This window comes from Lwoffella lincolnii (assembly GCF_002014765.1).
Lineage (GTDB): Bacteria > Pseudomonadota > Gammaproteobacteria > Pseudomonadales > Moraxellaceae > Psychrobacter > Psychrobacter lincolnii.
Genome location: NZ_MUYT01000001.1, coordinates 1 through 57,671, shown reverse-complemented (window position 1 = coordinate 57,671; position 57,671 = coordinate 1). Strand labels below are relative to the sequence as shown.

The window sequence follows — 57,671 nt, the reverse complement described above, 5'->3', positions numbered from 1 at the left end:
TTTGCCAAAGACCATAAGGGTAAAGAGCTTGACCCAGTGAGAATGCGATTTTATCGCACAGGGCTGATTGTCCATGCTTTAGATGGTTTTGAGATTATTGACAGTCGCAAAAAACCACGCAAACGCCGTAATGACGCTTATACCAATCCCATTGCTGATAATGGTGTTTGGAAGGTGTTTGTTAAAAACCAAATTCTCAATTAATGATGCCAATAAGGACATTGTATGTTTGCTGCTGCCACTGGTGGGTCTGATTTGATGTTACAAGTAACGCTGTTTTTGGGAGCAGCGATTGTCTTTGTTCCGTTGGGTAAACGCCTTGGTGTTGCCAGCGTACTGGGTTATTTGATGACAGGATTATTACTTGGCAAGAGTGGTTTAGATGTCGCAGGCAATGCTGAGAGTTTGTTGCATTTTTCTGAGTTTGGCGTGGTGATGTTGCTGTTTTTAATTGGGCTTGAGTTACAACCATCACGCTTATGGGCGTTGCGTCGTTCCATTTTTTTGCTCGGTGGCTTGCAAGTTACGGTTACGGGTGTGATATTGATGGTATTGGTGAATCACCTGTTTGGGCTTAGGCTGGATTCATCATTCATCATTGGCTTTGGTCTGGCGTTATCGTCAACAGCCTTTGTGTTGCAGTTGTTGACTGAACGACAACAACTGTCTGCCACACATGGGCGTGAAGCATTCACCATTTTATTATTTCAAGACATTGCTGTCATTCCATTATTGGCGATTATTCCATTTTTAACAGGGGTGCGTGAGCAAAGTTATGATTTGATATATTTTGCCAAGGTGGTGGCAGTATTTGGTGGGTTGTTTATTGTCAGTCGCTTTGTGGTGCGTCCTTTTTTTCGTTTTGTTGCTCAAAGTGGGGCAAACGAACTCATCACTGCCGTGGCATTGTTCATTGTCATGGGAGTGTCTATTTTAATGGGACATTTGGGCATTTCAATGGCACTGGGCGCATTTTTAACAGGGGTCTTGTTGGCAGATTCTGAATATCGCCACGAGTTAGAAGCCAGTATTGAGCCATTTAAGGGGCTGTTGCTTGGGTTATTTTTTATGTCGGTAGGCATGTTGACCGACATTAAGCTGATTATTGATAACCCCTTGCTCATCATCGGTGGTGCGGTTATCTTAATGCTGATTAAATTTGTGATTTTGTCAGTGATTGCCAAGCTTTTGGGCAATCGCATACCAACAAGCTTGCGTCTGGGCGTGGTGTTGGCACAAGGTGGTGAATTTGCTTTTGTGCTGTTTAGCACCGCCAACAGCCAAGGTCTAATTCAAAATGACATTGCCAATACGTTAACCCTACTCGTTACCCTCTCAATGGCATTAACACCTTTTGCCATGATGCTACTGGATAAAGTGGGTGAACCTTATTTTGCCAAACAACAGCCCAAGCGTGAATATGACACCATTCCCAACCATGAACACAGGGTCATCATTGCAGGCTTTGGACGTATGGGACAAATCATCGCACGGATACTCAGGCTACACAGCATTGAGTTTACCGCCATCGAAAACTCTGCTCACCAAGTGGATTTTGTGCGTAAATTTGGTAACCAAGTTTATTACGGTAACCCCAAAAATCCTGAAACCCTAAGAGCGGCTGGCATCGATAAAGCCAAATTATTTATCTTGGCTGTTGATGACATAGAACAGTCTGTCCAAACCGCCGATCACATCATTCGTCATTATCCCAACTTAACGTTATTGGCAAGGGCACGCAACCGTCAACACTACTACCGTTTAAAAGACATTGGCGTGGTGCATATCTGGCGAGAGACTTATTTAACTTCATTAGACATGTCTCGAGAATCTTTACAAATTTTGGGCTTAAGTCCAGAAAAAGCCATCGAGACCATCCGCACCTTTCGGGATTATGATGATGCCTTATTGGCCAAACAACAAGCCATCTATGATAATGAAGCTGAACTGATAGCCACAGATAAAGCTGCCCTTGTTGAGTTGGAGAGTTTATTTGACGAAGACATGACGCAAGCTAAGAATATTGACAATCAAGTCATCAACACCTTGACAAATGCCGAAGTCAGCAAGCAAAAATAAGCTTAAGAACTCATAATCAAAACACACAGCCATCATATCAATCCATACATTTGGGTGGTTTTTGCTTATGATTAAGTGAGCTGGTACACTGCCAACGGTTATCTTGGGTATGGTAAAACAGCATCTTTTTACCATTGAGATTGCGATTTGGAAAAGAGATGTCCACAAATGTTGCCATAACCGCACAATCCGTCTGCATGCCTGCCACGTTATCCACCACTTGCATGCTCATCTGATGCCCATCAGCGGTAATGGGCAGATTGACAGGACAAACCCCAGTTTGTTCAAAAATGACCGCCACTCGAGACTTAGCACTACTGGCACGGTCATAAGTGGCATAAATAATTTTTTGTGCTTCACTTTTGGCAAAAATGGGCAAAAACTGCACCTGCACCACCGCCACAACAAACAACAAAAACCCCATTGCCAGCCCAAGCCCAAACACGCTCACGCCACCTTCTTTTTGTAAAAATGCTTTTTGTGCCACGTCATCTTTAGGGAACTGCTCAAGGGCATCAGCAATCTCACGCCGTGCCATGCGATAATAATAAGCATCTGACCATCTTGCCACCATCACCGACCAAAATAACCACACCGCCCCACCTATCAGTATCCGTATCGGCATCTGCCAAACATCTGCCATACTGCCAATAAACAAATACTCACAAAACACCAAGATGATGGTGATATTAAGCTGAATAAATGACCAACCTGCCACTGAATAAACAATGGCATCTAAATAACGTTTGCGATACAACAGCCAACCAAAGGTAACAAAAAACGCTGCCCAATGCCATTTGGCAGACAGATGGTTCTGCTTATCAAACTGCTCAAACCGCTTAAGATAATAGGCTTGCGAGCGATGCCCAATATACCATTGGTCAAGCTGTCTACGCTGTTTATCACTTAGCTGAGCTTGATAAAATGGTGGTGGTGAATCGGTTTCGATAAATAGCATTGCCTTGACTCCCTTCCCCCATCGTTCGAGGATTTATTCACAAGACGGTCTAGCCTAGTATCCAGCCCAATGCTTTACGCTTAGATTGTGGGTTATTGGTTCGCCAGTTTGGTTTTGTTTTTTTAAATTGTTTGCAAGATTTGGCGTGGGTTTCATTAATGGTTTGAATGGTGATGGTTTAAATGGTTTGACCATACAAGCCCAATGGTTCACCGCTACCCTTTGTATATTGGATATATTGGGTATATTGGTTTAAATCGTAAGCAGATAGAAATTTACCTTTGCATTGTAGATGCTGAAAACTTAAGTCATTAACATAATTCCACACAAAATTAACCGAACCGCTTAGGTGGTTTGGTTGCTCTGTGTGTTTGTCTCGTATGCACAGCTTGAGTGCTTTCATGAAGTTATTTTAGCAAAATTTATACAAGCGTTATGGTATATGAGTTACCTTAATTCTGTGCATAAAGTCTACGGCATCGGAGAGTAAAAGTCCCTTATCCCAATAGCCATCATCACAAGTTTTGGCTTATAATTAGCCCCATTATAGCACCCACGCATGACAGCACATACGTAAAACCAACTTTAATTGATAAATACTTTAATTGATAAATACTTTAATTGATAAACATTTTAACTAATAAACACATACCCCATGAACATACCAAATATGAACTCAGCCAACATGAACACAGAAAACACCACCAATGACCAAGCAACCAATGAACAAGTAACCAACGGTTCATCTAAAGACAAACAACCTGCCCATCTCCGTTTTGTCAACACCTTTATGAAACGGCGAACACACATGAACAAAATGGCAGAGCAGGCCTTAACTGACCCAAGTTTTGCTCATTACTTAGTTAATGGACAAGATGGCGACATCACAGGCATCACCAACTTGCGACAACTGTTTACCGACACTCACAATACAGCTGATGCCCCCCTGACGCTGGAAATTGGCTTTGGAATGGGGGACTCATTGGTCAAGATGGCAGAGCAAAACCGCCAGCATAACTTTGTTGGCATAGAAGTGCATGAACCAGGCATTGGCAAATGTGCCTATATGGCAGGTGAACTTGGGCTTGATAATCTCAAAATCATCAATGGCGATGCCATAAAACTCATGCAACAACTGCCAGATGAACACATCGACCACATTCAACTGTATTTTCCTGACCCTTGGCAAAAAAAACGCCATCACAAACGCCGTTTTGTCAGCCCAGAGCGGATACCCATCGTGCATCGAGTGCTAAAGACAGGGGGTTGGTTTCACACAGCAACCGATTGGCAAGACTATGCTGAATGGATACTCAATGTGTTGGATAATTTTGATGGATTCAGCAACACTGCAGGGGTTGGCAATGCCACCCCACGACCAGCATTTCGTCCGATGACCAAATTTGAAAAACGGGGCATTGAGCGTGGGCATGGCATTTGGGATTTTATTTTTAGCAAAACGGCATAAGTTTTACCGCTCACCAAATATTGCTGTCCCTACCCGCACCATGGTACTGCCATGATTAATCGCCATCTCCATATCACCACTCATGCCCATGCTCAGCGTGTCCCACTGCTCAAGCTGTGGATAACCGTTGCTGATGTCATCAAACAACGCTTTTGTGCGAACAAAGGCATCTGTGCTGTCCTTAGCAGGAATGACCATCAGCCCACGCAAATTGAGCTTAGGATATGCCATGATACGCTCAACCAGTGCCATCACGTCGCTGGGGTGGCAGCCAGACTTACGGCTTTCATCATCAATGTTGACTTGAATCAGCACATTAAGGGGTGATAGGTCATCAGCCCGTTGGTCGTTGAGCCGTTTGGCAATGATATCACGCTCGATGGTATGCACCCAATCGAAGTGTTTGGCAATATCACGAGTTTTATTGCGTTGAATATGACCAATATAATGCCACACAATGGGCATGGCATTAGCCTTTGAGGCATCTGTCAACTCGCTGAGCTGGCTGATTTTTTCCACCGCTTCTTGTAGATAATTTTCGCCAAAATGCTGTTGTCCTGCTTGATACAGGGTGTTTATCATTTCAACAGATTTGGTTTTTGAGACTGCCAGTAAGATGATGTCATTGGCGGATTTGGTCAATTTGACAGATTGTGATTGCTGTTTGGCATTGCAAACTTGAGTGATTTGCTCTTTAACCATTTGCCATCGTGCCATCAGAGCTTGACGTTGGTTGTCTGTCAGTGTGTTAGATTGTTCAAAGGCTTGAGAATGATTGGGCATGATGTGTCCTTATCGGTTTTGATGGGGGTTGATTTTTATGTTTTCAAAGATGCTTACTAAGATGGTGGTTTTGGTCATTTTTTACTCTGACAAATCCGTCAAGTCTTGCTATTATAAGCAAATGACTGTGGTGTCTATTTTATGACACATCTTCATCAGTTCATAAAGCCTTTTAATAAAAACAACCGTAAGGAACTCTATCATGAGTCAAGTCAGTATTGAAGATTTGTTACGCTTTGTGGTCAAAAACAAAGCTTCGGATTTGCACATTTCAGCAGGTCTGCCTGCGATGATACGTGTCGATGGTGAAGTTCAACGCATCAACATGGCACCCCTAGAACACAAAGATGTTCATCAGCTTATCTATGACATCATGAACGACAAACAACGTGCAGATTATGAAGAGTTTTTTGAAACTGACTTTTCTTTTGAAATCCCTAAACTTGCTCGCTTTCGTGTCAACGCCTTTAACCAAAACCGTGGAGCAGGTGCGGTGTTTCGTACCATTCCATCAGAAGTATTGACCATGGAACAACTTGGCATGGGTGATGTGTTTAAAAAAGTGTCTAACTTTAAAAAAGGCGTGGTGCTGGTTACAGGACCGACAGGCTCAGGCAAATCCACCACATTGGCAGCGATGATTGACTATATCAATGAGACCCGTCGTGAGCATATCTTGACCATTGAGGACCCCATTGAGTTTGTCCATGAATCCAAAAAAAGCTTGGTCAACCAGCGTGAAGTTCACCGTGATACCCTAAGCTTTGATGCTGCATTACGCTCAGCTCTTCGTGAAGACCCTGACATCATCTTGGTGGGTGAGATGCGTGACCTTGAAACCATTCGCCTTGCTTTGACTGCTGCTGAAACAGGACACTTGGTGTTTGGCACTTTGCACACCAGCTCTGCGGCTAAAACCATTGACCGTGTGATTGACGTGTTCCCTGCTGCCGAAAAAGACATGATACGAGCCATGCTTTCTGAGTCATTACAAGCGGTTATCTCACAAACCCTACTGAAACGTCAGACAGGAGGTCGGGTAGCAGCTCACGAAATCATGCTTGGCACGCCTGCCATTCGTAACCTTATCCGTGAAAACAAAGTTGCTCAGATGTATTCTGCCATTCAAACTGGAGCAGGCGAAGGCATGACGACGCTGGATCAAACCCTAAAAAACTTAGTCAGTAAAGGCACCATCAGCAAAGAATCTGCCCGCGCGTATGCCAAACAGCCTGAAGCTTTTGTTTAATGCTCAATGAGAGACGTTTATTATGGATTTTGATAAATTATTACAATTAATGGTAAAACAAAACGGCTCAGACCTATTCATTACCGCCAATGTGCCACCATCTATAAAAATTAATGGTCAAATCATGCCTGTGAGCAAATCACCATTATCACCCAAGCAAACCATGCAGCTGGTTACCAGCATCATGACCAACAGCCAAAAACAAGAATTTGAAGAGACCAATGAGTGCCAGTTTGCCATTAGCGATAAAGGTGAGACAGCACGCTTTCGTGTCAGTGCTTTTATCCAACGAAACCATGCTGGCATGGTGCTGCGTAAAATTGAAACAGAAATCCCCACGGTTGAAGACTTAAATCTGCCCATCATCTTAAAAGAATTGGCGATGAAAAAACGTGGCATTATCCTATTGGTCGGAGCAACAGGCACAGGTAAATCCACCACCCTTGCCGCCATGATGGGCTATCGCAATGCCAACTCTCGAGGACACATCATCACCATCGAAGACCCCATTGAATACGTCCACGAACACAAAGGCTGTATCGTTACTCAACGTGAAGTGGGTATTGACACCCTATCGTTTGAAGCGGGGCTAAAAAACACCCTGCGTCAAGCCCCAGATGTGATTTTGATTGGGGAGATTCGTAACCGTGAAGTCATGAGTTACGCCATTCAATATGCCGAAACAGGGCATTTGGTATTTGCCACCTTGCACGCTAACAACGCCAACCAAGCCATTGACCGCATCATTCACTTTTTTGAGGCCGACCGTCATAATCAACTATTTATGGACTTGTCGCTCAACTTACGTGCCATCATTGCCCAACAGCTGATACCCACACCAGATGGCAAAGGGCGACGAGCAGCGATTGAGATTTTGTTAAATTCACAACTTATCAGTGACTTTATTCGTAAAGGAGAAGTCCATGAAATTAAGCCTGTGATGAAGCGTTCTCGTGAGCAGGGCATGCAAACCTTTGACCAAGCCTTGTTTGATTTGTATGAAGCAGGTGAAATCACTTACAAAGATGCCCTCAAACACGCCGATTCACCCAATGACCTACGCCTACAAATCAAACTAGAAGGCAAAAATGCAGGTCAAGACATAGATGATGACAACACATTGTCTTTAGACATTAATGAATGATTTGGACATTAATGAATGATGTCACTAGCCCCACCATCAAACCCAGCGGTGTTGGTGGGCTTAACGTCATGAATACTCACACACTTTCTTTTCTTCATCATATCGACCACCACCATCTAAGCAGGCATCTTTTGCATCACAAGCGGTAAGCAACCCTGCCCCTAAGGTCAGTACCAACATACCTTTTATCAACATCTCTTTAAACATGATTTCTTTTAATGGCATGCCACTGCTCCATATGCTCATTTAAATTCTCGTTTGAACGAACGGACAATATTATCATCAGTTTTATGACGATTCTATACTTTACGATTTTATACTTTCACGACAAGATTTGTTGGCACAAATGCCATAAAGCACCAACGAATGTCCAGATAATTTAAAACCATGCTCTTTAGCAACCTGTTTTTGTTGTGCTTCAATGATGTCGTTATGAAACTCAATGATTTTACCGCACACATCGCACACCAAGTGGTCGTGGTGTTCTCCGTGAGATATCTCAAATACCGACAAGTTATTTTCAAAATTATGCCGTTCAACAATGCCCGCCTGCTCAAACTGGGTCAATACTCGATAAACTGTCGCCAAGCCCACATCTTCTCCTTGGTCAATCAAGGCTTTATACACTTCTTCTGCACTCATATGATGCTGTTGAGCATTTTCTAGTAACTCTAAAATTTTTACCCTTGGTAAGGTAACTTTTAGTCCAGCTTTTCTAAGGTCTTGATTGGTATAGGCCATAATATTCTCCATATTTAACGAATAACGTCCATCATAAAAAAATTAAATGATAAAGTCGCTTAAGGTGAACAAAAACCAAACAAAAACCCAAGCCAATCTTGTTTAGCAACTGATACAAAATGACATCACCCAAATTGCATAAATAAGGCATTTGCTTTATCATTGTTTGACCTTTTTATCTTACTGTTTTTTTAGTTAAAATGAAATGACCATCATGAATGTCTTTACTCGATTTATAAAAAACCCATTTACCATCACCACGATGGCGTTGAGCATCAGTGTTTTGGGTGGCTGCTCACTATTGTCTGTCCATACCATCGACATACCCCAAGGCACTCACATCACCCAAATACAAGCCAAACAAATACAAATCGGTATGGACAGTGAGCAAGTACTGTATCTATTGGGCAGTCCTGCCGTCAACGACACACTCAATCCAAGACGTTGGGATTATCTGTATGATTACACCGCAGGGACAGACGGTAAGCGACAAGGCAAGCTCAACACTCACAACGCCAAGCAACGTTTGAGTGTCTATTTTGATGAACAGGCAAAAGTCAGCCGCATTGAAGGCATCGAAACCTTACCTATCAGATAGCTGACACATTAGATGGTCCACCAAACAGCTCATCAAATGGCAAAAGATAAACAATGACTGCCTTGTGCGTTAGGACGATTGATATGGTCAGTCAGTGATGGTGGCTACTTTTGTTTGCGTCTTTGCATCGGTTCAACGCTTAATGCTCGATAGACTTCTACCCTATCATAAGCTTGCAACACATAACTTAAGGGTTGTTTTTGGGAAAATATCCCCACTCGCCAATCTTTGGCAGTGGGTTTTTGTTCATCTTGATGTGCCTGACACCATGCTTTAAGCTCAAAAAATTCATCAAGCCAACCGCACAGCTTTAATGCTTGATAAATGGTCGTACCACTTTTGATTTGTAACGACTGATATAGTTGTCGCTGGCTGATTTTATGTGTTTGACCATCAGTTGGTTCGTCAGGAGCATATGCCAAAGTAATCGGAATGTGGGTCATTGATAGGCTCACTTTATAAATGCTAAAACATAAAACATGTCATCTAAAATCAGACAATGTTCACAAAAACACCTCTGAAAAAAACATCACCCCAACCAAATCTGTACCCAACCCACCATCGCAACCAATAATGCCAATGGCACAAAAATACGAATGGCAACACGCCATAGGTTATAATTGATTTCGCTAGAGAAGTTTAACGATTTTCTTAAATGACTGATTTTCATCTGCCAACCCACAAAAACACTTAATACCAATACGCTGATGATGCTTAGCATCACCGTCAATCCCCACAGCACATAAACTGGTAACACCACCAGCACTAATGCTGGCAATAGCATCAGCATTGACTTTACCAATCCTAATCGCTCTTTGACTTGAATCATGGTCATAGACACCAAAGCGATTGCCAAACTCACCCCTGCCATCACCAACAGCCCAGATGCCAGTGTACTGCCCATCTTAGCACCTTGTACCAACGTTGTGTCAGTAGACATCAGCATCAACGTCATTGATAAGGTGGCTTCTTTACTTGCCACCAATACCATCGCCACCAGTCCCACCACCACTTGCACCGCCAAAATAGGCAACACCTGCCGACTGGCAGACGATTGAGATTGAGCAGATTGATTGACCTGATTTGGTTGGGCTTGGTTTAAGTTGGTTTGGTTTAAGTTGGTTTGGCTTAGCTCCCACCAATACACACCACCACCCACAGCAAAGCAAAGTAATGCCAACGCCACTGCCCTTGCCCATTCAGCCAAAGAAAATGCTGTCATCTGCATATTGGTCAGCTCAAAACCATCTGCCAGATGAATGCCAATGGTGGCAAGCACCGCCAACAATGCCAATAACAGCATGGGTTTTATCAAACCAGACCCCAGCACACTTATCATCAGCACTACTGCCATCAACAACGCCCCAACCACAAACGTTGGCAACACCACCCCCACCATGGCAAATAATGCTTGACCATGCACACCAATGCTGGCAATCACCAAAGCCGCCAAAGATAAGGCTGTCAGCTGTGCCAACCACCCATAGCCACGCCATGCCATGCTGGAATCGGATTCTCTGGTTAATACAGGCATCGCCAACAAGGGAGATTGCCCACTGCGTCTGGCAAGCCCAATCTCAGCAAACAACACGGGCAAGCTTACCAATAGCATGGCAACAAGCCACGCCAACCAAAAATCCATTTGACTGGCATAAGGCTCAGCAAACCAAGTAAACAAAAATAACGGCAACACACAAGCCAACAAATAAGAAGCAGAAAGTTTGGTTGATTGCATGACTGTTCCAATCACGGTTAATATACAATTAAAAAACAGCTAATACACAGTTAAAAAATTAATTGATAATTAATAAAAGTTAATAAAAGGTGAAACAAAACGCCCCATAAAATTCTCATGACTTTATGGGGCAAGATGGAGCAAGGTATGATGGGCAAAGTATGGAAAAAGACAAACACAAAATGACCATAAAATATCTGTCTATCGGCTCAAAATATGTGGATTAGTGCAATCCAGCAATCAAGTCTGACAGCATGGCGATGTCTTTGTCAGATAAGTGTTTTGCCACCATCTGCATCATGCCTTTTTCACCTTCTTTGGCAGCATCGTTGACACGCATCTGGTCTTTACTGACATCATCTTCACGACCAGCAGCACGAAATAACTTTAACTGCGTGGCGACATAAGCCGAATGCTGACCACCCAAGCGTGGAAAACCTGCCCACGCATTGCCTTGACCTTTAGGGTCATGACAGCCAGAACACGGAATGACGCCACGACTCTTATCACCACCTAAATACAATTTAATGGCTTGGTCTGCGGTGGCAGGGTTGCCATAACTGACACCCCAAGGCTGTTGACTGGCATAAAAAGCTGAGACATTCGCAAGGTCTTGCTGAGATAAGTTGGCAACCTGTGCTTGCATGATGCCATTGACTCGATGACCAGACTTAAAGTCCAGTAGCTGTTTGTACAGATATTTGATGTGCTGACCGCCCAAGTTCGGTTGTGACGGCACAACGCTGACCCCATTGACACCATGACAAGCGGCACAATTATTCTCTGCAATGGTTTTGCCAGCTTCGATGTCATGCTTAGGCACGTTGATGGCTGCCAATGCACTCACACTGAACAACGACAAACTGACGGCAGTGAGCAATTTTTTCATCGATAAAATCCTACTTACTTAAATTTGGCTTAATTTGAGCTAAGCGAATAAAATGTGGGTGTTGTGGGTGTATTGCCAAAACGGCTGGATAAGCATCAGTAAAAACAATCTTGGTTCAAACAACACTAATCCCTACAATAAATCCCTACAATAAATCCCTACAATAAATCCAGTTTTCAGCCGTCATTATAGCAAGACTTACGTCATTTTTGATACAAATTGTGACCTAATGGGCAATTTTTTTGTGATTTATTCTGTTGTGATGTGAATGGTGTGATGAGTTTGCCCATTAAGTTTGTTACAATTTGGCTTCTTTGTGCAAAAATATTTTAACAACACATGCCAGCCTAAGTGCTTTTAATTAAACTGCTTTTAATCCAACCGCTTTTAATTAAGCTGACTGTCATTAAGCTTAAACTGACGTTTTAAGGTCAAACCATGACTTATGCCCAAACCCCAAACCAAGACAAAACCAACCCCCACTCAATCAATCGCCATCTGAAACGCATTTGGCAAACTGAATTTTTGATGTCTGCCCCCACCTTTCAACTTTGTCCTGCTGACAGTGGCTTTGAAGTGGCATTTGCAGGACGGTCAAATGCGGGCAAATCTTCTGCCATTAACACTTTGACCAATCAAAGACAACTTGCTCGCTCCTCTAAAACCCCAGGGCGTACGCAAATGATTAACTTCTTTAAGGTGGGTAATGATACTCAGCGTATCGTGGATTTACCAGGATATGGTTATGCTGCTGTGCCTGAAGAGATGAAACGAGAATGGCAAGTGGAACTAGAGTCCTATTTGGTCGATAGAAAAAGTTTGGCAGGTTTGGTATTGATGACTGATATCCGCCATCCACTCAAATATTTTGACGAACAAATGCTATTGTGGGCAAAAGATGGTGAGTTGCCTGTGCATGTGTTGTTGACCAAAGCTGACAAACTTAAATTTGGACAAGCCAAAAACACCTTACTAAAAACTCAACAAACCTTACAAAGGCTGGATTTACCATTTAGCATTCAGTCATTTTCTGCCCTTAAAAAACAAGGCATTGATGAGCTGGCAACTGTGGTGGGGCAATGGCTACAACTTGACAGTTCGTCAAATCAATCGGTCATATCATAAGCAAGCTGACTGACAACTTGCTCATCATTAGACTGGTTCATCATTAAAGCTTATCGTGATTCATTTTAACCGTTATCAGCAGTCATCACGAAAGCATGAATCACGGATTAGGGGATTAGGCGTCATCTTTCCAGCGTTGAATGGCATCACGAATCACTTGCTTGGCTTCAGCGACATCACCCCAAGAGTCAACAGTGGTGCTGTCTGCTTTTTTTAGGTCCTTATAACGGTTAAAATGAAATTCTAACTGTTTAATGAACTGCTTTGGTAAGTCATCTAGGCCATTGATGGCGTTGCCTGTGTTTCGGTCATCGGCAGGCACAACGATGATTTTATCATCAACTTCACCATCATCCACAAATTTCATCACACCAATGACTTTGGCTTCTAAGAACACCCCTGTTGGTAATGGTTCAGTGGTGATGACTAAGGCATCTAATTCATCACCATCTTCATCTAACGTTTGGGGAATAAAGCCATAATTGCAAGGCTTAGCAAAGATGGCTGGCTCAACTCTGTCAAGCTTAAAGCAGCCCAATTGACGCTTCCATTCAACTTTGTGGTTACTGCCTGTGGGGATTTCGATGACCACGTTAATCACACCATTATCAACATCGCCTGCGTCCAATATTTGATTAAAATCTGCCATGTGTGTTCTCCTTATAAAAAATACATAACATGTTTGTAATAATTGCTCAGCAAGTATAGCAAGACAGACATACCGTTGTCATCTAACTGTCATCTAACTGTTGCCTAACTGTCATTGACGCAATGCCACCTGCCCTTGATGACGTTGTGTGATGGCATGTATCAGATTTTGACTGACTTGGTTGTCATTGATGCGGCCATCATCTGCCTGACCATCACCCATGGGTATCAAGTCCGCCAATCTGAGCATTTGCATGCCTGCATAACCACAAGGATTAATTAAATGAAACGCTGACAAATCACAACTGACATTTAAAGCGATGCCATGATAACTAAAGCCATGCTTAATTTTAAAGCCTAATGAAGCGATTTTACCCAACATCTCACCTAATGTGCCATCTTGTTGTTGTTGATAAATATACACCCCTGGGGCATCTTGGCGTGCTTTAGCAACTAAGTTGTTGACATTGGGCTTGTTGACATTCGGCTTGCTGGCATTGGCAGACATGGTCGCTGTGGCTAAATAGCCATTCACCACATCTTCTATGGCCTGTTCAGCATGAGACACCAAATCTCGCACTTTCCAATCCAGAGCATTTAAGTCAAACAGCCAGTACACCACCAACTGCCCATGCCCATGCCATGTTACTTGTCCGCCACGGTCAGTTTGGATAATGGGCGTGTCATTGCGTGCCAAGATGTGTTCAGGTTTACCCGCCTGCCCTAAGGTATAGACATCGTTATGGTCAACCACCCATAACTCATCTGGTGTGTCTATTCCTGCCTTTTTATCGTCAATGCGTGCCAGCGTTCGCTGGAGCATGGCTTCATGGGTTGGTTGATAGTCCGCTTGGGTCAGATAACGCACCTTTGGTATTGGTACTGTGAATGGCATCGGTGTTGTGAGATGATTGACGTTGGGTATGGTCATTTTTTGTCCTTACGCTGGGTTGATTTGGGTAGGTTTTTGGAACGGGTGATGACTCAGACATGCCATGATCAGTATTCAGCAGCAACTGCTGTGTTGGCAAGGCGTGTTCAACATCATACTCTGCCACTTTATTTAGAATATCTAACAGCACCGTGGTCTGTTTTTCATAAAACTCAACAATGCCACTGGCATGAATGTAAGCTTGTAATTCGATGACATAGCAATCTTGACGCAACTCAATCAGATAGACTTGATTCCATTCTTGATTGGTGAGTTCATGATTGCGTAAAAATTGCTCAAGGTCATAAATCAGTTCCTTTAATATCCTAGGCTCTGCTGAGCGTTTGATAAACAGCTTATGATAAAAACGGAACATATCACGAGCAGCGTAGTTCTCAATCATCATTGATGAAAAGTCACCATTAGGCACGGTAACAATGGTGCGAGTTAAAGTACGAATGCGAGTTGAGCGAATGCCAATATCTATCACCGTCCCTTCAAGACTGCCAAAACGACAATAATCACCGACTCGAATGGGGCGGTCGGCCACCACCACCAAACTACCGACCAAATTTTCTACCGTCTTTTGCGCCCCCAATGCCAATGCCAAACCACCCACCCCAAGAGCAGCAATACCACCAGTCAAATCAAAACCCAAATTACCAAAGATAATGATGGCAGCAAAGATAAATAGCAACACTTTTGCCATTTTGCGTAACAGACCGATAATCGCTAATCGCTCAACATAGTTACGCTTATAACTGATGCGTTCGGCACTGCCAAACACCGCATCAATCACCCGAAGCAACAGCCAACTAACCGCCATCAATGCCAAAATTTCGCTAAAACGATTGACTGGCTCTCGCACCGTTACCGACACGCCAGCCAGTAACATAATTTCGGTCAACATCAGCGATGTCAACACCACCGAAAACGGTAAAATCACTTTGCCATTGATGGGTAACGGGCGGTTTCTGACTCTGGGATAAACAAAATTAACCAGTAAATACAACAGCCATACCAGCACATACATGACCATAAAACAGCTGAGTACCAATAGCACTACCGCCATGATGTCTGCAAGGTCAAGATTGAGAATTTTTTTGCCCTTTAACGCATCAATGGTATAGCGCTCTACCCAAGTCATCTTATGGGTATTGACCTGTGTGTTGATGGCATCAATGGTATCTTTAGAAAACTTCCAGTATGGTGATGCCGTCTGTGTCTGTACTCGCTCAACTATCAGTGGCACTTGTCCATCTTCGACACGAATAAAGCCAACGTGATCACGATGAGCAGGCAGGTTATCGTGGACATTGCCCTCAGGTAAATTGCTGATTTGCAAATCTGTGTCCAACCGTCCACCCGTATCTAAAGCTTTTTTGAACTTACGTACCGTTACAGGGGCGTTATCAGCAGGACTTAAGTTCATATAATTACTGGCAAGCAGTGGCTCATCATCAGTCAATGCTCGAAGTAATCCCAGTACAGTGCCACGTGGTGTTTCTCGCCCAAAAGGGTCAGGCGTTGTGTTGATTTGGGCTTCACGCTCTTCGCCACCATCAGCCAATGGGGAGCTGGTCGTGGTTGGTACGGTTGTTGGCATGGTTGGCGTGGCAGCCACAGCCGTTTGAGCAGTTAATAAGCTCACCACAGACAAACCAAGCACAAAGCAACTCACCACCATCAAAAAAACCAACAGCTGACATGCCTTTGTCTGTGGTATTTTGGCTTGATTGGCTGGCACTTGATTAATTAACAATGACAGCAAGACAGATGATGGCGGTGCAGATGATGAACGCATAAACACACTTTGATTTTTTAGCTGGGTACTTTTGGGTTGGGTAAAATTGGTCAATGATGACATTGATGAACCATAACATTCTAATTATAACATTGGTTAGAGTATTTGCTAATGGTTGAATGGTTTTTAAGTTAAACTAAAATTAGGATTTTTAGTCATAATCCATGACCATATGACATCATCATCGACTCACACATCGCCATTCATTCACACATCACCATATGGCATTCACTTCATAAGCGAAATCTGTTAAAGTCAACACAAACACAATCACCAGAATAACCGTCTTAAATAACCGTCTTAAATAATAACCACCCCACCCCAAAGAGAACCAACATGCCCAATTCTAACAATCAGCTTGCACAATTTTCGCACATCACCTTACAAGGCAATGATGTCAGCCAGTTTTTGCAAGGTCAACTGACCATCAACGTCAATAAGCTTGGATTAAGTTATGTGCCAACTGCCATTAGCAACCTAAAAGGACGCATTGCTTTTGGTCTTTGGATAAAAAAATATGCAGATGATGCTGGCAAGTGCTATGATGTGGTCATCAGTGCCGATTGTGCCGAATCTTTTATCTCACACGTTAAAAAGTACGCTGTTTTTTCTCAAGTAACGCTAAGCAATCCTAAGCCCATTTTTCCTTGCGTGATGGGTGAAGAACCGACCTTTAGCAACCATGAAGATAATGCTGATGCCACTGCTTGGATGACTGCCAGTATCGCCACTGGTAATTATTGGATTACCCAAGCAACAAGCAATCAGTTTCAACCACAAGAGCTTAGACTGCATCAGCGTGGTGGGGTAGACTATGACAAGGGCTGTTATCTTGGGCAAGAAGTCATTGCCCGCTTATACTTTAAATCAGCTCCTAAGGCCCATCTGCATCGAGTGGCAGGTGATTATCACACCTTGCAAACAGATGCCACTGCTTTACCCATGGCAGGAGAGGCGTTGGTTGATGGCATCACGGTGGTCAATGTGATGCCTTGTGCTGATGATGACTTAACATTTGAAGCATTGGTGGTGGCTCGTCCGCAAACCATTGAACAGTGGCGATTAAAAGGACTTGACGTGTTAGACTTACCCATGGCATTACAAGCAGATGTGGCTCGCTCCGTTTAGGTTAAACAGATGGTTTTGTTACGTTTTTATAAAACCGTCATAAAACCGTCATATTTCAAATACTGTCATTGACTCACGGTTGCTTTATTCATGCCAAATGAGACGATTTTAGTTGTGGAAGATGAACCTGCCATCCAAGAGATGATTGTTACTACTTTAGAAATGGCAGGCTTCCACTGTTTACAAGCTGAAGATGTGCCACAAGCATATCAACAAGTGGTTGACCATCGACCTGATTTACTGTTATTAGATTGGATGCTGATGGGCAATCAATCAGGGATTGATTTGTGTCGTTTGCTCAAAAAAGATGAGATGCTCTTTGAAACACCAATCATCATGTTAACCGCCAAAGGTGAAGAAGATAATAAGGTGCAAGGGCTAGATGCAGGTGCAGACGACTATATCACCAAGCCATTCTCTACTCGTGAATTGGTTTCTCGCATTAAAGCGGTGCTAAGACGCTCAAACGCCCTATCTGGTGATAAATCCATTGAACATGTGGGCTTACGCCTTGACCCTATCAGCCAACGTGTTACCGCTGATGGCAAACTTTTGGACATCGGCCCTACCGAATATCGGTTATTGGCGTTTTTTATGAGCCACCCTGAGCGGGCTTATACTCGCACACAGCTACTTGACCAAGTGTGGGGTGGTAATGTCTATGTCGAAGACCGAACCATTGATGTGCATATCCGCCGTTTGCGTAAGGTGCTTGACCCTTATGATTATGCTGAGTTTATCCAAACGGTGCGTGGCACAGGTTATCGATTTTCGACTCAAATCAATGAATGACTCCAATGAATAACAATCACCAATGAACAAATGCCAAACAAACGACACAACAGCCTTCTTTTTTGGGCAGATTTTCGCTGGCTAACACTTGTCCTGATGCTGGGGGCTGTTTTGGGTTGGCTGATTACCAGCATGCCTTGGGGCATGACCATGGGATTGTTGGGATATGCTACCTTTCGTATGATAACGATGCGACGGTTTTTGCATTGGATTAACCAAGCCACTTTACAAGAACCACCCAAACTATCTGGCGGTCTTAGCTATGTGGCCCATCAGTTGTACCAAAGTCGCTTACAAGAGCAACTGACACATCAACGCATGATGGGACTGGTCAAAAAAATCCGCCGCTCACTGAGTGCTTTACAAGATTCGGTGATTATCTTGGACAAACATGATAGGTTAGAATGGTGGAACAATTCAGCAAATCAGCTTTTAAACCTACACGCCACCGACCATGGACGGCATGTGTTTGAAGTCATCACATCACCTGAATTTACCCAATATTATCAAGATGCCATTTCACCCAATGATGGCATTCGCTTGCAATCTTGGCGAGATTCACAACGCTACTTACAATGTGAGCTGACTTTTTTTGGTGAAGAAAAACTGCTGATTGTCTATGACGTAACTCGCCTACAGCATCTAGAACAGATGCGTAAGGACTTTGTTGCGAATGTCTCGCATGAGTTACGCACCCCTTTGACGGTGTTAATGGGCTATATCGAGACATTTTCTGATCAGCCAGACATGAACCCAAAGTGGCAACGTGGATTTAGCCTAATGGGTCAGCAAACCAGACGCATGAACAGCATCATCAATGACCTATTAATGCTGTCTCGGCTAGAGAATGAAGAAGCTTTTGAAGTCAAGTGCGTCAATATGCCACAGCTGTTGATGCAACTTTTTGATGACGCTCAAGCATATAATAAAGAATACAGGCATTTTATTGACTTACATTTAGATTCACAACTGAATATCATGGGGTCAGAGATGTATTTGACCAGTGCTTTACTAAACTTAGTAACCAATGCCATTAAATACACGCCAAAAGGTGGTGAGATTGCCATTGCTTGGACACAGGTGAGTGAAGGTTGCTTGTTTGCCATATCTGATAATGGCATTGGCATCGCCCCTGAACACATCGAACGCCTGACCGAACGCTTTTATCGAGTAGACAGTGGTCGCAGTCGTGCCACGGGTGGAACAGGACTTGGACTTGCGATTGTTAAGCACATTTTGTATCAACATGATGCCACTTTGACAATCGAATCGGCCGAAGGACAAGGCTCAACCTTTAAGGTATTATTCCCAACCAAAAGATTATGTGAATTGTCTCTGCTCACGTCAAAAAGCACTTTTTAGCTTTTTAGCACAGGTGTCAGTTTGACTTTACTGTTCCAAAGGTTATCATAGGACAGTTTTTGCTTACTAACTGACAACGCTTATGCAACCGAACCCTCCAAATCGTCCAAACGCAACAGAGCCATCACATCATGACCGCTCTGCCACCACCCCATTGCCCAACTCAGATGACTTGGACGGGCAGACAACACAGATGGAAAATGGGAATAATGGGGAAAATGGGGACACGGCAGATGCCAAGCAAGCTGTTTTTGATGCCATGCACCTTGACAACCTTGGTGATGAGCCTGATGTCAGTTATCGTGCCAACACAATTGACAAGAACGACAACACAGATGATGCTGACAATACCAATCATGTGAACAATACCGACAATGGCATCAACATCTCTACAAACACCTGCATTCCCATCAATGCCCATGACCACCATCATGACCATGATGATAATACAGAGTCCCAAGACTTACCACACGACTATAGCAATGACAGCTTTATCTATGGCGATGCCGACAGTGAAGAAGACACCTTAGAAATCATGACCATATACGACCCCGATGCGGATCGTTTTGAAGATGTCGAAGAGTTCTCTCACCAAGAAGTGATTAACTGCCATGTTTATTCTCGTAAGACAGGTGAACAGCTGCATGAAGTGAGCATCGAAGAAGTCAGCAAAATCCTAACTCACAACAATCAATTTGTTTGGCTGGGATTATACGAACCAAGCTTACAGACCCTAAAACAAATGCAAGAATCCTTTGATTTGCATGAGTTGGCATTAGAAGATGCCGTCGCTGACCATCAGCGAGCCAAAATCGAAAGCTATGGCAATGACACCTTATTTGTGGTGGTGCAAACCGCCAAGCTAGAAGACAACCATATCCGCTATGGCAAAACAGCCATGTTTATGGGTAAAAACTTCATCATCACCATTCGCACAGGCCCATCTAACAGCTATGCCCCTGTGCGTGAACATTATCAACGCCGTCCTGACAAACTGCGTCTTGGCCCTATCTTTGTCATGCACGCCATTTTAGACTTTATCGTGGATAATTATTTGCCCGTTACTGACCGTATGGGGCGGTATTTACGAGAGCAAGAACACGCCATTTTTTCTGCTGAGTTTAGCAAATCCACCTTACGAAGTTTATATGAGCTAAAGTCCCAACTGGTACACATGCGGGCGGTGATTTTACCTGTACAAGACATTTGTAACTTTTTTATCAATCACAAAAGAAATGAGCTGATTTCATTTTTTCCAAGCTCCGCCAAACCCTACTTTCGAGATGTCAATGACCATCTGGTACAAGCCTTAGATGCGGTTAATGGGCTAAACGAAATGCTCAGCGTCGCCATGGATACCTATATGGCGGTGGTTACCATGGGACAAAACGATGTGGTTCGGAAGCTGGCAGCATGGGCGGCGGTACTGGCTGTCCCCACCGCCATTGCAGGCATCTATGGCATGAACTTTGACAACATGCCAGAATTACATTGGCAATACAGCTACTTTGTGATTTTAGCTGTCATTATCAGCATCTGCGTAACCTTATATTATCGATTTAAAAAAATCGGCTGGCTATGACGTTTGTGCTTCTTTTGCCGCTGCCAGCGTCTGACGTATCAAGGTGTTGATGGTCATCGGTCCTACGCCACCAGGCACAGGGGTGTAAGCACTGGCAATCTTCTCAATGCCATCAAGCTCAATATCACCCACACCACCATCATCGGTTGGGTGAAAACCTGCATCCACCACCACAGCACCCTGTTTTATCCACTCTTTTTTAATCAGCTCTGGTACGCCCACAGCACCGACTAAGATGTCTGCTTGCTTGACATGACTCGCCAAATCAGCAGTTTTTGAATGACAAATGGTTACCGTACAATTTTCGTTAAGCAACATCATTGCCATCGGCTTACCCAAAATGGCACTGCGACCGACCACAACCGCATGTTTACCAGCCATATCAATCTTATGGTGCTTAAGCAAATGGATAATGCCTTGTGGCGTACAAGAGCCAAACGCTGGCTCACCCATGCTCATGCGTCCAAAACCCAAACAAGTTACCCCATCGACATCTTTTTTTAAATCAATGGCGTCAAAACATGCCCGCTCATCAATTTGACTTGGCACAGGATGTTGCAACAAAATACCATGCACATCTGGATTGTCATTAAGCGTTTGTATTTTTGCCAAAAGCTGTTCGGTGGTGGTTTGTTCTGGCATTTGCACTCGCAACGACTTCATGCCCACTCGCTGACAAGCATTGCCTTTCATACGCACATAAGTGGCAGATGCAGGATCATCACCGACTAAGATGGTTGCCAAAATCGGCATGCGTCCCGTGCTGTCTATTAACGCTTGCACCTGCTCACTTAGTTCCCTTTCAATCTGTTTGGCAAGTGCTTTACCATCAAGTACGACATCAGCCATCATAGATTCTCCTTGTTATTAAAATGTAAAATGACCATTAAAACGGTGGTTATTTAGATACCGCCATCGCTATTTAGATAAAATTAACCCATAAAACGCTTGCCAACACCAAGGCAAACACATAGCGTCCCACCCAAACATTATGTAAAAACGCTTCAAAACAAGCAGATGGCTCTCGGCTGGCACACGCCACATCTTGCTTAACAAACATCATCGCCGCCACACTCAAGCCAAACACAGGCAACAGACCAAGCGGTGTTGGGGCAAAATAATGCCAAAACACCACAGCCAACGCCAGTAAGAACAGCGTTTGTAACACCGCAATCATAAGCACATCATGCCGTCCAAACAAAATGGCGGTTGATTTAACCCCAATCTTTAGGTCATCGTCCCTATCTGCCATCGCATACTGCGTATCATACGCCACCGTCCAGCACATATAAGCACCAAACAACAACCAGCACCACACATCAGTACGCCCAAGCACCGCCACATATGCCATCGGAATCGCCCAGCCAAATGCTGCTGCCAAAACCACTTGTGGCATGTGCGTAAACCGCTTCATAAACGGATACACAAACGCCAATGCCACAGCCACCAGCGACCAATAAAACACCTGAAGCGGTAAAAATAACAACAGCCCAGCACTCATCAGCGACAACAACAAAAATGCCCCCACCGCTTCTTTGCCTGACAACCGACCATCTGCCAATGGGCGGTTTTTGGTACGCCACACATGCCCATCTACCTTACGGTCAGCAAAATCATTGATGGCACAGCCTGCCGCACGCATCAATGTTGCCCCCAACGCATAAATCAGCACCACCTTAAAGCTTGGCATTCCTGCCATCATGCCACGGTCTTGCCCTGCTGACATACCTGCAAACAACACCGCCCACAGGGTTGGCCATAATAAAAGCTCAATCCCAACAGGTCTATCAAAACGAGTGAGTTGAACATAAGCAAGCAATTTTTGTCGATAATTCATCGGTTCGTTATGCTTTAATTGATTGTGGTTGAATTCGTTGCATTTTAATTGATTATACTTTAATTGATTGTGCATTAAGTGTTCAGACTGCTGTGGACATGGACATGATGACTAAAAAAACAAGATGACTGAACAAGCAACAATTATAACGGATATTGGCATTCATCACAGGGCAAAGCCATCTTTTTTTTTCAATGATGGGTAAATAGTGCTTGCAACCATATCAAATAAGTTTATAATGTCCTTGCTAGAAAGAAGTCATCAATATCGCAATATCGTTTTAAATCGCTACTTATCGTATTTTGTCAGGTTTGACAGTGCCAACTTAACTCTTTGCCACTTATCATATCTATCATTATCCTTTAGTTTCAGATTTTGACGTATGGCCCATTAGTTGGGGGTTCATTCGAGCGTTTGCTCTGCTTAGGTTTGTTTATCTTTAAACATGGCCAGCAGCTATCATAAATCTGTTATTTTAGGAAAATGTGTATGTCAAATACGGTTGAAGGTACTGTTAAATGGTTTAATGAAGCCAAAGGTTTTGGTTTTATTGCTCAAGAAAATGGTGGCAGTGATGTGTTCGCCCACTATAGCGAAATCCAAGGCTCTGGTTTTAAAACCTTAGCAGAAGGTCAGCGTGTGTCTTTTGAAGTAACCGATGGTAAAAAAGGCCCACAAGCCAGTAACATTCAAGCCATTTAATTGTTTTTAGATTCTTTTTGAATGTAAACAACAAAATATAAATAACAAATGAATAAAAGCAAAAACATCATGGTTTTTGCTTTTTTTATGGCGATTTTTTGACAATCACTGACTGTTCATGGCAAATAGCCAGTTCATGGCAAATAGCCATCAAACCTTAACGCATCATTATGCCAACTTTTAAATGGGGTTTTACCTGCCAAATAAGGGGCATTTTTGGGGCGTTTAACCACCACCCGCCCCGTATGATGAATGGCGTTAATGGCAGTAGTGAGCATCAGACTTTCTTGCGATGCTGTGGGTGGATGGGCGATTTTATGCAATATCTGCATGTGCTTGCCCACTTTGGCATCATGGCTGTCATTGGGAAACATGGGGTCTAAATAGATGGCTGATATGTCGCACGCCTGCTCATTCAAAGCAGTCAAATAATCCACTGCATCGGCACAGACAATGTTTAATCTGCCCATCAACGCTTGCCAGTTTTTTTGTTGGCTCATGCGTTGTTTCTCAAGCAATAAGAGCATTGCCATCACAGGGTGCGATTCAACCAAGGTTACCCTTGCCCCTGTGCTTGCTAATATCAGACCATCATGCCCAAATCCTGCGGTTGCATCTATCAGTTGCTTATCAACGTTGGCTTTTATCGCTTGCAATAAAAGCTCTGATTGACGCCCAGCACTGACTATCCTTTTTTGTAACTTGTGCCAATCCAATGCCACTTGCATGTCATCTTGCCACAAACTGACGCTAACGCCCATGTTGGTCATTTTTACCACTGCTAAAGGTGATGCTGGCTGTTTTTTTATGCCATTGGCAATTTGGCGAATGGTTTTGTTATTGAGTTTTGTCATTTCGTGGTATTGCACGTTAAGCGACAGGTGTTGGTGATTGTGCTTATTGATTTGAGTGTGTTCATCTAACCAAGCACTCACATACTCAAGTCCCAAAGACTCGCCAACCACCACCAAATTAGGCGTGGTTTTTTGTTTGTTTGTTAATTTATTTTGCCATATGGTCATATATTAGCCATGTATTTGCCATGTATTAACCTTGAATGTCATAGCCAAACACCAAAGTTGATAACAGCACAACAACGCCTGTCATGATTCTTAACCAAGCAAAAATGGTAAAATCTCGTCTAGACACCCAAGCCACCATCCAACGAATACATAGCAATGCCACCACAAACGACACCAAAACGCCTACCCCCAGCACCCACCAGTCTTGAGTATGAGTCAATGTGTCTTGATGCTCAAGCAAATCCAACAGCCCTGCCCCCACAATCACAGGAATGCCCAAAAAAAAGGAAAATTCTGCCGCTGCCTTACGAGACACCCCCAACCACAATGCCCCAATGATGGTTGCCCCTGAACGTGATGTGCCGGGAACCAGTGCCAAACACTGAAACAGCCCAATCATCATGGCGGTTTTAAGGCTCACCTGTTCTGCTTCTTTGGCAATGATGGGCTGGGGGCGTTTTTCCACATAAAATATCAACAAACCACCCATTATCAGCATCACCGCCACCACCATGGGGCTAAACAAATATGCCTTAATCACATCAGCAAACACGATTCCCATCACCATCACAGGTATGGTTGCCACAATTAACGACAATCCTAATTGCTTAGGATTTGTCATGTCCACCACTGCCTTGCCAGTTACCAAACCCATCAGTGAATGCCATAATCTACCCCAATACTCATAAATGACCGCCAATATTGCCCCAAGTTGTATCACCACCACAAATAAATCTGCCTTGTCTTTTGTCCAAAAATTCAGCAAATCAGCGGTTAAAATCAGATAACCTGTGCTGGATATGGGCAAAAACTCAGTAATGCCTTCAACCACGCCCATGATGATGGCTTTTATTAACAACACAATGTCCACTTTTTTTACCTTTTAACTTTTTTAGTTTTATGCTTTTTTAGTTTTACGTTTTGCCTTGCTCTTTTAGTGTTTTCCAAGCATTGTGCCTAAGATACACAGGCAAGGCTTGCTCTGCTGGCACACCACCATGTTGGGCATAATGATTTGATGCCAATTTTGCCAAAATACCTGCATCAAGCGATAAGTGTGTCTGTTGTGTTTGCTCAGCAGCAGCCATCAATAACACAGCACCATTACCAACCATCGGATAATTGGCGTGCGTTTGTGCATCATAATCAAGCAAATATTCATTGGGTCGTGCTTGATTAGATTGTTTTTGATTAGATTGTGTTTGCTCTGCTGATTGCTGATTACCATGTGAAGTGCCATGTTTAACACCATGGTTCACAGGTTGCATCAGACCGTCTTGCACAGCAAATTCACCCACATAGACTTGTTGCATTCTGGCATCAAGACAGGCAAAAACATGGTCATGACCATATTGTTCATAAGCGGATTGAGCCATGATTTGCAAACTTGACACCCCAACACAAGGCACATCATAAGCAAATGACAAGGCTTGAGCCACTGCCGTATTGATTCGAATGCCACTAAATGCCCCCGGCCCTTGGTTAAAGGCAATCGCATCAAACTCACAAGCCTGCAAACCTGTCTGATTGATGGCAGTGTCAATCATTGGCAACACAACTTGCGTTTGTTCACGTTTGCCAGCCACGGTGTGTGAATAGATGACTTGCTGATTGTGCCAAATCGCCACTGAGCATTGCTCAAAAACGGTGTCAATAACAAGGATAGAATTTGACTGGTTTATTAAAGATTGCATGGGCATGAATTATTTTTTAAATTATTTTGTTGATAAAAAAGGTCAGATGATAAAAAAGTCAAACGTGAGACATTCACCATCAAAGACATCACATCGCTGTTCACAACAGCGCCGACCATGTTAAAGCGAAACACCACTTTAAGCAAACACTACTTTAAGCAAACAACGAATACTAATCAAACAACGAATACTGGCGATGACCTTGATACCAATGCGAACGCAAATACGCATGATACAGATGACGAAACAGCACATTGATGATGGCAGACACAGGCAGGGCAATCAACATGCCCACAAACCCCATCAATGCTGCCCCTGCCAGCACTGAAAAAATCACCCATAATGGGGACAAACCAATCTTATCACCAAGTAATAACGGCTGTAGCACATAACCTTCCACCGCCTGCCCCACCAAAAACGCCCCCACAATCAACCCCAAATGCAGCCAATCCAACCCAAATTGAAACCAGCCTGCAATGATGGCTGCCACAAAACCAATCCCAAACCCCAAATAAGGCACAAAACTTGCCAATCCAGCAACCATACCAATGGTTAAACCAAGACCCAAGCCAATCAGCTGCAACTGTATGGCATAAATAACCCCTAACAATATCATGACCACAAGCTGACCTTGCACAAAGGACATTAACGCCTTATCCATGTCAATGAATATTTCAATGATTTTTGCCCGATAAACCTTTGGTAATGCTTGTTGCCACTGAAGCAAACGCTCATTCCAGTTTAATAAAAAATAAAACATCAAAATGGGCATCAACACAATCAATCCTGCATTGTTGATAAAGTTCATGCCTGACACCAGCACTTGTTGAAATAAAGCTTGAGCATCTTGTACGTTATAATTATTACGCATATAATCGACCAACGTCTCAGACAGACGTTTGGATTCCATCGCAGGCAAGCGAATGCGTGTGTAGTGTTGTATCACATCACGCACTTGCCCATTGTACCACTCTTGAGCAACAGGCAAATAATTCCATGCCATCTGCATCTGATTCCAAAGCATGGGGGCGAGCCACCACACCAATAACACCACCCCCACAGTGATGCCCACATACACCACCATGATGGCAAGCCATCTGGGCATAATCAAAGCAATCCGCTTGACCAAAGGGTTAAACAAATACGCCAAAATAAATGCACACAAAAACGGCATGATGACAGGCATCATCAGATACAACAAATACAACCCAATGACCATAATCGCCACCAAAAATAAACGGCGAAAAAATGGATCGATGGTGTAACGAGTTTGCATGTTAGATGTCCTTATGATAATAATGACCATAAAAATAAACCGACCGATAATGATGACGGATTTATCATGCTGTTTCCAGTTTGTTTATGTTAATCCTAAAATTGATGATGAGTAGACGAATCAGCACCAATATCTATATAATGACGACATCATCTCACCCCATCTTATAAACATGCCCACAATACCTATTTAAAGGCGACACATCATGACCCAAGCCCCCCCAAAAAACCCATCAAGCTCTCAACCTTTCAGCACTCAACCTTTAAGCTACAAAGATGCAGGTGTGGACATTGACGCTGGCGAAACCTTGGTACAACGCATCAAATCGGTTGCCAAAGCCACAACTCGCCCTGAAGTCATCGGTGGATTAGGCGGATTTGGGGCATTATGCCGTATCCCACAAGGCTACCAATCCCCACTGTTGGTGTCAGGCACGGACGGCGTGGGAACAAAACTCAAACTGGCATTAGACTTCAACAAACATGACACCATTGGGCAAGATTTGGTTGCCATGTGTGTCAATGACCTGCTTGTGTGTGGGGCAGAACCATTGTTTTTTTTAGATTACTATGCCACAGGCAAGCTGGATGTGGACACCGCCGAAGCGGTGATTAAAGGCATTGGTGATGGGTGTCAATTGGCAAATTGTGCCTTAATCGGTGGCGAAACTGCCGAAATGCCCGGAATGTATCAAAACGAAGACTATGACTTGGCAGGATTTTGTGTCGGTGTGGTGGAAGAAAGCGAAGTCATCACAGGAAAAAACGTACAAACAGGCGACATACTCATTGCGATTGCTTCAAGTGGGGTGCATTCCAATGGCTATTCATTGGTACGCAAAATCATTGACGTGGCAAACATAGACATCAACACCCAAACCATTGATAACAAACCACTCAAAGACGTGCTACTTACCCCAACTAAAATCTATGTCAACGCCATTCAAACCCTACAAAAATCCCTTGGTAACACCAACCTACACGCCATGGCACACATCACAGGTGGCGGCTTAACCGACAACTTGCCCCGAGTGTTGCCCGACAGCTTAACCGCTCAAATTGATGTCCATTCTTGGGACTTACCAGCTGTGTTTGCGTGGCTACAACAAACAGGCAACATTGAACAAACAGAGATGTATCGCACCTTTAACTGTGGCGTGGGATTTGTTGTGATTGTGCCACATCATAAGGCAGATGAAGCCATTAAACTGCTCAATGACAATGGCGAAAACGCATGGAAATTGGGTAAAATTGTTCAACGCTCTGATGATGCCAGCGGTGATGCGGTCACATATCTTTGATAAGATTTGACATGCTCTTTATTAAAAATCTTATCTTGATGTTTTTTAAGTAGGAAATAATCTCAATATCTCATCAAATTCATTCAATCATGTTCATTAAATCATGCAAACCAATTCTTTAAAAATCGCCATTCTTGTTTCTGGTGGCGGAAGCAATCTACAAGCCTTAATCGATGCCAAGCAGGCAGGTGAGTTGCCCATTGACATCGTTGGGGTCATCAGCAATAAAAATGACGCTTATGCCATTACTCGTGCCAAACAAGCGGGCATCAAGGTGGCGGTACTGTCGCACACCGACACTGGCAAAAAAATGGGCATCAAGACCTTTGAGCAACATGCCCAACGCCAGCTCAACGACTGGCAAGCGGATTTGGTGGTGTTGGCTGGGTTCATGCGTGTGCTAAGCGGTGAGTTTATCAATCAATGTCCCGCTCCGATAATCAACCTACACCCATCACTATTGCCCAAATATAAGGGACTAAATACCCATCAAAGGGCATTATCAGCCAAAGAGACCACCCACGGTTGTAGCGTGCATGTGGTTACCGCTCAGCTTGATGCAGGGCAGGTATTGACCCAAGCGGTCATGAACGTGCCAGTTGACATCACCGCCGATAAGCTACAGCAATGCGTGCATCGTCTTGAGCATCAACTTCTGCCATGGACAATCAAGCTGATTGCTCAAGGTGTGTTGCCTTTAACTGTGCTTAAACAGGCTCAATATCACCAACCTACTGACAGCTCAACCAATGCCAGCTCGCCCAGCCCCTTATCTTTTACTCAGTTGCCTGATTTACCTTGGCGGTTATTTTTTAAATGACATTGAAGCATGTTGCCATGGGCATAAGACTTAAGACATATATTACCCACGACCATGTTTTGCTGACGACAGCAAAAAATCTAAAATCTAAGATGCTGACCACACGGCACAAACACGGTAGCCATAGTGCTTATTATTGAGGTAGCCGTAGCCGTCGCTGAAGCACACGCCCTCCTTGGTCATATTAGACACATTAGGCATCAGGTGGCGTGAATTGGGGGTAAAGCATTAATTTATTACTCTTATGTAAATTACTGGTAATTTTTTATCAGCATTTGACTGGCGATGGGGCATTTACTTTATAATGTGGCTTTTTTTTAGACGCTGGTTGATTTTTGAGTATTATTTCACTTGAGATTTAATTGAAGAGTTCATTTGGGGATTTCATGCAACGCATTCGTGATTTTTTTCAGTCAGACATTGCTGGTGGCGTGGTGCTGGCATTCGCCGCTGTGTTGGCGATGATTATCGCCAACACACCGTTATACGGACATTACCACCATTTATTAGAGATGTCCATTGGCGTGCATGTGGGTGATTTTGTCTTAGATAAACATGCCATACATTGGATTAATGATGGTCTAATGGCAATATTTTTCTTTTTGGTGGGGCTTGAGCTAAAGCGAGAAATGCTGGTCGGTGAGCTGTCAGAAGTCAAAAAAATCGTCTTGCCTGCACTGGCTGCCGTTGGTGGTATGATTATGCCTGGTTTGATATATGCCGCCATTAACTGGAACAATCCTGAGTTTTTAAAAGGTTGGGCGATTCCTGCTGCCACCGACATCGCTTTTGCCTTAGGGGTCATCAGTCTGCTTGGCAATCGTGTGCCTGTTGCCCTAAAGGTATTTTTGGCATCGGTGGCTATTTTTGATGACATTGGGGCAATTTTAATCATTGCTTTTTTTTATTCTCACGGTTTGTCTTTGACAGCATTGGCTTGGGCGGGCGGTATTTTGGCAGTGGTGTTTGCCTTAAACCGCTTAAATGTTACTCGCATTGCCCCTTATCTGATTTTGGGCTTGTTTATGTGGCTTGCGGTACTCAAATCTGGCATTCACGCCACCATCGCAGGGGTATTATTGGCGTTTTGTATCCCCATGTATGATAAAGACGATGAAGAGCATTCACCGCTAGAAGATTTAGAGCATGATTTACAAGACGGTGTGGCATTTATTGTGTTGCCAATATTTGCTTTTGCCAATGCAGGCATTCATTTGGGTGGGGCAGGTTTGGGTGAGATTGCCCACCCTGTGCCACTGGCGATTGCCGCTGGGCTGTTTTTAGGTAAACCAATTGGGGTGATGTTGTTTAGCTGGTTGGGGGTAAAATTTGGACTTGCCAGCATTCCCAATGAAATTAACTGGAAGCACATCTTTGGAGTCTCGTTATTGTGCGGTATTGGCTTTACCATGAGCTTGTTTATTGGTGGTTTGGCATTTAGTGCCGTTGATAAGGTGTTTGATGAACGTTTGGGCATTATTTTGGGGTCATTGTTATCAGGCATTGCAGGCTATGTGTATTTAAACATCATCAGTAAACGCACCAACATGGATTTGGCAGATTTAGCTCAACCAAGCGACGACAACACTTATATCCCAGATGCCCATTGATACATTTCGCCACCACATACCCACCACTTACTTCTCTTGCCATATCAGCCAACACCTGTTGGCTGTATGCTTGATGGGTAAAAAAGCAATCACGACTGACCCTTGTTAAAAAGGGCAAGTGTCAAAATAAAAATGCCCTGATTAAGTTGCCCATGCTGACATCACCACCAAAATCAAAAATGATGGGTAAAGAATGACGCATGGTATGTTAAAGTTGGTTTAACGTTGATTGTTAGGCAATAAGCCTTGACTTTGTTCTTCTGCCACCACTTGCCGTGCCACGTGCATGATAAGTTGACGCAACCAACGATGGGCAGGGTGGTGTTGCAACAAAGGCGACCACGCCATGGTCAATTCAAATTCAGGGATAAAAAATGGCGGTTCTTTTATGATGATGTTGTCATTATCTGCTTGCATTTTTGCCACTCGAGTCGGTAAGGTTGCAATCAAATCTTTATTGGCAGTCAACATGGCAGGCATTTGATAATGACGAGTAAAGATACTGATTTGACGTTTTTTGCCCAGCCGTTGTAAAGCTTGGTCAATCGAACCAAGACCGCCTGACTTTTCTGGATTTACCCCAAATCCCACACCCATGCCCGTCTTAGATACCCACACATGTTGAGCCTTTAGGTAGTTTTTTAAGTTAAAGCGGTTGACATAGGGGCTATCGGCAGACAACAGACAACTAAAGGTATCTCGCCACACCAACACCTGATGAAAACTTTGCGGTATTTCATTAAAGCGGTTAATCGCCAAATCCACTCGCCCTTGCTCCATATCACGGTACGACACATCAGATGGGGTCAAAAAATCCAATATCACGTTGGGTGCTTCACTACGCAAGGCTTTCACCAACCTAGGCACAAGGGTCGCCTCGGCATAGTCAGATGTCATGATGCGAAACACTCGAGACGTGCTATAAGGACGAAACTCAGTACGTGGCTCTAGCACCTGTGATAAATCCGCCAAAATCTCACGAATGCGTGGCTGTAGCTCTAAAGCTCGTTCGGTTGGAGACATGCCCTCGGACGAACGTATCAACAAAGGGTCATGAAACAATTGACGCAATCGACGTAAAATATTGCTCATGGCTGGCTGAGTGATGCCCAACTGTTCTGCCGCTCGAGTAACATTTTTTTCTCTTAACAAGACATCTAAATGCACCAACAGATTTAAATCCACTTTTTGTAAATTCATACGCTTATTCCTACTGATGCCATCATGGCATAAAAAACCACCCATGACATCAAAACACATCAACAGCAGTTTTTGGGTTGGTTATTTGCCACCGTTATCTGTCCACAGTCATTTACCACAGGGCATCTGTGGGCTTTACCGTCAATACCTGTTGCTGTAACGTGCTTAGCCCCTCTTGCAGACGTTGCTGTAATAGGTCCGTTAATTCATGCTGGCTTTTGCCATCAGGATAAAGTGGTTCAAGGGGCAACACATACGCCGTGATTTCATTATCATCTAAAACGTTCATGAAACTGTCTTTAATCGTCATATCACCATAATAAGGAATTTGGGTGCTGATATGCCCATGTCTATCCACATAACAAATCACCATCGGTTGAATGGGCAAATTGGTCTGTATGGCCGCTTGTAACAACTTACCGTGAATGCGTTTAATTTTGTGTCCGTTGGTGGTGGTCGCCTCAGGAAAAAACAACACCGATGCCCCTTGTGTCATAAACTTGGCAATTTGCTCCGCCACCGTACCAGCATCTCCCGACCCCCGCTGAATAAACAAAGTGCCTCCCGCCTTTGCCAATGCTCCAACCAATGGCCATTTTGCAATCTCAGCTTTGGATAAAAAAAATGCCCCACTGACACTACCAGCGACAGGAATGTCCAGCCAAGAGATGTGATTAGATGCCCATAAACCATGGGTGGCGGGCATGGGTTTAACCGTAACCACTTGTACGCCAAACGCCAAGCACATCTTACGACAAAACACTTGAATGTATTTGGGCAAAATGTCTCTGGGTGGCTCTTTAAACGCCCCAATTTGATGTGCTTTTTTAAATCCACCAATAAAAGCATGGGTAACAGAAGCCATTTTTTTACTGCGTTGCCATTGGGTACGAATTCGATGTTGTAAGCTCATGTATGCAATAGCCCTAATTTTATGTGGTCAATTTCAGGTGGTTAACTTAGTTCGATTAATTTAATCAATAAACATGCCATCTTAGCACCAAACCCCCATGGGGTAAATAACCATCACCAGCAACCTTAATAAGACACACCTTTACAACATCTGTTAAACACCCCATAAAAAGCCGTTATCCCCCATCATTTGATTAAACCATGCCATTAAAATGTTACAAAATGCGTCTTTATTCTGCCAACCCTCCCATGTCAATATGGCTAAGCCACCATGGCGAATGACACACAACATGCAACTAACAACTAACAACACACAACTGATAAATAAAGGATAATGTCTTGCAATATTTTGACAGACACAAAGGCGGTGAACGGGCAATCTTAGTACATTTAGACATTCACCAAATCCAAGACCCTGATGATTTAGATGAATTTGAATTATTGGCAGACTCAGCAGGGGCAGAGCGATTGGCACTGGTAACAGGCTCACGGCTCAAACCTGATGCCAAATACTTTGTTGGTACAGGTAAAGCCCAAGAAATTGCCGAATTGGTACAACATCATGATGCCCAGATTGTGATATTTAACCATAGCCTATCGCCATCACAAGAGCGTAACCTAGAAGCTTTGATAAAATGTCGAGTTTTGGACAGAACTGGACTGATTTTAGACATTTTTGCCCAACGAGCACGCACCTATGAAGGCAAACTGCAAGTAGAACTGGCTCAGCTGACCCATCTCTCTACTCGCCTGGTCAGAGGCTGGACGCACTTAGAACGACAAAAGGGCGGTATCGGTCTAAGAGGCCCTGGTGAGACGCAATTAGAAACCGACAGACGACTGCTACAAACTCGAGTCAATCAGCTAAAAACCAAGCTTGATAAAGTCAAACAAACCCGAACGCAAGGACGAGCCAAACGACAAAAATCCGAAACCCCCACCATATCACTGGTTGGCTACACCAATGCGGGCAAATCCACTTTATTTAACCGATTGGTTGATGAAAACATCTATGCCGCCAACCAACTGTTTGCCACTCTAGACCCTACCCTACGCCACTTAAATTGGACAGGTGTGGGACGTGTGGTGTTGGTTGACACAGTGGGGTTTATTCGTCATCTTCCCCATGAGCTGGTTGAATCTTTCCACGCCACTTTAGAAGAAACATTGGAAGCAGACCTATTGTTGCACATCATCGATTCTGCCAGTGAAGACATGCACGAACAAATCGACGCCGTCAAACAAGTATTGACTCAAATCAATAATGACGTTCCTGTATTGGAAGTATATAACAAAATTGACCTATCAGGCGAACCTGCACACATCGGCTATGCCAGTCAAAATGTCCCCAATCGTGTCTATGTCTCTGCCCAAGCCAACATGGGCATGGATAAGCTAACTCAAGCGGTGCAACAACTGCTCACAGGCGAACTTGGCCACTTCACCTTAACCCTGCCCCATGACGCAGGTCAGCTCAAAAACACCTTATATGAACTGAATGTCATCAAAAGCAAACATCACAACCCTAACACAGGGCAAGAAGTGTTTGACATCACCCTACCCATCTCCAAACTACAACAGCTGTTAGGACAAGCAGGCATCACGCCCAATGACGTACTGCCACCAGAGCAAGCACAACAACTGTTGGTTGAACCTGAATTTTTTGAAATAGACAAACAACAGGCATTTAACAAAAAAAACAAAACATAACCATTGATAATTTATGGGTTTTGTATGGTAATCAAATTTGTTAAGATACAATTTGTTAAGATACAAATAGACAAGTTTTTTACCCATCAATCCATTACCTAATACGCAAAACTCTTCCACGTTGCCTATTAAGATTTAAGATACTTAAGGCAGGAAGTCATCGTCAAATTTCCTTTGATGGATTTAAGAAATAGTTTTGGAACAGCATTCTCATCGTCATGATGTTATTAATAGGTCAATTTTATGATAAATCGCTATTTTCTAACCCTACTGGTTATTGCCCTTGGGACAACAACAGCCTGCTCACAGCAGATATCAAATACCACACCATCTGATGCTGTCAATGTTTACCCAGCCACTACGGTGGGAGTATCCATGAGTGCCACCACCACAAACGATTTTTTCCAAGACATGTACAACGCCTTTAAAACGACAGCAGAACAGCAATCATCACTGACTTTACTGCTTGATGAAGCCGATAACGACCAAGAACGCCAATATAAACAACTTGATGACATGATTGCTAAAGGTGCAAAAGCTCTGGTAGTCAATATGGTTGACGTATCTCAAGGCACAGAATTTGTCCAAAAATACTGCAATAAAAATATTCCCGTTGTTTATATCAACCGAAACCCCGGTGAAAAAAATATCGCCGACTGTCAAAATGCCTACTTTGTTGATGGCGATGCTAACCAAGCAGGAGTCATACAAGGACTAAAAATTTTAGAAAGTTGGCAAAAAAATCCTGATTGGGATAAAAATAAAGATGGCATCATTCAATATGCCATATTAGAGGGCATTCCAAACCACTCAGGAACAATGGCCCGCACCAAATGGTCAATCGGAACTATGCAAAACTACCCAACTTTACAAGTTCCTGTACATAAAATATTTCAAGATTACGCCCTATTTAACAAACAAAGAGCCAGTGACATGGTAGAGTCATGGATTAACGACCCCAATTTTACCAATGTCGAAGTACTTTTAGCAAACAATGACAACATGGCAATCGGTGCGATTGAGACTCTTAAACAGCATAATATCAAACTGCCTGTCTTTGGCATTGATGCAGGAGAAAAAGCTCAAGAACTTGTCAAATCTGGCGACATGCAAGCAACGGTATTTAACGACTATGACAATCAAGCCAAAGTGGCCTTACGCATGGCAGCCAATTTAGCAACAGAAAAACCTGTGATGGAAGGCATTGATTATCGTTTGGAATACGATACAGTGCTTATTCCTTACCAAGATATTGATGTCAAAAATAACTAATTTTTACACTATCAAAATAAAATCGTATAGGAAATATAATCATGGCAGACAGCAAGCCCACTGCTAATACCCATACCACAGGTTCAAAGTACAAAAAATACTCAACCTTAATCATATTGGTTGTGTCATTTTTGCTTTTGATTCTTGGCATGTTGGCACTTAACTTTATCTCAACCAACCGCTTTGCCACACTTACCCAAGAGCTTGATGTATCCAGTCACCAAGGGGCGATAACTCAACAATTATCCAAAAACCTACTGGACATCAACCTTTATGTGGACACAGCATTAAACCAACAGGACAATACTCAATCTACACAAAGCCCAAGCCCTGTCCAAAACCCCAAACAAACCATTGATTCACAATCTACAGATTTAGCTGAACAAAGCATAAACAACCTTGACACAGGTGATATCGTACCACTCTCAGACTTACCACAAATCGCCTTGTATAAGATTGAGTCCATTCAAGAACAACGTGATGACTTTGAACATGCACTCAAAGCTTTTAAACAAGGTGGTGAAGTTACCCTGACATCAGGAGAAACCGTTACCTTAACCGCCGAAACTAATCCTGATGCTGTTAAAGCATTAGAAGAAATGCAAGAAATTTGGACTCCTTATTTGGGTCTATTAGATAACTTCATCGCCGAAACCAAGCAAGGCTATATTGACAAACAAACCAGTGATTATTTGGTTGACTATACTCGTCTTTATAACTTGGCATTACTGACCGAAGCAAACAACTTATCATCAGCACTAAACCAACAAGCATCTAAGCAAACCCAAATACAGATATACATTCTCATCGTAGGGGTAATCACCGCTTTTATCCTATTTTTCATGATTGTATTTGGTTCTTTACGTCAATTACTACAAGGTGATGAAAAACTTGCCATTGCACGTCAACAAGCAACTGACATTCTAAGAACCGTTAATGATGGCTTATTTTTGATTAACAAAGATTTAGTGATTGATTCAGAATACTCCAACCAGCTAGAACCTATCTTAGGCACTAAAAATATTGCTGGCAGAAAACTGACAGATATCTTAAATAACAAAATTAATGATAAAGAGCTTGAAACCACCAACACCTTCGTTGACCAACTATATAGTAATTGGGTGGTTGAAGACTTAATCAAAGAACTCAACCCATTACAAACCATCTCATACAACTATGTAGAAAATGACACACCAGTACAAAAATACCTAGACTTTGACTTTTCACGAGTTAACAAAGGTGATGAGATTGATAGAGTGCTGGTCAGTGTGCGTGATGTTACTGCTGCCAAAATCTTACAAGATAAACTGGAAAAAGAACAAGCACAAAATAACCGCCAATTTGAAATGATTAGCAACATTCTATCAATGGATCATGTTCTATTAGGTGAATTTATTGATAATACTGCTCATCGAATAGAGCAAATCAACGAAACTCTCAAAAACACAGCAGGCAATACCTCTGCCCTACACCAAAAAGCCAACAGTATTTATCGCCATATCCATGGGCTAAAAGGTGAAGCATCTGCACTCAGATTTACAGCTTACATCGATTTATCAGAAGCAATCGAACAACAAACACAAGCTTTATTAACCAATCATAATTTAGCTGGTGATGATTTCTTACCGTTGGCAGTACATCTAGATGAATTAATGAGCTTGCATCAATTTGTCATTGAATTAAATGAACGCCTACACCTAGTACCAACATCATCAACACACAACACCAAATCAACCAAACCTATCACCATATCACAAAGAAACAGCACTGCCTATGATGATGAGTTAAAAAAGCCACCTCAAGAACACAAGCCCACCATAAACACACAAGAACAATCACAATCTAACGGCTCTAATGCTTATTTTGAACAATTTGCTCAAGATATCGCCACTCGTCAACACAAACAAGTAACCTTAGATTATCAATGGCAAGATGAGGGCTTAAACAAACAAGACGCCAATCGGCTTAAAGAAATCAGCATTCAACTATTACGTAACGCCATCGTACACGGCATTGAATTGCCAGATGAACGTGAACAAATTGGTAAATCTCCTGTCGGTCAACTGACACTAAATCTACAACGTGAAGCCAATGGCAAATATCAGCTGATTTGTCGGGACGATGGGCGTGGCATACCTTATGATAAGCTCAAACAATCTGCAATCAACGCAGGTCATATTACCGCTGAACAAGCCCAGTCTATGACAAAAAATGATATCTTGCAGTTGCTGTTTCTGCCCATGGTAAGTACTGCAGAGCAAGTCAGTGAAGATGCAGGTAAAGGTGTTGGCATGGATATTGTCAAACATGAGATACAAGCACTTGGTGGCAAGCTAACTATCAGCTCACAAATAAACGACCATACCCAATTTAGTATCAAAATAGACCGCTAAATTATTTAACAATCAACCCATACGAGGTTTTCTTATGTATACTTTAATGATCGTTGATGACTCAAATATCATTCGTAATCGTATCGGACGTAGCGTACTGGCTTCTGACATAAATATTGTGGCTCAGGCCAGTAATGGCGAAGAAGCTCTTAAACTGTTTGAAGAATTTCAACCAGATTTAATCACCATGGATTTGACCATGCCAAAAATGGACGGACTAGAATGTATTGAGAAAATTGTTGCCAAAAATCGTAAAGTCAGTATCTTAGTCGTCTCAGCCCTATCTGATAAAGCCACTGCCTTACAGGCACTTAAATTAGGTGCCCGTGGCTTTGTCGGCAAACCCTTTAGTGAAGAAGACTTGACCAATGCGTTGCACAAACTGATGGCAGTAAATCGTAAATAACCGTTTGTTCAAACCTTTGACCTTTACAGCACACAAAAAAAACCAAGCTTTCGCTTGGTTTTTTATTTATTTTTCTATTTAGACTAGAAAGTTATTTCTTAGCAGCAGCTTGGGCAGCGGCAACTTCATCAGCAAAGTTCTCTTCTTTTTTCTCAATGCCTTCGCCCACTTCCAAACGTTTAAAGCCCAACACTTTGACACCTTCAGCTTTTAAAACATCACCGACTTGCTTATCATTATCCATCACATAAGGTTGACGCAATAACGTTACCTCATCTAGATATTTACGCAAACCACCTTCAATCATTTTCTCGACGATGTTATCAGGCTTGCCTGACTCTTTGGCCTTAGCTTCGATGATGTCTTTTTCACGAGCCAAAGTATCCGCTGGCACATCTGTGTCATCTACCGCTATTGGGTTAAAGGCGGCGATGTGCATGGCTAGGTTTTTATTGGTCTCTTCATTACCACCTTCGGTAGCAACCACAACACCAATACGGATACCATGACGATATGCACCCAGATTATTGCCCTCGATGACTTCAGCACGGCGAATTTGGATATTTTCACCAATCTTTTGTACCAATGCCACACGAGCTTCTTCAACAGTCTGTCCGTCATAGTCAAGCTCAGAAATTTTAGCCACATCAGTGGTGTTATTGGTCAAAGCGATTTGTGCCACTTTATTAGCAAAGTTTGTGAAGTTATCATCTTTTGCCACAAAGTCAGTTTGACAATTCACTTCTAACAATAACGCCTTGTTGCCCTCTTGAGCAATAATAATCGCACCATCAGCAGCAATGTTGCCTGCTTTTTTAGCAGCTTTGGCTTGACCAGATTTACGCAAATTATCGATGGCAAGCTCAATATCACCACCTGCTTCTTCTAACGCTTTTTTGCATTCCATCATACCCAAACCAGTACGATCACGCAATTCTTTTACCATTTTGGCAGATACTTGTGCCATGTTGATACCTCTTATTTTTTATGTTTTAACCCATATCACCGCTAACTTACATCACCGCTCACTTATATCAATGCTAATTCATATCAACGGTTAAGTTATCAGCGACATTTAAACTTCTTAATCTTAACTTACTGACCCACTTCTTGAGTTGCGGCGACCGCTTCAACAGCAGGTGCGTTGGCAGTGTCTTCTGACACCACATCAGACACAGAAACGTTTTGACTGCTGTGGGCTTGTTCTTGAACTTGCTCTTGGGCTTGGTCAGCTTTGCCACCTGCTTGGGCTTGTGCGTACTCTTTACCTGCGATGATGGCATCTGCCATGGCAGTCACATAATAAGTTACCGCACGAATGGCATCATCATTGGCAGGAATGACATAATCAACATTATCAGGATTTGAGTTGGTGTCCACGATGCCGATGACAGGAATGCCCAGATTTTTGGCTTCTTTGATGGCGATGGCTTCATGATCAACGTCCACCACAAAGATGGCATCTGGCAAGCCGCCCATGTCTTTGATGCCACCAAGTGAACGCTCAAGTTTTTCCATACTGCGTGTCAGCTCTAGAGCTTCACGTTTGGTCAGCTTAGCAAATGTACCATCTTGTGATTGAGTTTCAAGCTCTTTTAGGCGGTTGATGGATTGACGCAAGGTTTTCCAGTTAGTCAGCATGCCACCCAACCAACGATGGTCAACATAAGGCATGCCTGCACGGCGAGCTTGCTCACGGATAACACCACTGGCAGCACGTTTGGTACCGACAAATAAGATTTTGTTACGTTTTGATGCCAAGTTATTGACGTAATTTAGGGCTTCGTTAAAAGCTTTAACGGTATGCTCTAAGTTGATGATGTGGATTTTATTGCGAGCACCAAAGATAAAAGGTGCCATTTTTGGATTCCAAAAACGGGTTTGATGTCCAAAGTGAGCGCCTGCTTGCAACAGCTCACGCATAGAGACTTGAGTTGGGTTATTGCTTGACATAAAAGTTCCTTAAAGTTTGGGTTATGCCTCCACATTGCCAGTAAAACTGATTCATAAGCACGCATTCGCATCATAATAACTAATCATTAACATTTAATCATCAGAATTTAATCCAATCATCAGAGTTCATCAATTAATCATGAGAATTAATCAAGCTCACAAACACCCAGTTTACCGTTGGGCAATGTGTGTGTCATTGGTTATGTGTGTCATTGATTAGTAAATACAGGGATTAGTAAATACAGGTTGGTAAATACACGGATTAGCAAACACACGACGACTTAATTTTTATCCAAAATTAGATAAAAACAGTCGACCATTATAAAATAGCGGCATTGATTTTTCAATCAAAAGTCATACTAAAATTAACATTAAAGTTAAACCTTGTATTAAATAGGTTTACGTTACACTGATGCCAATAACGCCAGGCATTCCCCGCCATCGAAAAGGAATGATGTAACTGCGACGGTCTTTTGGTAGATAACTGGCAGGAGGCAAGCCATCAACCACCTTGGGTGTAGAGATGATGAATTCTGAGCCAAATTCAGTACGAGCATTACCCGCAATGGTATTGGCAATCTCCCCCACCAAATCTTTCATCAATGTGATGGTGGTGTCTGGCTCGTGCATGACCTTAAGCACTTCACGCAATAGATTACTAGGAGCACTGACAAACACACTACCTTTTAATGGTCCTGTAATACTAATGATGCCAGTATAATCATAAACACTGATGTCGGTATTTGAGCTGATGTATGGCGTGCCTATTTCTTCAAGAGGATAACCCACTTGCATAAAAAACGCCATCACTGAAGTGATAAACACCCCCAGCTTTTCTGCTTTAACCATAGTTTATTGTTCCGTAATTAATCTATTTATCAATAGAGTGACTGCTTGATGTTATTTTATATTAGCTGTTATTTTATATTAGCTGTCTTTTTGCATTAACTGTCTTTTAGACAAATAACAATCTCACCAGCATGACCTTGCCATGTGACAGGAATAATAAAAGAACGTTCTTCTCTGGGCAAGATGACACTTTGTGGCGCACCTTTGAACACAAAAGGCACTGAAATGTGGAATTCATGTCCAAATTCTGTGCGAGCATTGCCTGATATGGTGTTAGCGATTTCACCAACCAAATCTATCATCAGCTCATCACTGACTTCTTCGCCCATTCTTAGCAAAATGCTCTCTAGTAATTCTTGAGAAGCTGTTACATAAACCACACCTTTATGAACACCTGAAATGCCAATCAATCCTGTGTATTCTTTCACATTGGGATTTTGGGTATTTTCTAACAGATATGGCGTATCAACCACCAGCTCTTCTTCGCCAAACTGGTCAAAGTAATGACGGACAATATCAACAAATATTTGCAGTTTTTTTTCTTTCATAAAACTAATCCTGAGTTAACTCATCTAAGGCAGCAACCAATTCTTCTTCTGAAAACGGTTTGCATAAAAAACCACTGGCACCTAATGACAATGCTTCAATGCCTGTTGCCTTATCAGATAAGGCAGAGACGACCAAAATTCGAACATTCTCATCAATCGAAACCAGTTTTTCAATACATTCAAGACCGTCCATGTGTGGCATGGTAATGTCCATAGTAACCACATTTGGACGATGAACTTCAAATTTTTCTACCGCTTCTACTCCGCTGGTGGCAGTCGCCACCAACATAAAATGATTAGAATCATAAGCTCTTTGAATGCGGTTACGGATGATATTAGAATCATCAACAATCATAAGTTTGTACATAGTTTATCTACTCATTGGCTAAAAGTCTATGCTGGATTACTTGGGTAATTTTACATTAAAGCGAGTTAAACGACCATATTCGCTGTGTACATTTAACTTACCACCCAACTCTTTGGTACGTGACTTAATGATATCCAGCCCAACACCACGCCCACCATCTTCATCGGCTGACTCTTTGGTGGTAAATCCTGATGAAAAAAGAGTACTTAATAATTGCTGTTTGCTCAATTCTTTAACTTCATCTTCAGAATGTCTTCCCAAGCTTAACAATTTTTGGCGAATTTTATCATAATCAATGCCATGACCATCATCTTCAACAGTAAGAACAATCATATCATCTTGTTCTGCCAAAGCCATATTAATCACACCTGTGGTGGTTTTAAATGACAATTTGCGCTGCTCTGGCGTCTCAACACCATGAACAATGGCATTTCGTATCAATTGCAAGGCAATTTCTTTGATTGCAGATTGTGTGTCATTTGACATGTCCATGTCATCAATGGCATCAAAACCTTCAATGTGCATCTCAATTTGTTTGCCCTGACGTTTGGCAATATCGTCAGCAAAGTTTTTATAGTAGCTTTCAATCGACGATGATGATTTTTGTGTGGCATGATGTTCATCAAAGTCAATATCCACATTAGCAGATTGCATGCCATCTGTTTGTTGTTGTGTTAAGTGATTGGCTGTTGTTTGGGTTGATGTATGATTGGTGGCATTATTGGTGATGTCTTCGACAGTAACAGTATCTTGTGATGACTTGGTGACGATTGTGTTTGTACCAGAAGATGCCGTGATGCGTTCACCCAAAGCTTCAATGGTCTGAGACAGACTTAATAAATCATCTAAATGCACCGCCAATGGCAGAAAGTCATTACCCGATAGCTGATTTTGGTTTTGCAAGGCTTGAAGTTTGTCTTCTGCATCGGTGGCAATCTTGGTAAAGCTATGTAACTTCAAGGCGGAAGCTTCGCCTTTTAAGCTGTGCATTTCTCTATATAGCGACTTAAGTTTTCCTTCTAACTCAAACTGAGAACTGCCAGGATTTTTAAGAATGTTGTTCATCTTATCGATGTGGGCTTTGGTGTTATTAATAAAGTCATTAATTAATGCTGGGCTTACGTTTAAGATGGTGGTGAGCATCTCAACCTGCATGTCATTTTGAGCACGTTCTTTTTCAAGGCGTTGCTCTAGTAACACCGCATCAGACACATCTTGTACGTTAACCAAAATACGAGCAATGTCTTTGCCTTCATAAACACGAGAGAATCTAAAGTCCAAGTAACGACTAGACACCCCATCTTCAGACTCACTGTGCAGATTGACTTTATTCAATGGGTTTAAGTCATTGACCAGCTTTGTTTTTACCCTTGGGTTATATAACTGACCGATGAATTGGCGAGTGGTCTCTAGGTCTTTATCAGAAATGCGACCACGCAATATGCTGTCAAATTTTTCACCCGCTATGCGATCTGTGCCGATAATGTCCTTAAGTGCTTTAGAGTGTTGGTTACCGATATTTAAATCTTTATCAAGTAGGAACAGACCTGTGTTTACCGTTTCCATGATTTCTTCGGTTTCACGGCGAGCTTCGATGGTTTCAGCATCAGCAATACGCAAACGACGCAAGGCGATGAAAATAAAGAACACCAAATAAGTAACCATCACTGCGATGGCAAGAAACTGAGCAATCTCAATTCGTTTGGTAAGACCAAACACGATGCCACGGATATGTTGGTTTAAATCCTGAAAACTCTCGGTCATCACCACCGATGACGTCTTGGCCTGTTCAACAGCGACCGCCAGTTCAGTTCTAGAGTCTTTGGTGATATCACCAGAAACAGCCAAGAAATCATCAATCTTAGGTTTTAATTTTTCCCATTCTGCTTTTGACTCACCTGCCAAAGCCAAAGTTTGTGAGTCATTGATATGCAGCATCTGCTCATTAGCACCAGTAAAGTCGATGGCAACCCCTGCATTCAAAATGGCATCAAGGTTTTGGGAAATATCTGCTGACGCTTCTTTTAAACCTTGGCTCACCGTACGATAATGCGGAGAGTTGATGTCCTCACCTTGTGAGTTTTGTAAATCAAATAGATGTTTGATGGCCACCTGCTCATCAATCGAGACTTTATCAGCAACGTTAAGTAGGGCTTCATAACGAGCCAGTTGTTCTGTTGAGTAAATGGTAAATGCCAAAAAACTGGCAACCAACAGCAAAAATATGATGATCGAGATAATCAAACCTCGATAACGACCTGTATTAAGTGCGTTATTTTTAGCCATAGATACATACCCTATAAATCATTAAAAATCTTATTACTAAAATTTTATAGTAAACATCATCTAACATGATGCTAACATTTGAAACTAGAATACCACAAATGATGACTTAATTATTAATTATTTCATAATTATTTCAGACAAATCAATAATTTTAAATTAAAAACCGATTGATAATAAGTTTGTTCAATCATACAGTATGAGCTGTTTGATGATAAGTTGCTTTTATTGCCCAAACCATTTTTGCTCAATTTGTTGATATTTGCCATTTTGACGAATGTTGGCCAGTCCTTGATTGACTTGATTAAGTAACTCTGTGTTGTCTTTTTTTACCACAATGCCATAAGGGTCATCACCAAACTCTTTGTCCATCACTAAACCAAAATTCATATCTGCCTGTTGCTGTTGATAATATTGTAAGATTCCACTGTCAAGCACCACCGCATCGGTTTGTTCATTGACCAAACTTTTGATTAGCGGAAACACCATGTCTTTGTTTGTGGTGCTAATGCCCATTTGTTGTATTATCTCTTCTTGTATTGACCCTGATAAAACTTCCACCCTATGACCATCTAAGCCTTTAAAAGACGTGATATTGGCAAGCTCAGGTTTGGTTAGGGCTGCTTGGTGTGAGACGTAATAAGAATTAGAGAAGTTGTGAGTTTTTTGACGCTCTGGGGTGATGCTGATGTGGGCAATGGCGATATCCGCTTTGCCTTCAGCCATGCCTGGCAATATCAATGACCACGGCAGCACTTCATAGGTAACGGCAAAGTGTTGATCTTGGGCGATGGCGTTCATCACATCAATATCAAACCCTGTTGGTTGTCCGCTTTCATCACGATAGGTAAAAGGCATGCCATCAGCATCGGTATAGACTTTATAGCTGACTGTGCTGGCAGTGTCAGCGGTATTGTTTGGGTTGTCAGCCATATCATCAGATGAAGCATGGGCTTGCGTCTCACCAGAGCCACTTGTCGAACCGCCATCAGGTGAACCACCACACCCTGATAACAGACTGGCAGTTGCGAATAACAACATCAAAGATAATGGTTTGACTGAGCATTTGGCAAATGATGATTTGATTAAGACACTTTTTCTGATAACATTTTTGGTTAACACGTTTTTAGTTAACACATTGATGAATGAAGAATGATTCATATTGCACCTTGGTATTTATTGTTAAGCTAAGTTTGGTTAGGGTTTAAATTTGAGTTGGGTTGGTGCTTTTTTCTTAATTTTAATCTTTTTGCTTAATTTTAATAAAGTGAACATACAACAATACTTTGATATTTATTCATAATGACAAATTTTAAGCAAAAACACAAACATTTAATCAAATTTAATAAAACTGTCAGCAACTGGTTGAGTGATGTGGCTTAGCAATAAAATTTTGTTCACCAATTTTTTATTTTTATTGAATTTATCAACATAAATTTACTAAAAATGATGCCCAAGTGAATGATGATAAGATTAAATTCTCCACAAACCACAAAAAATAAAAAAGCCTGATAAAATAAATGTAAAAGAGATAAAAAATGTCATATAAGGGATAATGTCGTTCAATGATTTTAAAAACAGCACACTTTTGTTTATTATGCCAATCGCATCAAATCATCACGCAAATAACGCAAATTGGCACTTCAACAGATTCAATAAAAAAAGACCAGTTACTGCTGGTCTTTTTTTGCTTGACATCATTAGCTGTAATGGGGTGGCTCTTCGTCATAAACGTTGGCATGCCATTGCTTAAGCTGTTGATACATGATGCTTTGAATGGCAGCGTGTATCATGTGCTGGCCAACCATACGCACTTCTTGCCCAAGCATGCTTTTGACTTTTTCTGAAAAATCAATGGTTACCATTGGCTCTTCTTTACCATGCACGTCTCTTAAAACCAAACTGCCATCTTCAAGCTCAATCAGCTCCAGCATGGTCTCTTGGGTAAAGCCTTCTTCCATATGGGTATCCACATCTGCATTATGTTGCATGATAGTTCCTTTTACTAACCAGTTTGTTGCTCTTTTTAACAACCAAATTTATTAAAAACCAACCATGTTAAAAACCAACTATGTCGCAACTGTTATAATGGTTGTTTTAATCATGAATTTCAAGGGGCTAATCAAAAGGCTCATTCAAGGGCTAAGGCATGTCTCTGAACGTCTTAACGCCAATAACGTAATTTGGCCAAGGTAAACAAGAATGCCACAAACATGCCAAGATAGTACGCCTTTTTTACATCAAAACTGGGTTCTCGGTATTTGTGTGGTAGGGTAATCACAGCGGTGGCGGTGGGAATGATGATGAGCATAAATAACCATTGCTCCAAAACAGCAAGCCACGCATCTTGTCGATGACGCAATGCCGCCAACCCAAGCAACAAGCACGCCATAATCAGAGCAACAAACAGTCCCCTTGGTAAGTCATTGGGGAATAACTTATCAAAGATTGGGGGTTTGTTGATTGGGGGTTTGTTGGCTGTTACTGACTGTAAATCTTGTGAGTCATTTGGATTTAGGTTCATCAGCTATATGTCCCCATTAACCACAGCATGGTTACACAAGAGAGCAACAACCCAAGCGTGATGGCGTTGCGATGATGCACATCATTACCTGTGATGCGAGTAAATACTTTTGCTCCCAGCCACATCAGCAATGGAAAACCCAGCACAAATGTGGGAATGATAATCACAGCATGAGTTACAACCTGTTGCCAAGGCTCACCAAATGCCAAGCGAAACCCATATCCCACCGTACTAAGCAGTACTGCCAAGATGGCAAGTCCAATGGTGTAGCCTTTGGGAATGACAGAAACCTTGGTTTGGGTTGATGAGCGGATATTATGTGGTTCAGTGTTCATCATTGATGGTCAAATTTTTATCACCCATGAACTGTTTATCGCTCATGATGGCAGTTAGGCGTTACTTGTGCCAGCTGTTCACGCATGTCAGCGATGGCTTTGGCATAGTCAGGTTGGTTAAAAATGGCAGAGCCAGCCACAAACATATCTGCCCCAGCTTCGGCAATGGCCCGAATGTTATCTGCTTTTACCCCACCATCAACCTCTAAACGGATACGTCTGCCACTGGCATCAATGCGTTCACGCACTTGGCGGATTTTATCAAGCGTACTGCCAATAAAGGTTTGCCCACCAAAACCTGGATTGACACTCATCAAAAGAATCTGATCAAGCTTATCCATCACATAATCAAGATGGTAAAGGGGTGTGGCGGGATTAAATACCAAGCCGCATTCTGCACCGCCATCTTTGATGAGTTGTAATGATCGGTCAATGTGTTCGCTGGCTTCAGGGTGAAAGGTGATGATGTCTGCCCCTGCCTCTAAAAATTGCTCAATCATGCCATCAACAGGTTTGACCATCAAATGTACGTCAATGGGAGCGGTTATTCCATAATCCTTAAGTGCTTGGCATATCATGCTGCCAAATGTTAAGTTAGGAACATAATGGTTGTCCATCACATCAAAATGCACCACGTCTGCCCCTGCGGTGATGACGTTGGCAACGTCTTCACCCAAACGAGCAAAATCCGCTGATAAAATAGATGGGGCTATCAGATAGTGAGAATCAGTCACAGTTTACCTCGATATTGATGGATACTTGATATTGATGGGTACTAGACATGAATGGATAATAGTGCTTCAATCATTTGTAAATCACTTGGATAAGTCAGTTTAATATTGCTACGACTGCCTTCCACAACATAAATGGGCAAACCCAACTGCTCAAAACCACTGGCCTCATCGGTGATGTGACTGCTTTGAGTGGTTATATGTTGCTTGGCAACATAACTGAGAACGTGTTTTAACTCTTTGAGCCGAAACACTTGTGGCGTTTGTGCTTGCCACAAACTTTGCCGTTGTATCGTCTGTTGTATTTGTCCATGTGCATCTGCTTTTTTAAGGGTGTCTGCCACAGGCGTGGCCAGTATTGCCCCATAGGGTTGCTGATGGGCAACTGCCAGCACGCTATGAATGTCATCGACCGCCACACAAGGTCTGGCTGCATCATGAATAAGCACCAAATCGTTAGGGTCAGCCCCTGCATTGGCAATGGCAATCACTCCTTGCCAAACTGATTGCCAACGCTCTTTGCCACCTTCTACCAAAGTCATGGGAACACAAAAGCTGACATCGTCAGTTAGGTGCTGTGCGATTTGTGTGGCAACGCCATCATCTTTTGCCACCACCAAATACAGATGCTTAAGCTGATTGCTCTGTGCCAACCGCAATAACCCATGTTCCAAAATGGTCTTGCCAGCCACTTGAGTATATTGCTTGGGTTGATGTCCACCAAAGCGACTGCCCACACCCGCTGCCACCACCAAGCCATATACTTGTCCGTTTGCTTTAACCAGCGTCACTATGTCCTCGACGGAATTAACTTATCCATTATCAATGTGTCCATTGTCAATGTATCTATCATCTCCATCATCAATTTATCCCTTCAGGAATTGGCTCAATCGCATCTTCAATGGGGGGCTGAGTTTTTAATACGTCATGGTTGGGGTTGGTTACTGGCACATCGGCGGTGGAAAACTGCACAAAGGTCTCGTATGGTTTGATTAATCCTAAGTCCAAACGTGCATGTTCTTCTACTGCTTCTAATCTTGTTTTTAGGTCTTTGACATCAGCAACTAAGATGCGATTCTTAGCGTGTTGCTCTTCGATTAGGGTTTCTTTTTCCTTGATTTGTTGTTGTAAGGCATTGCGTGCATCATACCCTCTACCACCAAACCAATATTGGTATTGCAATGACGCAAGCACCACCACCGCCACCAGCAATAACAACAACTGAACTAAATACTTCATCAATCACAACCAAAACCGTATTTTCTTCACTTTTTTCTTAGCTTAACTTTTTTTAACTCAGAGCAACATTAACCACGCAATCCAATAAACTCTTGAGACCCACGATAGCTTGCTCGCACTTGCTGTTCAATTCGCAACAGCTGATTATACTTAGCAACCCTATCTGAACGACACAATGACCCTGTTTTGATTTGTCCAGCAGCAGTACCCACTGCCAAATCAGCGATGGTGCTGTCAGCAGTCTCACCTGAGCGGTGTGAAATGACGGTCGCATAGCCATGCTCTTTTGCCAAATAAATGGCATCTAACGTTTCAGATAAAGTTCCGATTTGATTAAATTTAATCAAAATGGCATTACCAATTTGCTTATCAATGCCCTGCTGTAAAATGGCAGGATTGGTTACAAACAAATCATCACCAACCAATTGTATTTTATCTCCCAGCTTCTGGGTTAGATAACGCCAACCGTCCCAATCTGATTCATCTAAGCCATCTTCGATAGAAATGATGGGATATTGTCTGACAAGACTGGTTAAATAATCAACAAATCCTTGACTGTCAAAACTTTTGTTATTTTCACCTGCCAATACATACTGCCCATGTTGATAAAATTCGCTGGCAGCACAATCTAACGCCAGATGAATGTCTTTGCCTGTTCTATAGCCTGCCTGCTCTATCGCCTGCATAATGACGGTAATGGCTTCTTCATTGCTACGCAAATTAGGAGCAAACCCCCCTTCGTCGCCAACAGCGGTGTTTAGCCCTTGCCCTTTTAGCACCGACTTTAAGCTATGAAAAATTTCTGTCCCTGCTCGCAATGCTTCAGAAAAGCTGGTAAAGCCAACAGGCTCAATCATAAATTCTTGAATGTCAACCGTGTTGTCAGCATGAGCCCCCCCATTTAAAATATTCATCATCGGCACTGGCATGGTTAAGGCAGTTTGACCACGTAAATTGGCAATATATTGGTGCAATGGCAGTTTGTGTGATTTGGCGGCAGCTTTGGCAACCGCCAGTGAAACTGCCAACATGGCATTTGCCCCAAGGTTGGCTTTGTTGTCTGTACCGTCCAGCTCAATCATAATATCATCAATGCGTTGTTGTTCATGGACATTGACATCTAATAAAGCTGCACGAATTTGACTATTGACGTTACTAACGGCTTTTTTTACCCCTTTGCCCATATAACGTTTGCTGTCGCCATCTCTTAATTCCAGTGCTTCTCTTGAGCCTGTTGATGCCCCACTGGGGGCTGATGCCCGTCCGCACGTCCCATCTGCCAAAATGACATCGGCTTCGATGGTGGGGTTACCCCGTGAGTCTAAAATTTCACGAGCTCGAATGTCTTGAATTTCATAAGTATGTTTGGCTTCTTCAGCATACATGGCAAAATCTCACAAGATGATGGCAAAATTAAAATAAATAAAGTCAATGACCAATGATAACTTGATAAATGAATAAGCTCGATTGACATATCCAAGCTTGACTGCCAACATCATACCATATTCATGCCAAACAGATGATTAAAATTTAGCCCTTTATCTCTCTTAACTCTTAACATCAGTCCTTAACATCTGTTGGTTGGTAGTACGTGAGCCGTAACGCATTCAGCAACACCGAGATGGAACTTAATGCCATGGCAGCAGCGGCAATCATGGGATTTAAAAAACCAAATGCAGCCAATGGTATGCCAATCACATTATAAATAAACGCAAAAAACAGATTTTGTTTGATGTTGGTCAGCGTTTGCTTGGCTATTTGTTGAGCATGAAACACATGCTGGAGCGACTCACCCACCAGTTTTGCAGACGCACTGTGTTGTGCAATGTCGGTGGCTTTTGCCATGGCAAAACTGGCATCTGCTTGAGTCATGGCGGCAGCATCATTGACCCCATCACCCACCATGGTAATCTTTTGCCCTTGAGTTTGCATGTTGGCGATTTTTTCTGCTTTTTGGCGTGGGTTCATCTGTGCATAGGCTTGCAAAATACCCAATTCATCTGCCATATGACTGACCACCGATTTGCCATCACCACTCATCATCACCACTTCAATGTTGGCGTGTTGTAGTGCTTTAACCGTGGCAGCAGCGTCTGATTTTAGCTTATCTGCCAAAGCAAATGCTGCTAATGGATAAGCGTCAGCACTGACCGTAACCACACTGGCTAACTGCCAAACTTTTGGCATCTGTTTGGGAAATTCAAATCCTGTCAATTCAGGACTGCCCACCTTAATCAGCCCTATCCCATCAATCACCCCCATGATGCCTTGCCCTGCCACCACTTGCACCTGATGCACAGGTAATAAAGGCAACTTGTATTGCTTCGCCAACGCCAACAGTGGCACAGCAAGTGGGTGGCTGGTATGTGCTTCAAGGCTGGCAACCAGTTGTAACACGTCTTTAAACTCAATCTGATGACTGACCAACATCTTATCCACTACTTTGGGCTTACCAACAGTGAGTGTGCCCGTTTTGTCCATCACCACCACATTGATATTGCCTGCCTGCTCTAAACTCTTGGCATCTTTAAACCACACGCCATATTTGGCCGCCAGTCCCATGCCTGCCATGATGGCGGCAGGCGTGGCAAGTCCCAACGCACAAGGGCAAGCAATGACCAACACCGACACACTGTGTAACAAACTGGTCTCAATCGACTGGGTAAAATGATAAGTTACCACGGCAGTTACAAGGGCAATCAATATCACCATAGGCACAAACACCGCTGCCACTTTGTCCGCCATACGTGCCATGGGAGCTTTTGAGCCTTGGGCTTCACTTAAGGCTTGTATCATATCGCCAAGTTGCGTCTGTGAGCCTAATGACATCACTTTATACAAAAAACTGCCATTAACCACCAACGCCCCTGCCAACACATCATCACCACATTGCTTGTTCAGTTGCCTAGATTCACCCGTTAGGTGACTTTCATCACAATAACCATTGCCTTCAATGACCTTACCATCTGCTGCAATGCGACTGCTTTGCTTGGCACGCAAAACATCACCAACCTGCACATCACTCAATGCCACTTCATGAAAATCACCCATATCAGAGCGACGCTCAACCACAGTTGGCGTTAAAGACAATAACAAATTGATGCTGTTTAAGGTATGTGATTTAGTACGATTCTCAAGATATTTGCCCAATCGCACAAATGCAATCACCATCACCCCAGCTTCAAAATACACATGCCCACCCATCACAGAGCCGACATTCATCACCCCAAGCTGTGCCAGCCACACCACCGTAGAATAGCCCCAAATTGCCAACGTACCAACCACCACCAGCACGTCCATATTTGCCATGTTCTCTTTAATAGAACTCCACGCACTTTTATAAAACGGAACAGCCAACACAAACTGCACAAAACTTGCCAAGACAAACTGTATCCAAAGTGGCGGCATCCAGCTCATGCCTTGAGCCAATAACATTCCCAACATGCCCCACAAAAACGGCAACAAACACATCAGCAACAAGATTAACCGCCACGGCAACTCATTTTTTATGCCATCTGCCTCATCAACATCTGACGCCCTGTCCAATCGATGGTCCAATTGATGGTCCAATCGATAAGCTCTGGCTTCATAGCCAATGGCATGTATCCAATCAATGATGTGTTCATCTGTCAGCTGTGGGTCAGTATGTTCAACCGTTACCATTTCACTGGCAAAATTAACCGATGCTTGTTTAACCATTGGTTTTTTATTCAATGATTTTTCAATACGAATGGCACAGTTTTGACATCTCATGCCCTGCACGACAAATTGTGAACGCAACTGTTCATTAGGACGCTCATTAGGGTTGCTAGAATCAGCACTGTCATCAGTGACGTGGTGATAATCAGAACTTGAAGAAGAACTTGAGTAAATAGGCATGGTCAATCAAACAATAAAATGATAAAGAATATAAAGAAAAGGACACAATCAAAAAATAAAAGATTTGAATTATACCCAAATAAAAAACCACCGCAATAAATATTTACAAAAATAAACCAATTTATGGGTTGCTAGCATCGGTATTTTATGACAAATTAAAGACGTGATGACCACCGTGATAAGCGTGATAATCACTGGGTATCACATCTGTCTCTTGCCTGCCTAAATGTCATTGCATGACACACATCGTGATTACATGACACACAGATTGGTAGGCATTGTTTGTTAAGAAGGAATTTACCATGAATATCATCATTAACAGCCATCATCTCACCATCACCGATGCCATGAAAGAAGCGGTCATCAACAAACTGTCAAAAGTTGAACGTCATTTTGACCAAATTCAAAGCATCAACGTGATTTTATCGCTTGATAACCATCACAGTGACAGCACCCATCAAGGACACAACTGTTATAAAGCAGAAGCCATCTTGCGAGTATCAGGCAAAGAGATGTTTGTCAGTAGCCATGATGATGACATGTATCAAGCCATCAACCAAATGGCAGATAAGTTAGATAGGCAAATTCGCAAATACAAAACTCGCATCAACCATAAACACCGCAACCAAAAACACCATTTGTGGCAATCGACTGATGAAACAGTGATTGATAAAGCAGTGGTTGCTGTTTAAATCTTACTAAGACAAACAAAAAATAAAACAAAAAAAAGTGCCTTAAATTAGGCACTTTTTTATAAGCACATGTTTGCTTACCATCAAGTACTGTTACAATGTTCTCTAATTAAAACGCTTTCAATATTTGATAAATCACCACTTTTAGGGTAGTCAGGCATATAAAAAATTAGCACACCATCATCAATACATAGACCATCATCATCAATTTTGTATTTTTTGTTGATGCCATGTAAAATATCTTTCAATTTTTTCAAGTTAACAGAAAAAATATCAACACCTTGCATATAAAAAGCTGAATTTGGCGAGTAAATTTCAATTTCTTTTACTTGATTATTAGGGTAATAAAAAATACCCACACCATCACCCCATGAAAAATCCATGGTGTTTTCTGAAAATATATTTTTTTTAATCTCTCTATATTCAGTCAAGAATTGACGAATTTCTTCTCTGCTTTTTGCTTTCAGAAAAGATGTTTGATACAAAAGTGGATAATGAAATTTCATTTTTCAATCCTTTTTTCTTTAAAATTATTAGGATTTAAAGTTTTAGAATAGTCAATCATTTCTTTAATTGCCTTATCGTACTTATCTAAGCTCAATCAGTTTAAAGCCATTGAGATAAAAGCCACTTAAATGACTTAAATAACTTAAATCTCAAATCTTAAATCTCAAATAAAGTTACTCGGCTTAATAAACGCCAAGCCAAATATCCCCACAAGAGCAATCAATGCCACAAACAATCCCATCAACACCTTGATACGTAAGTCATTCCCTGTTAAATTTGATGACCCAGCCAGTCGATATGCCTTACTGCTGGCACTGATAAAGGCAATGAACACCACCACCTTAGCAATGAGCCACTGCATGGGAACATTTAACTGTAAAAGAGGCATCAGCATAATTATCCCCGTTATCAGCATCACCCCATAAGCAATGTGAGTAATGATTTTAATCGGTTTGTGAGCCATGCGTCCTTGCCATGCCATCACGCCTTGATAAACAAACAGCAAGACAATCACCACAGCAATCAACATGTGTAGATGTTTCATGATTTTTCTCTGATTGATTTCAAAAACTACTTATTTTGACCTGCACAATTTGGACTTTTGGGCGAATCGCTGAGAATCTGCCATTCAGTTGGCGTATAAGTATGCAATGCCAGTGCGTGTACTGTACCACCACCAGATGTCAACAACTCTGCCAGCTCTTGATATAGCAACTGGTGACGAGTGGCTAAGCGTTTATCAATAAACACCTCACTGACCAAAGTTACCTTAAAATGACTTTCTTTGCCATCAAAGTAGCCAGCATGGTTCATGCTTTCGTTAACAATTTGCAAATAAACAGGCTCAAATGTTTGCAAACGGTGGAATATGTCATCTTGAATGGGAGTCATGGTTTTATACAGCTCATCTAATCAAAAAAGTCAAATCAATAACACAATCATCAACCATATCACCAGATAAGCTCAACAATATTATGGTCTAACAATATCATGTGGTTATGTGTCTAACAACTTCACACCAAACCATTATACATCAAATAAAGCTCAAATTTTGCTTAACTCGTTTTTGACATCAACCGTTGTGTGTTTTCGTTAAGTTACGTATCATTGACAATGATACTTCATCAGAGTTGAAAATGAGATAATAATTGTGAACCATCAACACATTAACCACTCTTGCCAATACGACTTTCCCAACCCGTTACATTGTGATGACAATCATGGCTTGGTTGCCATAGGGGCAGATTTATCCCCACAAACGTTACGATATGCTTATGCTCACGGACTGTTCCCTTGGTTTAATGACGGCGACCCCATCATGTGGTGGTCCCCCAACCCCCGCTGTGTCATCTACCCACACACTTACCAGCCAAGCAAAAGCCTGTCTCGCAAACTGAAAAAAAGCGATTGGCAAATCACCATCAACAGTGACTTTCTTTCGGTGATACAAGGCTGTGGTGATGCCCGTGTCTGTACCGATGGCACATGGATAACCGAAGAGATGATAACCGCCTATCACCAATTACACCACCTTGGTGATGCGGTGAGTGTGGAAGTCTGGGACGACGACAACCTTATCGGTGGATTATACGGCATCAAATTAGGGCAAGCATTTTTTGGCGAAAGCATGTTTCATCGGGTAACCGATGCGTCCAAAGTGGCATTTTTTGCTTTGATGACATTGTGCAGATTGTCTAACTTTGCTTGGGTAGATTGTCAACTGCCCAATGAACATTTGCTAATCCTTGGGGCAAGTGTGATAAGCCGTGATGCGTTTTTAACCAGCCTACCCAAACAAGTGTACCAACCAAGCTGTGACTGGTCGACACTCTATCAACACAAAATAGCGGTAAAAGCGTTATTTTTGGCTGAGCCAATTGTCAATCAACATCATCATTTGCGGTTAATCTAACCCTTTTTGTAGAATCAATGCATCAGTAAACGTTCCGTCTTTATTGTCATAATAATTTTTACGAACATGAATTTGTTTAAAATCAAACCCTTGATACAGTCCAATCGCTGACAGATTATCATTCCTCACTTCCAATAATAGTTTATCAACTTTTATATTTCTTAAAAATGTCATCACATCCATTAAAATCTGCTTTGCCACCCCCTGCCCTTGATGAGCCCTACCCACCCCAATTCGCAAAATTTCTGCCGTATCGAACATGACTTGTGTCATACAATAGCCCATTATTTTATTATCCAATCGCATGACAAAAAAATGGGTGTGTCTTTGGCTAAAAAATTCTTGTAAAACGTCATCAGTCCAACTGCCGACAGAAAAAAGTTGCTTCTCAAGCTGAGCAATTTGAGATAAATCAGATTCTGATTGCTCCGTCAGCATATGTGATATTTGCTGTTTCATGTTTACATCACCTTTTATCTTTGCATCTATCTTTGCATCACTTTTCATCGACACTCAACACCATCTAAAAAAACAATCTCTAAAAAACAACAAACCACAAAAAAGAGCCACCGAAGTGACTCTTTTTTTTGTGGAATTTTTGTTTTGTGAATTGTCTGTTCTTAAAATAAGTCTATCAGAATCAGTCTTTAACAGACGATACCACACCAGCACCTACTGTACG

General features: G+C 42.4%; 58 protein-coding genes and 1 pseudogene (1 of these 59 running past the window's edge). 21 read left to right on the top strand and 38 right to left on the bottom strand.

The genetic code is table 11. From position 1 onward, the window contains the following. Positions 1-204, top strand: partial view of a hypothetical protein gene (locus tag B0682_RS00295; RefSeq protein ID WP_078306116.1) — the final stretch only. It extends 528 nt beyond the left edge of the window; the window shows 204 of its 732 coding nt (coding positions 529-732); the start codon falls outside the window, past its left edge; it ends in the stop codon at positions 202-204. Positions 205-225: 21 nt separating this feature from the next. After that, a complete protein-coding gene (locus B0682_RS00290; RefSeq protein ID WP_078306115.1) occupies positions 226-2,079 on the top strand; it encodes a monovalent cation:proton antiporter-2 (CPA2) family protein in 1,854 nt (617 codons plus the stop codon). 37 nt (positions 2,080-2,116) lie between these two features. Here B0682_RS00290 and B0682_RS00285 read toward each other — a convergent pair whose 3' ends face one another. Next, positions 2,117-3,037, bottom strand: coding sequence for a pilin (locus B0682_RS00285; RefSeq protein ID WP_078306114.1), 921 nt, complete (start codon positions 3,035-3,037; stop codon positions 2,117-2,119). Between the two features lie 58 nt (positions 3,038-3,095). After that, positions 3,096-3,440, bottom strand: a pseudogene (locus B0682_RS09560) (hypothetical protein); the annotation flags it as partial. 252 nt (positions 3,441-3,692) lie between these two features. On the opposite strand from B0682_RS09560, the gene trmB reads away from it, so the two are divergent. Beyond that, positions 3,693-4,505, top strand: a complete 813-nt coding sequence (gene trmB / locus B0682_RS00275; RefSeq protein ID WP_143823209.1) for a tRNA (guanosine(46)-N7)-methyltransferase TrmB — start codon at positions 3,693-3,695, stop codon at positions 4,503-4,505. A 3-nt stretch (positions 4,506-4,508) separates the two neighbouring features. Here trmB and B0682_RS00270 read toward each other — a convergent pair whose 3' ends face one another. Next, complete coding sequence (locus B0682_RS00270) at positions 4,509-5,288, bottom strand: YggS family pyridoxal phosphate-dependent enzyme (protein ID WP_078306113.1); 780 nt, start codon at positions 5,286-5,288, stop codon at positions 4,509-4,511. 202 nt (positions 5,289-5,490) lie between these two features. On the opposite strand from B0682_RS00270, the gene B0682_RS00265 reads away from it, so the two are divergent. Together B0682_RS00265 and B0682_RS00260 are read left to right on the top strand one after the other, a co-directional pair. Beyond that, positions 5,491-6,537, top strand: coding sequence for a type IV pilus twitching motility protein PilT (locus B0682_RS00265; protein ID WP_078306112.1), 1,047 nt, complete (start codon positions 5,491-5,493; stop codon positions 6,535-6,537). A 22-nt stretch (positions 6,538-6,559) separates the two neighbouring features. After that, positions 6,560-7,681, top strand: a complete 1,122-nt coding sequence (locus B0682_RS00260) for a PilT/PilU family type 4a pilus ATPase (RefSeq protein ID WP_078306111.1) — start codon at positions 6,560-6,562, stop codon at positions 7,679-7,681. Between the two features lie 66 nt (positions 7,682-7,747). Here B0682_RS00260 and B0682_RS00255 read toward each other — a convergent pair whose 3' ends face one another. Next, complete coding sequence (locus tag B0682_RS00255; RefSeq protein WP_078306110.1) at positions 7,748-7,927, bottom strand: hypothetical protein; 180 nt, start codon at positions 7,925-7,927, stop codon at positions 7,748-7,750. Positions 7,928-7,987: 60 nt separating this feature from the next. Then, complete coding sequence (gene fur / locus B0682_RS00250) at positions 7,988-8,422, bottom strand: ferric iron uptake transcriptional regulator (protein WP_078306109.1); 435 nt, start codon at positions 8,420-8,422, stop codon at positions 7,988-7,990. A gap of 214 nt (positions 8,423-8,636) precedes the next feature. Here fur and B0682_RS00245 point away from each other — a divergent pair, with 214 nt between their 5' ends. After that, a complete protein-coding gene (locus B0682_RS00245) occupies positions 8,637-9,020 on the top strand; it encodes an outer membrane protein assembly factor BamE (protein ID WP_078306108.1) in 384 nt (127 codons plus the stop codon). A gap of 104 nt (positions 9,021-9,124) precedes the next feature. On the opposite strand, the gene B0682_RS00240 is transcribed toward B0682_RS00245, so the two are convergent. The 3 genes from B0682_RS00240 to B0682_RS00230 all read right to left on the bottom strand — a co-directional run bounded on the left by B0682_RS00240 (position 9,125) and on the right by B0682_RS00230 (position 11,644). Continuing rightward, positions 9,125-9,463, bottom strand: a complete 339-nt coding sequence (locus tag B0682_RS00240; protein WP_078306107.1) for an RnfH family protein — start codon at positions 9,461-9,463, stop codon at positions 9,125-9,127. A gap of 86 nt (positions 9,464-9,549) precedes the next feature. Next, positions 9,550-10,755 (bottom strand): hypothetical protein, encoded by a 1,206-nt coding sequence (locus B0682_RS00235; protein WP_078306106.1) that lies wholly within the window; start codon positions 10,753-10,755, stop codon positions 9,550-9,552. 223 nt (positions 10,756-10,978) lie between these two features. Beyond that, a complete protein-coding gene (locus B0682_RS00230) occupies positions 10,979-11,644 on the bottom strand; it encodes a c-type cytochrome (RefSeq protein ID WP_078306105.1) in 666 nt (221 codons plus the stop codon). A 438-nt stretch (positions 11,645-12,082) separates the two neighbouring features. Between B0682_RS00230 and yihA the strand changes: the two genes are divergently transcribed. Further along, positions 12,083-12,769: a ribosome biogenesis GTP-binding protein YihA/YsxC gene (gene yihA / locus B0682_RS00225; protein ID WP_078306104.1), complete on the top strand. Its 687-nt coding sequence runs from the start codon at positions 12,083-12,085 to the stop codon at positions 12,767-12,769. A 115-nt stretch (positions 12,770-12,884) separates the two neighbouring features. Here the strand turns inward: yihA and B0682_RS00220 are convergent, their stop codons facing one another. The 3 genes from B0682_RS00220 to B0682_RS00210 all read right to left on the bottom strand — a co-directional run bounded on the left by B0682_RS00220 (position 12,885) and on the right by B0682_RS00210 (position 16,215). Continuing rightward, entirely contained in the window at positions 12,885-13,418 is a 534-nt protein-coding gene (locus B0682_RS00220; protein WP_078306103.1) for an inorganic diphosphatase, read from the bottom strand. 111 nt (positions 13,419-13,529) lie between these two features. Continuing rightward, complete coding sequence (gene lipB / locus B0682_RS00215) at positions 13,530-14,312, bottom strand: lipoyl(octanoyl) transferase LipB (RefSeq protein ID WP_143823221.1); 783 nt, start codon at positions 14,310-14,312, stop codon at positions 13,530-13,532. Then, a complete protein-coding gene (locus tag B0682_RS00210; RefSeq protein WP_078306101.1) occupies positions 14,245-16,215 on the bottom strand; it encodes a mechanosensitive ion channel family protein in 1,971 nt (656 codons plus the stop codon). The genes lipB and B0682_RS00210 overlap by 68 nt, the downstream gene beginning before the upstream one ends. A gap of 273 nt (positions 16,216-16,488) precedes the next feature. On the opposite strand from B0682_RS00210, the gene ygfZ reads away from it, so the two are divergent. From ygfZ to corA, 4 genes are all read left to right on the top strand, one after another. After that, complete coding sequence (gene ygfZ / locus B0682_RS00205; protein ID WP_078306100.1) at positions 16,489-17,280, top strand: CAF17-like 4Fe-4S cluster assembly/insertion protein YgfZ; 792 nt, start codon at positions 16,489-16,491, stop codon at positions 17,278-17,280. 90 nt (positions 17,281-17,370) lie between these two features. Next, complete coding sequence (gene phoB / locus B0682_RS00200; protein ID WP_078306099.1) at positions 17,371-18,072, top strand: phosphate regulon transcriptional regulator PhoB; 702 nt, start codon at positions 17,371-17,373, stop codon at positions 18,070-18,072. Between the two features lie 30 nt (positions 18,073-18,102). Beyond that, positions 18,103-19,434 carry a phosphate regulon sensor histidine kinase PhoR gene (gene phoR, locus B0682_RS00195; RefSeq protein WP_078306098.1) on the top strand — a complete coding sequence of 444 codons (1,332 nt, stop codon included), beginning with the start codon at positions 18,103-18,105 and terminating at the stop codon, positions 19,432-19,434. Between the two features lie 535 nt (positions 19,435-19,969). Continuing rightward, positions 19,970-21,016, top strand: coding sequence for a magnesium/cobalt transporter CorA (corA, locus tag B0682_RS00190; RefSeq protein WP_143823219.1), 1,047 nt, complete (start codon positions 19,970-19,972; stop codon positions 21,014-21,016). Here the strand turns inward: corA and folD are convergent. Together folD and ubiA are read right to left on the bottom strand one after the other, a co-directional pair. After that, positions 21,011-21,865, bottom strand: a complete 855-nt coding sequence (gene folD / locus B0682_RS00185) for a bifunctional methylenetetrahydrofolate dehydrogenase/methenyltetrahydrofolate cyclohydrolase FolD (RefSeq protein ID WP_078306293.1) — start codon at positions 21,863-21,865, stop codon at positions 21,011-21,013. The genes corA and folD overlap by 6 nt on opposite strands. 73 nt (positions 21,866-21,938) lie before the next feature. Further along, entirely contained in the window at positions 21,939-22,853 is a 915-nt protein-coding gene (gene ubiA / locus B0682_RS00180; RefSeq protein ID WP_078306097.1) for a 4-hydroxybenzoate octaprenyltransferase, read from the bottom strand. 489 nt (positions 22,854-23,342) lie between these two features. On the opposite strand from ubiA, the gene cspE reads away from it, so the two are divergent. After that, on the top strand, positions 23,343-23,555 hold the full coding sequence (cspE, locus tag B0682_RS00175) for a transcription antiterminator/RNA stability regulator CspE (RefSeq protein ID WP_078306096.1): 213 nt from the start codon (positions 23,343-23,345) through the stop codon (positions 23,553-23,555). Between the two features lie 134 nt (positions 23,556-23,689). On the opposite strand, the gene B0682_RS00170 is transcribed toward cspE, so the two are convergent. The 4 genes from B0682_RS00170 to B0682_RS00155 form a co-directional block, all read right to left on the bottom strand. After that, on the bottom strand, positions 23,690-24,577 hold the full coding sequence (locus B0682_RS00170; protein ID WP_078306095.1) for a class I SAM-dependent methyltransferase: 888 nt from the start codon (positions 24,575-24,577) through the stop codon (positions 23,690-23,692). Positions 24,578-24,602: 25 nt separating this feature from the next. Beyond that, complete coding sequence (locus B0682_RS00165) at positions 24,603-25,448, bottom strand: undecaprenyl-diphosphate phosphatase (RefSeq protein WP_078306094.1); 846 nt, start codon at positions 25,446-25,448, stop codon at positions 24,603-24,605. Positions 25,449-25,491: 43 nt separating this feature from the next. Beyond that, positions 25,492-26,271: a tRNA (adenosine(37)-N6)-threonylcarbamoyltransferase complex dimerization subunit type 1 TsaB gene (gene tsaB, locus B0682_RS00160; protein ID WP_078306093.1), complete on the bottom strand. Its 780-nt coding sequence runs from the start codon at positions 26,269-26,271 to the stop codon at positions 25,492-25,494. 172 nt (positions 26,272-26,443) lie between these two features. Further along, positions 26,444-27,547: an AI-2E family transporter gene (locus B0682_RS00155; protein WP_078306092.1), complete on the bottom strand. Its 1,104-nt coding sequence runs from the start codon at positions 27,545-27,547 to the stop codon at positions 26,444-26,446. Between the two features lie 205 nt (positions 27,548-27,752). Here B0682_RS00155 and purM point away from each other — a divergent pair, with 205 nt between their 5' ends. The 3 genes from purM to nhaA all read left to right on the top strand — a co-directional run bounded on the left by purM (position 27,753) and on the right by nhaA (position 31,277). Continuing rightward, positions 27,753-28,847, top strand: coding sequence for a phosphoribosylformylglycinamidine cyclo-ligase (gene purM / locus B0682_RS00150; RefSeq protein WP_078306091.1), 1,095 nt, complete (start codon positions 27,753-27,755; stop codon positions 28,845-28,847). Between the two features lie 103 nt (positions 28,848-28,950). Continuing rightward, on the top strand, positions 28,951-29,667 hold the full coding sequence (purN, locus tag B0682_RS00145; RefSeq protein ID WP_078306090.1) for a phosphoribosylglycinamide formyltransferase: 717 nt from the start codon (positions 28,951-28,953) through the stop codon (positions 29,665-29,667). 386 nt (positions 29,668-30,053) lie between these two features. Next, positions 30,054-31,277, top strand: coding sequence for a Na+/H+ antiporter NhaA (nhaA, locus tag B0682_RS00140; protein WP_078306089.1), 1,224 nt, complete (start codon positions 30,054-30,056; stop codon positions 31,275-31,277). A gap of 219 nt (positions 31,278-31,496) precedes the next feature. On the opposite strand, the gene B0682_RS00135 is transcribed toward nhaA, so the two are convergent. Together B0682_RS00135 and B0682_RS00130 are read right to left on the bottom strand one after the other, a co-directional pair. Next, positions 31,497-32,477: a LysR family transcriptional regulator gene (locus tag B0682_RS00135; RefSeq protein WP_078306088.1), complete on the bottom strand. Its 981-nt coding sequence runs from the start codon at positions 32,475-32,477 to the stop codon at positions 31,497-31,499. Between the two features lie 112 nt (positions 32,478-32,589). Continuing rightward, on the bottom strand, positions 32,590-33,390 hold the full coding sequence (locus B0682_RS00130) for a lysophospholipid acyltransferase family protein (RefSeq protein ID WP_078306087.1): 801 nt from the start codon (positions 33,388-33,390) through the stop codon (positions 32,590-32,592). Between the two features lie 338 nt (positions 33,391-33,728). On the opposite strand from B0682_RS00130, the gene hflX reads away from it, so the two are divergent. The 4 genes from hflX to B0682_RS00110 all read left to right on the top strand — a co-directional run bounded on the left by hflX (position 33,729) and on the right by B0682_RS00110 (position 39,170). Beyond that, complete coding sequence (gene hflX / locus B0682_RS00125; RefSeq protein WP_078306086.1) at positions 33,729-35,099, top strand: ribosome rescue GTPase HflX; 1,371 nt, start codon at positions 33,729-33,731, stop codon at positions 35,097-35,099. A gap of 243 nt (positions 35,100-35,342) precedes the next feature. Then, a complete protein-coding gene (locus tag B0682_RS00120) occupies positions 35,343-36,371 on the top strand; it encodes a galactose ABC transporter substrate-binding protein (RefSeq protein ID WP_078306085.1) in 1,029 nt (342 codons plus the stop codon). Positions 36,372-36,412: 41 nt separating this feature from the next. Continuing rightward, positions 36,413-38,764, top strand: coding sequence for an ATP-binding protein (locus tag B0682_RS00115; protein ID WP_078306084.1), 2,352 nt, complete (start codon positions 36,413-36,415; stop codon positions 38,762-38,764). 34 nt (positions 38,765-38,798) lie between these two features. Continuing rightward, positions 38,799-39,170, top strand: coding sequence for a response regulator (locus tag B0682_RS00110; protein WP_078306083.1), 372 nt, complete (start codon positions 38,799-38,801; stop codon positions 39,168-39,170). 91 nt (positions 39,171-39,261) lie between these two features. Here the strand turns inward: B0682_RS00110 and tsf are convergent, their stop codons facing one another. From tsf to B0682_RS00035, 15 genes are all read right to left on the bottom strand, one after another. Then, positions 39,262-40,137: a translation elongation factor Ts gene (gene tsf / locus B0682_RS00105; protein WP_078306082.1), complete on the bottom strand. Its 876-nt coding sequence runs from the start codon at positions 40,135-40,137 to the stop codon at positions 39,262-39,264. Positions 40,138-40,265: 128 nt separating this feature from the next. Continuing rightward, a complete protein-coding gene (gene rpsB, locus B0682_RS00100; protein WP_078306081.1) occupies positions 40,266-41,123 on the bottom strand; it encodes a 30S ribosomal protein S2 in 858 nt (285 codons plus the stop codon). A 399-nt stretch (positions 41,124-41,522) separates the two neighbouring features. Beyond that, positions 41,523-41,972: a chemotaxis protein CheX gene (locus tag B0682_RS00095; protein ID WP_078306080.1), complete on the bottom strand. Its 450-nt coding sequence runs from the start codon at positions 41,970-41,972 to the stop codon at positions 41,523-41,525. Between the two features lie 95 nt (positions 41,973-42,067). Beyond that, positions 42,068-42,520, bottom strand: coding sequence for a chemotaxis protein CheX (locus B0682_RS00090; protein ID WP_078306079.1), 453 nt, complete (start codon positions 42,518-42,520; stop codon positions 42,068-42,070). 4 nt (positions 42,521-42,524) lie between these two features. Then, positions 42,525-42,887 (bottom strand): response regulator, encoded by a 363-nt coding sequence (locus tag B0682_RS00085; RefSeq protein WP_078306078.1) that lies wholly within the window; start codon positions 42,885-42,887, stop codon positions 42,525-42,527. Positions 42,888-42,923: 36 nt separating this feature from the next. Continuing rightward, a complete protein-coding gene (locus tag B0682_RS00080; RefSeq protein WP_078306077.1) occupies positions 42,924-45,173 on the bottom strand; it encodes an ATP-binding protein in 2,250 nt (749 codons plus the stop codon). Positions 45,174-45,395: 222 nt separating this feature from the next. Continuing rightward, positions 45,396-46,331: a transporter substrate-binding domain-containing protein gene (locus B0682_RS00075; protein ID WP_078306076.1), complete on the bottom strand. Its 936-nt coding sequence runs from the start codon at positions 46,329-46,331 to the stop codon at positions 45,396-45,398. 539 nt (positions 46,332-46,870) lie between these two features. Then, on the bottom strand, positions 46,871-47,161 hold the full coding sequence (locus tag B0682_RS00070) for a hypothetical protein (protein ID WP_078306075.1): 291 nt from the start codon (positions 47,159-47,161) through the stop codon (positions 46,871-46,873). A 173-nt stretch (positions 47,162-47,334) separates the two neighbouring features. Further along, positions 47,335-47,694, bottom strand: a complete 360-nt coding sequence (locus B0682_RS00065; RefSeq protein ID WP_240494794.1) for a hypothetical protein — start codon at positions 47,692-47,694, stop codon at positions 47,335-47,337. Further along, positions 47,694-48,032 carry a hypothetical protein gene (locus tag B0682_RS00060; protein WP_143823208.1) on the bottom strand — a complete coding sequence of 113 codons (339 nt, stop codon included), beginning with the start codon at positions 48,030-48,032 and terminating at the stop codon, positions 47,694-47,696. Before B0682_RS00060 ends, B0682_RS00065 begins: the two co-directional genes overlap by 1 nt. A 32-nt stretch (positions 48,033-48,064) precedes the next feature. Next, entirely contained in the window at positions 48,065-48,763 is a 699-nt protein-coding gene (gene rpe, locus B0682_RS00055; protein WP_078306073.1) for a ribulose-phosphate 3-epimerase, read from the bottom strand. Positions 48,764-48,804: 41 nt separating this feature from the next. Next, a complete protein-coding gene (gene ispD, locus B0682_RS00050) occupies positions 48,805-49,551 on the bottom strand; it encodes a 2-C-methyl-D-erythritol 4-phosphate cytidylyltransferase (RefSeq protein WP_240494793.1) in 747 nt (248 codons plus the stop codon). Between the two features lie 70 nt (positions 49,552-49,621). Continuing rightward, complete coding sequence (locus B0682_RS00045; protein ID WP_078306072.1) at positions 49,622-49,999, bottom strand: FtsB family cell division protein; 378 nt, start codon at positions 49,997-49,999, stop codon at positions 49,622-49,624. 68 nt (positions 50,000-50,067) lie between these two features. After that, complete coding sequence (gene eno / locus B0682_RS00040) at positions 50,068-51,384, bottom strand: phosphopyruvate hydratase (protein ID WP_078306071.1); 1,317 nt, start codon at positions 51,382-51,384, stop codon at positions 50,068-50,070. Between the two features lie 175 nt (positions 51,385-51,559). After that, a complete protein-coding gene (locus B0682_RS00035; protein WP_078306070.1) occupies positions 51,560-53,878 on the bottom strand; it encodes a heavy metal translocating P-type ATPase in 2,319 nt (772 codons plus the stop codon). 302 nt (positions 53,879-54,180) lie between these two features. Between B0682_RS00035 and hpf the strand changes: the two genes are divergently transcribed. Continuing rightward, a complete protein-coding gene (hpf, locus tag B0682_RS00030) occupies positions 54,181-54,570 on the top strand; it encodes a ribosome hibernation-promoting factor, HPF/YfiA family (RefSeq protein WP_078306069.1) in 390 nt (129 codons plus the stop codon). Positions 54,571-54,653: 83 nt separating this feature from the next. On the opposite strand, the gene B0682_RS00025 is transcribed toward hpf, so the two are convergent. The 3 genes from B0682_RS00025 to B0682_RS00015 all read right to left on the bottom strand — a co-directional run bounded on the left by B0682_RS00025 (position 54,654) and on the right by B0682_RS00015 (position 55,968). Continuing rightward, positions 54,654-55,076 (bottom strand): hypothetical protein, encoded by a 423-nt coding sequence (locus tag B0682_RS00025; protein WP_078306068.1) that lies wholly within the window; start codon positions 55,074-55,076, stop codon positions 54,654-54,656. A 164-nt stretch (positions 55,077-55,240) separates the two neighbouring features. Further along, a complete protein-coding gene (locus B0682_RS00020) occupies positions 55,241-55,621 on the bottom strand; it encodes a SirB2 family protein (RefSeq protein WP_078306067.1) in 381 nt (126 codons plus the stop codon). A gap of 26 nt (positions 55,622-55,647) precedes the next feature. Continuing rightward, positions 55,648-55,968, bottom strand: a complete 321-nt coding sequence (locus B0682_RS00015) for a BolA family protein (RefSeq protein ID WP_078306066.1) — start codon at positions 55,966-55,968, stop codon at positions 55,648-55,650. 259 nt (positions 55,969-56,227) lie between these two features. Between B0682_RS00015 and aat the strand changes: the two genes are divergently transcribed. Beyond that, complete coding sequence (aat, locus tag B0682_RS00010) at positions 56,228-56,989, top strand: leucyl/phenylalanyl-tRNA--protein transferase (RefSeq protein WP_078306065.1); 762 nt, start codon at positions 56,228-56,230, stop codon at positions 56,987-56,989. Here aat and rimI read toward each other — a convergent pair. Further along, positions 56,981-57,448: a ribosomal protein S18-alanine N-acetyltransferase gene (gene rimI, locus B0682_RS00005; RefSeq protein ID WP_158077831.1), complete on the bottom strand. Its 468-nt coding sequence runs from the start codon at positions 57,446-57,448 to the stop codon at positions 56,981-56,983. The genes aat and rimI overlap by 9 nt on opposite strands. Positions 57,449-57,671 lie beyond the last annotated feature (223 nt).

Bases quoted from the DNA above. Each gene is read 5' to 3' on its own strand.
- B0682_RS00290 (WP_078306115.1), top strand. From the start codon at position 226: ATGTTTGCTGCTGCCACTGGTGGGTCTGATTTGATGTTACAAGTAACG.
- B0682_RS00285 (WP_078306114.1), bottom strand. From the start codon at position 3,037: ATGCTATTTATCGAAACCGATTCACCACCACCATTTTATCAAGCTCAG.
- trmB (WP_143823209.1), top strand. From the start codon at position 3,693: ATGAACATACCAAATATGAACTCAGCCAACATGAACACAGAAAACACC.
- B0682_RS00270 (WP_078306113.1), bottom strand. From the start codon at position 5,288: ATGCCCAATCATTCTCAAGCCTTTGAACAATCTAACACACTGACAGAC.
- B0682_RS00265 (WP_078306112.1), top strand. From the start codon at position 5,491: ATGAGTCAAGTCAGTATTGAAGATTTGTTACGCTTTGTGGTCAAAAAC.
- B0682_RS00260 (WP_078306111.1), top strand. From the start codon at position 6,560: ATGGATTTTGATAAATTATTACAATTAATGGTAAAACAAAACGGCTCA.
- B0682_RS00255 (WP_078306110.1), bottom strand. From the start codon at position 7,927: ATGAGCATATGGAGCAGTGGCATGCCATTAAAAGAAATCATGTTTAAA.
- fur (WP_078306109.1), bottom strand. From the start codon at position 8,422: ATGGCCTATACCAATCAAGACCTTAGAAAAGCTGGACTAAAAGTTACC.
- B0682_RS00245 (WP_078306108.1), top strand. From the start codon at position 8,637: ATGAATGTCTTTACTCGATTTATAAAAAACCCATTTACCATCACCACG.
- B0682_RS00240 (WP_078306107.1), bottom strand. From the start codon at position 9,463: ATGACCCACATTCCGATTACTTTGGCATATGCTCCTGACGAACCAACT.
- B0682_RS00235 (WP_078306106.1), bottom strand. From the start codon at position 10,755: ATGCAATCAACCAAACTTTCTGCTTCTTATTTGTTGGCTTGTGTGTTG.
- B0682_RS00230 (WP_078306105.1), bottom strand. From the start codon at position 11,644: ATGAAAAAATTGCTCACTGCCGTCAGTTTGTCGTTGTTCAGTGTGAGT.
- yihA (WP_078306104.1), top strand. From the start codon at position 12,083: ATGACTTATGCCCAAACCCCAAACCAAGACAAAACCAACCCCCACTCA.
- B0682_RS00220 (WP_078306103.1), bottom strand. From the start codon at position 13,418: ATGGCAGATTTTAATCAAATATTGGACGCAGGCGATGTTGATAATGGT.
- lipB (WP_143823221.1), bottom strand. From the start codon at position 14,312: ATGCCATTCACAGTACCAATACCAAAGGTGCGTTATCTGACCCAAGCG.
- B0682_RS00210 (WP_078306101.1), bottom strand. From the start codon at position 16,215: ATGTCATCATTGACCAATTTTACCCAACCCAAAAGTACCCAGCTAAAA.
- ygfZ (WP_078306100.1), top strand. From the start codon at position 16,489: ATGCCCAATTCTAACAATCAGCTTGCACAATTTTCGCACATCACCTTA.
- phoB (WP_078306099.1), top strand. From the start codon at position 17,371: ATGCCAAATGAGACGATTTTAGTTGTGGAAGATGAACCTGCCATCCAA.
- phoR (WP_078306098.1), top strand. From the start codon at position 18,103: ATGCCAAACAAACGACACAACAGCCTTCTTTTTTGGGCAGATTTTCGC.
- corA (WP_143823219.1), top strand. From the start codon at position 19,970: ATGACCATATACGACCCCGATGCGGATCGTTTTGAAGATGTCGAAGAG.
- folD (WP_078306293.1), bottom strand. From the start codon at position 21,865: ATGGCTGATGTCGTACTTGATGGTAAAGCACTTGCCAAACAGATTGAA.
- ubiA (WP_078306097.1), bottom strand. From the start codon at position 22,853: ATGAATTATCGACAAAAATTGCTTGCTTATGTTCAACTCACTCGTTTT.
- cspE (WP_078306096.1), top strand. From the start codon at position 23,343: ATGTCAAATACGGTTGAAGGTACTGTTAAATGGTTTAATGAAGCCAAA.
- B0682_RS00170 (WP_078306095.1), bottom strand. From the start codon at position 24,577: ATGACCATATGGCAAAATAAATTAACAAACAAACAAAAAACCACGCCT.
- tsaB (WP_078306093.1), bottom strand. From the start codon at position 26,271: ATGCAATCTTTAATAAACCAGTCAAATTCTATCCTTGTTATTGACACC.
- B0682_RS00155 (WP_078306092.1), bottom strand. From the start codon at position 27,547: ATGCAAACTCGTTACACCATCGATCCATTTTTTCGCCGTTTATTTTTG.
- purM (WP_078306091.1), top strand. From the start codon at position 27,753: ATGACCCAAGCCCCCCCAAAAAACCCATCAAGCTCTCAACCTTTCAGC.
- purN (WP_078306090.1), top strand. From the start codon at position 28,951: ATGCAAACCAATTCTTTAAAAATCGCCATTCTTGTTTCTGGTGGCGGA.
- nhaA (WP_078306089.1), top strand. From the start codon at position 30,054: ATGCAACGCATTCGTGATTTTTTTCAGTCAGACATTGCTGGTGGCGTG.
- B0682_RS00135 (WP_078306088.1), bottom strand. From the start codon at position 32,477: ATGAATTTACAAAAAGTGGATTTAAATCTGTTGGTGCATTTAGATGTC.
- B0682_RS00130 (WP_078306087.1), bottom strand. From the start codon at position 33,390: ATGAGCTTACAACATCGAATTCGTACCCAATGGCAACGCAGTAAAAAA.
- B0682_RS00120 (WP_078306085.1), top strand. From the start codon at position 35,343: ATGATAAATCGCTATTTTCTAACCCTACTGGTTATTGCCCTTGGGACA.
- B0682_RS00115 (WP_078306084.1), top strand. From the start codon at position 36,413: ATGGCAGACAGCAAGCCCACTGCTAATACCCATACCACAGGTTCAAAG.
- B0682_RS00110 (WP_078306083.1), top strand. From the start codon at position 38,799: ATGTATACTTTAATGATCGTTGATGACTCAAATATCATTCGTAATCGT.
- tsf (WP_078306082.1), bottom strand. From the start codon at position 40,137: ATGGCACAAGTATCTGCCAAAATGGTAAAAGAATTGCGTGATCGTACT.
- rpsB (WP_078306081.1), bottom strand. From the start codon at position 41,123: ATGTCAAGCAATAACCCAACTCAAGTCTCTATGCGTGAGCTGTTGCAA.
- B0682_RS00095 (WP_078306080.1), bottom strand. From the start codon at position 41,972: ATGGTTAAAGCAGAAAAGCTGGGGGTGTTTATCACTTCAGTGATGGCG.
- B0682_RS00090 (WP_078306079.1), bottom strand. From the start codon at position 42,520: ATGAAAGAAAAAAAACTGCAAATATTTGTTGATATTGTCCGTCATTAC.
- B0682_RS00085 (WP_078306078.1), bottom strand. From the start codon at position 42,887: ATGTACAAACTTATGATTGTTGATGATTCTAATATCATCCGTAACCGC.
- B0682_RS00080 (WP_078306077.1), bottom strand. From the start codon at position 45,173: ATGGCTAAAAATAACGCACTTAATACAGGTCGTTATCGAGGTTTGATT.
- B0682_RS00075 (WP_078306076.1), bottom strand. From the start codon at position 46,331: ATGAATCATTCTTCATTCATCAATGTGTTAACTAAAAACGTGTTAACC.
- B0682_RS00070 (WP_078306075.1), bottom strand. From the start codon at position 47,161: ATGCAACATAATGCAGATGTGGATACCCATATGGAAGAAGGCTTTACC.
- B0682_RS00065 (WP_240494794.1), bottom strand. From the start codon at position 47,694: ATGAACCTAAATCCAAATGACTCACAAGATTTACAGTCAGTAACAGCC.
- B0682_RS00060 (WP_143823208.1), bottom strand. From the start codon at position 48,032: ATGATGAACACTGAACCACATAATATCCGCTCATCAACCCAAACCAAG.
- B0682_RS00045 (WP_078306072.1), bottom strand. From the start codon at position 49,999: ATGAAGTATTTAGTTCAGTTGTTGTTATTGCTGGTGGCGGTGGTGGTG.
- eno (WP_078306071.1), bottom strand. From the start codon at position 51,384: ATGTATGCTGAAGAAGCCAAACATACTTATGAAATTCAAGACATTCGA.
- B0682_RS00035 (WP_078306070.1), bottom strand. From the start codon at position 53,878: ATGCCTATTTACTCAAGTTCTTCTTCAAGTTCTGATTATCACCACGTC.
- hpf (WP_078306069.1), top strand. From the start codon at position 54,181: ATGAATATCATCATTAACAGCCATCATCTCACCATCACCGATGCCATG.
- B0682_RS00025 (WP_078306068.1), bottom strand. From the start codon at position 55,076: ATGAAATTTCATTATCCACTTTTGTATCAAACATCTTTTCTGAAAGCA.
- B0682_RS00020 (WP_078306067.1), bottom strand. From the start codon at position 55,621: ATGAAACATCTACACATGTTGATTGCTGTGGTGATTGTCTTGCTGTTT.
- B0682_RS00015 (WP_078306066.1), bottom strand. From the start codon at position 55,968: ATGACTCCCATTCAAGATGACATATTCCACCGTTTGCAAACATTTGAG.
- rimI (WP_158077831.1), bottom strand. From the start codon at position 57,448: ATGAAACAGCAAATATCACATATGCTGACGGAGCAATCAGAATCTGAT.